51 protein-coding genes and 1 pseudogene are annotated in these 57671 nt (G+C 61.1%); 30 read left to right on the top strand and 22 right to left on the bottom strand.

Translation table 11 applies throughout. The features are described from left to right. Positions 1-233: 233 nt before the first annotated feature. Complete coding sequence (locus BN2476_RS29755; RefSeq protein ID WP_087737804.1) at positions 234-1097, top strand: glycine betaine ABC transporter substrate-binding protein; 864 nt, start codon at positions 234-236, stop codon at positions 1095-1097. 135 nt (positions 1098-1232) lie between these two features. Continuing rightward, on the top strand, positions 1233-2888 hold the full coding sequence (locus tag BN2476_RS29760) for a trimethylamine N-oxide permease (RefSeq protein WP_087737805.1): 1656 nt from the start codon (positions 1233-1235) through the stop codon (positions 2886-2888). Between the two features lie 93 nt (positions 2889-2981). Here BN2476_RS29760 and purU read toward each other — a convergent pair whose 3' ends face one another. Both purU and BN2476_RS29770 read right to left on the bottom strand, forming a co-directional pair. Further along, the gene (gene purU, locus BN2476_RS29765) at positions 2982-3866 is read right to left on the bottom strand and encodes a formyltetrahydrofolate deformylase (RefSeq protein ID WP_087737806.1); all 885 of its coding nucleotides are present in this window, start codon (positions 3864-3866) and stop codon (positions 2982-2984) included. Between the two features lie 150 nt (positions 3867-4016). Then, positions 4017-4943: a choline sulfate utilization transcriptional regulator gene (locus tag BN2476_RS29770; RefSeq protein WP_087737807.1), complete on the bottom strand. Its 927-nt coding sequence runs from the start codon at positions 4941-4943 to the stop codon at positions 4017-4019. A 144-nt stretch (positions 4944-5087) separates the two neighbouring features. Here BN2476_RS29770 and betC point away from each other — a divergent pair, with 144 nt between their 5' ends. From betC to BN2476_RS29785, 3 genes are all read left to right on the top strand, one after another. Beyond that, positions 5088-6629 (top strand): choline-sulfatase, encoded by a 1542-nt coding sequence (gene betC, locus BN2476_RS29775; protein ID WP_087737808.1) that lies wholly within the window; start codon positions 5088-5090, stop codon positions 6627-6629. A gap of 55 nt (positions 6630-6684) precedes the next feature. Continuing rightward, positions 6685-7650 (top strand): choline ABC transporter substrate-binding protein, encoded by a 966-nt coding sequence (locus BN2476_RS29780; protein ID WP_087737809.1) that lies wholly within the window; start codon positions 6685-6687, stop codon positions 7648-7650. Positions 7651-7880: 230 nt separating this feature from the next. Then, positions 7881-9023 carry a porin gene (locus BN2476_RS29785; protein WP_087737810.1) on the top strand — a complete coding sequence of 381 codons (1143 nt, stop codon included), beginning with the start codon at positions 7881-7883 and terminating at the stop codon, positions 9021-9023. A gap of 60 nt (positions 9024-9083) precedes the next feature. Here BN2476_RS29785 and BN2476_RS29790 read toward each other — a convergent pair whose 3' ends face one another. After that, positions 9084-10076: a GlxA family transcriptional regulator gene (locus BN2476_RS29790; RefSeq protein ID WP_087737811.1), complete on the bottom strand. Its 993-nt coding sequence runs from the start codon at positions 10074-10076 to the stop codon at positions 9084-9086. Positions 10077-10400: 324 nt separating this feature from the next. On the opposite strand from BN2476_RS29790, the gene BN2476_RS29795 reads away from it, so the two are divergent. The 5 genes from BN2476_RS29795 (at position 10401) to BN2476_RS29815 (ending at position 15040) form a co-directional block, all read left to right on the top strand. After that, the gene (locus tag BN2476_RS29795) at positions 10401-11363 is read left to right on the top strand and encodes a choline ABC transporter substrate-binding protein (protein ID WP_087737857.1); all 963 of its coding nucleotides are present in this window, start codon (positions 10401-10403) and stop codon (positions 11361-11363) included. A 96-nt stretch (positions 11364-11459) separates the two neighbouring features. Continuing rightward, entirely contained in the window at positions 11460-12389 is a 930-nt protein-coding gene (cdhC, locus tag BN2476_RS29800) for a 3-dehydrocarnitine:acetyl-CoA trimethylamine transferase CdhC (RefSeq protein ID WP_087737812.1), read from the top strand. Between the two features lie 42 nt (positions 12390-12431). Beyond that, positions 12432-13397: an L-carnitine dehydrogenase gene (locus BN2476_RS29805; protein ID WP_087737813.1), complete on the top strand. Its 966-nt coding sequence runs from the start codon at positions 12432-12434 to the stop codon at positions 13395-13397. 88 nt (positions 13398-13485) lie between these two features. Next, a complete protein-coding gene (locus BN2476_RS29810; RefSeq protein WP_087737814.1) occupies positions 13486-13977 on the top strand; it encodes a thioesterase family protein in 492 nt (163 codons plus the stop codon). 52 nt (positions 13978-14029) lie between these two features. Next, the gene (locus BN2476_RS29815; RefSeq protein ID WP_087737858.1) at positions 14030-15040 is read left to right on the top strand and encodes an alpha/beta hydrolase; all 1011 of its coding nucleotides are present in this window, start codon (positions 14030-14032) and stop codon (positions 15038-15040) included. A 99-nt stretch (positions 15041-15139) separates the two neighbouring features. Here the strand turns inward: BN2476_RS29815 and BN2476_RS29820 are convergent, their stop codons facing one another. After that, positions 15140-15454, bottom strand: coding sequence for a DUF3331 domain-containing protein (locus tag BN2476_RS29820; RefSeq protein ID WP_087737815.1), 315 nt, complete (start codon positions 15452-15454; stop codon positions 15140-15142). Between the two features lie 431 nt (positions 15455-15885). Here BN2476_RS29820 and BN2476_RS29825 point away from each other — a divergent pair, with 431 nt between their 5' ends. Continuing rightward, the gene (locus BN2476_RS29825) at positions 15886-16971 is read left to right on the top strand and encodes an AI-2E family transporter (protein WP_087737816.1); all 1086 of its coding nucleotides are present in this window, start codon (positions 15886-15888) and stop codon (positions 16969-16971) included. Positions 16972-17073: 102 nt separating this feature from the next. Here BN2476_RS29825 and BN2476_RS29830 read toward each other — a convergent pair whose 3' ends face one another. Next, positions 17074-18177, bottom strand: a complete 1104-nt coding sequence (locus BN2476_RS29830) for an OpgC domain-containing protein (RefSeq protein WP_087737817.1) — start codon at positions 18175-18177, stop codon at positions 17074-17076. Positions 18178-18773: 596 nt separating this feature from the next. Between BN2476_RS29830 and BN2476_RS29835 the strand changes: the two genes are divergently transcribed. From BN2476_RS29835 to BN2476_RS29880, 10 genes and pseudogenes are all read left to right on the top strand, one after another. After that, positions 18774-19934: a polysaccharide biosynthesis/export family protein gene (locus BN2476_RS29835; protein WP_438942910.1), complete on the top strand. Its 1161-nt coding sequence runs from the start codon at positions 18774-18776 to the stop codon at positions 19932-19934. Continuing rightward, the gene (locus BN2476_RS29840; RefSeq protein WP_087737818.1) at positions 19931-20374 is read left to right on the top strand and encodes a low molecular weight protein-tyrosine-phosphatase; all 444 of its coding nucleotides are present in this window, start codon (positions 19931-19933) and stop codon (positions 20372-20374) included. The genes BN2476_RS29835 and BN2476_RS29840 overlap by 4 nt, the downstream gene beginning before the upstream one ends. An 11-nt stretch (positions 20375-20385) precedes the next feature. After that, positions 20386-22614 (top strand): polysaccharide biosynthesis tyrosine autokinase, encoded by a 2229-nt coding sequence (locus BN2476_RS29845; RefSeq protein ID WP_087737819.1) that lies wholly within the window; start codon positions 20386-20388, stop codon positions 22612-22614. 62 nt (positions 22615-22676) lie between these two features. After that, positions 22677-23180, top strand: a pseudogene (locus BN2476_RS29850) (UDP-glucose 6-dehydrogenase); the annotation flags it as partial. A 242-nt stretch (positions 23181-23422) separates the two neighbouring features. After that, entirely contained in the window at positions 23423-24136 is a 714-nt protein-coding gene (locus BN2476_RS29855) for an acyltransferase (RefSeq protein WP_087737820.1), read from the top strand. Continuing rightward, on the top strand, positions 24123-24953 hold the full coding sequence (locus tag BN2476_RS29860; protein WP_087737821.1) for a glycosyltransferase family 2 protein: 831 nt from the start codon (positions 24123-24125) through the stop codon (positions 24951-24953). The genes BN2476_RS29855 and BN2476_RS29860 overlap by 14 nt, the downstream gene beginning before the upstream one ends. Then, on the top strand, positions 24950-26101 hold the full coding sequence (locus BN2476_RS29865) for a glycosyltransferase family 4 protein (protein WP_087737822.1): 1152 nt from the start codon (positions 24950-24952) through the stop codon (positions 26099-26101). Before BN2476_RS29860 ends, BN2476_RS29865 begins: the two co-directional genes overlap by 4 nt. 16 nt (positions 26102-26117) lie before the next feature. Continuing rightward, a complete protein-coding gene (locus tag BN2476_RS29870) occupies positions 26118-27227 on the top strand; it encodes a glycosyltransferase family 4 protein (protein ID WP_087737823.1) in 1110 nt (369 codons plus the stop codon). Beyond that, on the top strand, positions 27224-28708 hold the full coding sequence (locus tag BN2476_RS29875; protein WP_087737824.1) for a lipopolysaccharide biosynthesis protein: 1485 nt from the start codon (positions 27224-27226) through the stop codon (positions 28706-28708). The genes BN2476_RS29870 and BN2476_RS29875 overlap by 4 nt, the downstream gene beginning before the upstream one ends. A 137-nt stretch (positions 28709-28845) precedes the next feature. Continuing rightward, complete coding sequence (locus tag BN2476_RS29880; RefSeq protein ID WP_143811073.1) at positions 28846-29991, top strand: hypothetical protein; 1146 nt, start codon at positions 28846-28848, stop codon at positions 29989-29991. A gap of 76 nt (positions 29992-30067) precedes the next feature. On the opposite strand, the gene BN2476_RS29885 is transcribed toward BN2476_RS29880, so the two are convergent. The 4 genes from BN2476_RS29885 to BN2476_RS29900 all read right to left on the bottom strand — a co-directional run bounded on the left by BN2476_RS29885 (position 30068) and on the right by BN2476_RS29900 (position 36118). After that, on the bottom strand, positions 30068-32230 hold the full coding sequence (locus BN2476_RS29885; RefSeq protein WP_143811074.1) for a hypothetical protein: 2163 nt from the start codon (positions 32228-32230) through the stop codon (positions 30068-30070). Between the two features lie 51 nt (positions 32231-32281). Further along, positions 32282-33544 carry a DUF1972 domain-containing protein gene (locus BN2476_RS29890; RefSeq protein ID WP_087737861.1) on the bottom strand — a complete coding sequence of 421 codons (1263 nt, stop codon included), beginning with the start codon at positions 33542-33544 and terminating at the stop codon, positions 32282-32284. A gap of 141 nt (positions 33545-33685) precedes the next feature. Beyond that, the gene (locus BN2476_RS29895) at positions 33686-35056 is read right to left on the bottom strand and encodes an undecaprenyl-phosphate glucose phosphotransferase (RefSeq protein WP_087737862.1); all 1371 of its coding nucleotides are present in this window, start codon (positions 35054-35056) and stop codon (positions 33686-33688) included. Between the two features lie 57 nt (positions 35057-35113). Continuing rightward, positions 35114-36118: a helix-turn-helix domain-containing protein gene (locus BN2476_RS29900; RefSeq protein WP_087737827.1), complete on the bottom strand. Its 1005-nt coding sequence runs from the start codon at positions 36116-36118 to the stop codon at positions 35114-35116. A gap of 467 nt (positions 36119-36585) precedes the next feature. On the opposite strand from BN2476_RS29900, the gene BN2476_RS29910 reads away from it, so the two are divergent. After that, on the top strand, positions 36586-37737 hold the full coding sequence (locus BN2476_RS29910; protein ID WP_087737829.1) for a porin: 1152 nt from the start codon (positions 36586-36588) through the stop codon (positions 37735-37737). A 112-nt stretch (positions 37738-37849) separates the two neighbouring features. Here BN2476_RS29910 and BN2476_RS29915 read toward each other — a convergent pair whose 3' ends face one another. Continuing rightward, the gene (locus BN2476_RS29915; RefSeq protein ID WP_087737830.1) at positions 37850-38437 is read right to left on the bottom strand and encodes an NUDIX domain-containing protein; all 588 of its coding nucleotides are present in this window, start codon (positions 38435-38437) and stop codon (positions 37850-37852) included. Between the two features lie 81 nt (positions 38438-38518). Here BN2476_RS29915 and BN2476_RS29920 point away from each other — a divergent pair, with 81 nt between their 5' ends. After that, positions 38519-39370, top strand: coding sequence for a DeoR/GlpR family DNA-binding transcription regulator (locus BN2476_RS29920; RefSeq protein WP_087737831.1), 852 nt, complete (start codon positions 38519-38521; stop codon positions 39368-39370). 18 nt (positions 39371-39388) lie between these two features. Here the strand turns inward: BN2476_RS29920 and BN2476_RS29925 are convergent, their stop codons facing one another. Next, entirely contained in the window at positions 39389-39796 is a 408-nt protein-coding gene (locus BN2476_RS29925) for a polyketide cyclase (protein ID WP_087737832.1), read from the bottom strand. A 436-nt stretch (positions 39797-40232) separates the two neighbouring features. Between BN2476_RS29925 and BN2476_RS29930 the strand changes: the two genes are divergently transcribed. Beyond that, a complete protein-coding gene (locus BN2476_RS29930) occupies positions 40233-41183 on the top strand; it encodes a peptidoglycan DD-metalloendopeptidase family protein (RefSeq protein ID WP_087737833.1) in 951 nt (316 codons plus the stop codon). A gap of 90 nt (positions 41184-41273) precedes the next feature. Here the strand turns inward: BN2476_RS29930 and BN2476_RS29935 are convergent, their stop codons facing one another. From BN2476_RS29935 to BN2476_RS29955, 5 genes are all read right to left on the bottom strand, one after another. Next, entirely contained in the window at positions 41274-42092 is an 819-nt protein-coding gene (locus tag BN2476_RS29935; RefSeq protein ID WP_087737834.1) for an alpha/beta fold hydrolase, read from the bottom strand. Between the two features lie 62 nt (positions 42093-42154). Next, entirely contained in the window at positions 42155-42553 is a 399-nt protein-coding gene (locus tag BN2476_RS29940; RefSeq protein ID WP_087737835.1) for a hypothetical protein, read from the bottom strand. 295 nt (positions 42554-42848) lie between these two features. Further along, positions 42849-43505, bottom strand: coding sequence for an amino acid ABC transporter permease (locus BN2476_RS29945; protein WP_087737863.1), 657 nt, complete (start codon positions 43503-43505; stop codon positions 42849-42851). Continuing rightward, a complete protein-coding gene (locus tag BN2476_RS29950) occupies positions 43502-44257 on the bottom strand; it encodes an amino acid ABC transporter permease (protein WP_087737836.1) in 756 nt (251 codons plus the stop codon). The genes BN2476_RS29945 and BN2476_RS29950 overlap by 4 nt, the downstream gene beginning before the upstream one ends. 68 nt (positions 44258-44325) lie before the next feature. Next, on the bottom strand, positions 44326-45135 hold the full coding sequence (locus BN2476_RS29955; RefSeq protein ID WP_087737837.1) for a transporter substrate-binding domain-containing protein: 810 nt from the start codon (positions 45133-45135) through the stop codon (positions 44326-44328). A 273-nt stretch (positions 45136-45408) separates the two neighbouring features. On the opposite strand from BN2476_RS29955, the gene BN2476_RS29960 reads away from it, so the two are divergent. Further along, positions 45409-46284 (top strand): LysR substrate-binding domain-containing protein, encoded by an 876-nt coding sequence (locus tag BN2476_RS29960; protein WP_087737838.1) that lies wholly within the window; start codon positions 45409-45411, stop codon positions 46282-46284. A gap of 63 nt (positions 46285-46347) precedes the next feature. Here BN2476_RS29960 and BN2476_RS29965 read toward each other — a convergent pair whose 3' ends face one another. Further along, positions 46348-47433 carry a calcium:cation antiporter gene (locus tag BN2476_RS29965; protein ID WP_087737839.1) on the bottom strand — a complete coding sequence of 362 codons (1086 nt, stop codon included), beginning with the start codon at positions 47431-47433 and terminating at the stop codon, positions 46348-46350. A gap of 227 nt (positions 47434-47660) precedes the next feature. Next, a complete protein-coding gene (locus BN2476_RS29970) occupies positions 47661-48017 on the bottom strand; it encodes a BON domain-containing protein (RefSeq protein WP_087737840.1) in 357 nt (118 codons plus the stop codon). Positions 48018-48405: 388 nt separating this feature from the next. Between BN2476_RS29970 and BN2476_RS29975 the strand changes: the two genes are divergently transcribed. Together BN2476_RS29975 and BN2476_RS29980 are read left to right on the top strand one after the other, a co-directional pair. Continuing rightward, positions 48406-49023 carry a DNA-3-methyladenine glycosylase gene (locus BN2476_RS29975; RefSeq protein ID WP_087737841.1) on the top strand — a complete coding sequence of 206 codons (618 nt, stop codon included), beginning with the start codon at positions 48406-48408 and terminating at the stop codon, positions 49021-49023. A gap of 307 nt (positions 49024-49330) precedes the next feature. After that, positions 49331-49660 (top strand): DUF4148 domain-containing protein, encoded by a 330-nt coding sequence (locus BN2476_RS29980; RefSeq protein ID WP_087737842.1) that lies wholly within the window; start codon positions 49331-49333, stop codon positions 49658-49660. A gap of 310 nt (positions 49661-49970) precedes the next feature. Here the strand turns inward: BN2476_RS29980 and BN2476_RS29985 are convergent, their stop codons facing one another. Next, complete coding sequence (locus tag BN2476_RS29985) at positions 49971-50405, bottom strand: CBS domain-containing protein (protein ID WP_087737843.1); 435 nt, start codon at positions 50403-50405, stop codon at positions 49971-49973. Between the two features lie 399 nt (positions 50406-50804). On the opposite strand from BN2476_RS29985, the gene ribA reads away from it, so the two are divergent. Continuing rightward, a complete protein-coding gene (ribA, locus tag BN2476_RS29990) occupies positions 50805-51446 on the top strand; it encodes a GTP cyclohydrolase II (protein ID WP_087737844.1) in 642 nt (213 codons plus the stop codon). 67 nt (positions 51447-51513) lie between these two features. Here ribA and BN2476_RS45785 read toward each other — a convergent pair whose 3' ends face one another. Then, positions 51514-51699: a hypothetical protein gene (locus BN2476_RS45785; RefSeq protein WP_143811075.1), complete on the bottom strand. Its 186-nt coding sequence runs from the start codon at positions 51697-51699 to the stop codon at positions 51514-51516. Positions 51700-51740: 41 nt separating this feature from the next. Next, complete coding sequence (locus tag BN2476_RS29995) at positions 51741-52628, bottom strand: NAD(P)H-binding protein (RefSeq protein WP_087737845.1); 888 nt, start codon at positions 52626-52628, stop codon at positions 51741-51743. Between the two features lie 196 nt (positions 52629-52824). Here BN2476_RS29995 and BN2476_RS30000 point away from each other — a divergent pair, with 196 nt between their 5' ends. Then, positions 52825-53712 (top strand): AraC family transcriptional regulator, encoded by an 888-nt coding sequence (locus tag BN2476_RS30000; protein WP_087737864.1) that lies wholly within the window; start codon positions 52825-52827, stop codon positions 53710-53712. 30 nt (positions 53713-53742) lie between these two features. Here BN2476_RS30000 and BN2476_RS30005 read toward each other — a convergent pair whose 3' ends face one another. Continuing rightward, positions 53743-56226, bottom strand: a complete 2484-nt coding sequence (locus tag BN2476_RS30005; protein ID WP_087737846.1) for a GcvT family protein — start codon at positions 56224-56226, stop codon at positions 53743-53745. Positions 56227-56437: 211 nt separating this feature from the next. Here BN2476_RS30005 and BN2476_RS30010 point away from each other — a divergent pair, with 211 nt between their 5' ends. Continuing rightward, entirely contained in the window at positions 56438-57223 is a 786-nt protein-coding gene (locus BN2476_RS30010) for a DeoR/GlpR family DNA-binding transcription regulator (protein WP_087737847.1), read from the top strand. Positions 57224-57671: the final 448 nt, after the last annotated feature.

Below are 57671 nucleotides of genomic sequence, written 5' to 3' on the forward strand. Positions count from 1 at the left end.
CCCCGCACAGGGGCAACGTCCGCGCCGCGAGGCGCATCGCGGATGCCAGCGCAAAGGGCAAAGAGAACCAACGCATTCGCGGATGCTCGCGATAAGAGCAACAAAGCAGTCGCAGACAAAAAAACAAGAACGTCGCATATAGACAAGTAAACGTCGCAAAGCCGACCACCTCATGCATTCTGGTTGGCGATTCTAAAAGCTATACCGCGCGTGCGGACACAAGGAGATCGACCATGAAGCACCTGAAGAAACTGATGTTGTGCGGGGCGCTGATCGCAACGATGAGCGCCATGGGAACGGCAGCCGCGGACACCAAGCCGACGATCAAGATCGGTTACGTCGAAGGCTGGGACGACAGCGTCGCGACGTCGAACGTTGCCGCGCAGATCATCGAGAAGCGCCTGGGTTATCCCGTACAGCTCGTGCCCGTCGCAGCCGGCATCATGTGGCAGGGCGTCGCGCGCGGCGACCTCGACGCGACGCTGTCCGCGTGGCTGCCCATCACGCACGGCGCGTACTGGGATCAGTTCAAGGGCAAGGTGCAGGACCTCGGCGCCAACTATACGGATGCGAAGATCGGCCTGATCGTGCCCGCCGACGTGCCGGAGAAGAGCATCTCGGATCTCGAAGCGCACAAGGCGGACTTCGGCGGACGTATCGTCGGGATCGACGCGGGCGCGGGCGTGATGAAGAAAACATCGGATGCGATCAAGGCCTACAACCTCGATTACCAGCTGATGCCGAGCTCGGGCAGTGCAATGACAGCGGAACTCGCGCGCGCGATGAATGCCAATAAGCCTGTGATCGTCACGGGGTGGATACCGCACTGGATGTTTGCAAAGTGGAAGCTGAAGTTCCTCGAAGACCCGAAGAAGGTGTATGGCGAAGCCGAGCATGTCGACAGCGTCGTCAATCCGGGTCTCGATACGAAGGCTCCTCAAGTGGTCGCGTTTCTGAAGAAATTTCAATGGAAGCCGGGCGAAATCGACAGCGTGATGCTGGCGACGGAGAACGGCGCCAAGCCTGCCGATGCAGCCGGATCGTGGATCTCCGCACATGGCGACCGCGTGAACAGCTGGCTGGGCGGAGCACAATAACCGTCCTTCTCTAACGCGTTCTGACGAGCGTTTTACGGTGGTGCGGATGCGCTGCGCGCGCATCCGCATTGCTGATGTTGTATCCGGTTGTTTGTGTTCCAGCCAGCGCGCAGGCCCCTATAAAGGAGACTCTGGATGGATCAGACAGGACTGCGCACGCGCAGTATCGAAGGCGCAGCGGACGGCGCCGCACATGAAGGCCATTCGCTTCAACGCGGCCTCACATGGAAAGACGCATTCTGGGTGACGAGCGGCGTGCCGGGCGGCGTGCTGTTCACGATCGGCGGCGTATCGGCGACGATCGGTCAGCCGGCATGGGCCATCTGGGTCGCGGCGATCCTGATGGGCCTCATTCAAAGCGCCACTTACGCCGAAATTTCAGGGCTTTTCCCTCACAAGTCGGGCGGCGCGTCCGTGTATGGCGCGATGGCCTGGGTACGCTACAGCAAGACCATCGCACCCGTTTCGGTGTGGTGCAACTGGCTCGCGTGGTCGCCGATGCTGGCATTGGGCACCGGGCTTGCCGCCAATTACGCGCTCTCGAGTCTCTATGCGCCCGATGCCGCGATCAACACGTGGCGCCTGACGCTGCTCGATCTCGGCTTTATCAAGCAGGGGCTTTCGCTGCGCATCAACGCGACGTTCATCGTCGCGGCGATCTTCCTGCTCATCACGTTCAAGCTTCAGCATAGCGGTGCATCGAAGGCCGCGAAGACGCAGCGCATTCTGGGCATCGCTTCGCTGGCGCCGCTGCTGATCGTCGGCATCGTGCCGTTCGTGACAGGCGATGTGCCCGCCGCGCATCTGTGGCCGCTGATGCCGCTCGGGCACGACGCGCAGGGCAATCTCACGGCCTCGACGTTCGGCTCGTGGAACGGCTCGGGCATCACGATGGCGTTCGGCGCGATGTTCATGGCGGGCTGGGCCGCGTACGGCTTCGAAACGGCTGTGTGCTATACGCGTGAGTTCCGCAATCCACGCACCGATACCGTGAAGGCCATCTTCTGGTCCGGCATGGCCTGCCTGGTCGTGATGACGCTCGTGCCGCTCGCGTTCCAGGGCGTGCTGGGCACGAAGGGCATGCTCGATCCGAAGATCGCGGACGGCACGGGCGTGGCCGCGGCCATGGCGCATATGGTCGGCGGCGGCGCGGTCGTGTTCGACGTGGTCGTGATCATGCTAATGCTGACGATCCTGCTGATCGTGATGACGTCGATGATGGGCTCGTCGCGCACGCTCTATCAGGCGTCCGTCGACGGCTGGCTGCCGAAGTACCTGTCGCACGTCAACGAGCACGGCGCGCCGACGCGCGCAATGTGGACCGACCTCGGATTCAACCTGGTCCTGCTACTGATGTCGGACTACATGACGGTGCTGTCGATCTCGAACGTCTGCTACATGATCTTCGTGTTCCTGAACCTGCAATCGGGCTGGATTCACCGGCTGGATCGCGCTGACGCGGACCGTCCTTTCCGCTGCCCGACGTGGCTGCTCGCGGCGGGCGCGCTGTGCGGCTATCTGGATCTCGCGTTCATCGGCGCAGGCGCGGATCTTCAGGGCGTCGGCACGATGCGCAATGGTCTGATCGCGATGCTGCTGATCGTGCCCGTGTTCATGTTCCGTCATTACTGGCAAGACCGCGGGCGGTTTCCGGTGCGCATGGCGCAGGACATGGAGTGGCGGGGCGGCGTGCGGCCCGCTGGCCTGCGGGGCTTGCTGCCGTATGGCGCGTTGTTGCTCGCGGTGTTCGTCGTGTGGTTCTCGCACTATCTCGCGAAACCGTTCTTCTGATTCTTTAACGTCAATTGACCGCCGCGTTTGCTATTGCAACGCGGCGGCTTTTTGCTTTTTGGCGCGCTCGTTTCGAAAGCGTTGAAAAGACCTTTAAAGCACGACGGTTCTATCGCCATTGATGAACACGCGCCGCTCGACGAACGCCTTCACGGCGCGCGCAAGCGTGATGCACTCGACGTCGCGGCCCACGGCGAGCATGCGCTCCGGTCCGTACGAGTGATCGACGCGCTGCACTTCCTGTTCGATGATGGGGCCTTCGTCGAGATCGTCGGTGACGAAGTGCGCCGTCGCGCCGATCAGCTTGACGCCGCGCGCATGCGCCTGGTGATACGGCCGCGCGCCCTTGAAGCCGGGCAGGAACGAGTGATGGATATTGATCGCGCGGCCTGCGAGCTTGCGACTCGTTTCGTCGGACAAGATCTGCATGTAGCGCGCGAGAATCATCAATTCGGCGCCGCTCGATTCGAACAGATCGAGAATCTGCGCTTCCTGTTGCGCACGCTTTTCGGCCGTCACGGGGAAATGATGAAACGGCAGGCCGTGTTGCACGGCAAGCGGCTCGAAGTCGGGATGATTCGACCCGATGCCGACAATGTCCATCTTCAGTTCGCCCATGCGCCAGCGGAACAGCAGATCGGCGAGACAGTGCTCCAGTTTCGACACCATGATCAGCACCTTGGGCCGCGCGTCGAGGTCGTGCATCGACCACATCATGTCGAAATCGGCGGCGATCGGGTGAAACTCGCGGCGCAACGTGTCGATCTGCAACGCGGACACGGGCGCGCTCTCGCTTGCCACGCCATGAAACACGCAGCGCACGAAAAAGCGCGAGCTGATGTCGTCGTCGAACACGGTCAGCTCGTCGATATAGCAATGGTGCCGATCGAGAAAGCCGACGACGGCGGCGACCTGGCCGGCGGCGCTCGGGCACGAAAGGGTCAGCGCGAACTGTTTGGGGCGATCGGTGGCGGGCATGCGAGTCCTCTGTATTTCGATGTGGGATTCCCGCATGGCCGTGCCAAACGTCGTGCAGCGCATCGCGGCGCGGCAAGCGGGATGATCAAGTAAATCAGCCCAATTTGCGCGCGCATAGAACCGATGCGCCGTGCTCGTAGTATCGGAGCGTCAGGCGTGCGCGTGCTCGATCACGTGGACCAGTTCGTCGAACAGCCAGCGCCGGAAAAGCGGCACGGCGGCGGGCGCGGGACGGCTGGGCGGGCAGACGAGGTAGTAGCCGCGCTCCGTGGTGACGGGCGTTTCCAGCAGGCGCACGAGCTGGCCCGACGCGATGAGCTCGTCGGTGAGGGGCGTCCAGCCCAATGCGACGCCCTGGCCCATCAGCGCGGCCTGCACGACGAGCGAATAGCTGTTGAACATCATGCCCTGGCTTTGCTCCGGCTCGGGCAGCCCGTATGCGGCGAACCACGTGTGCCACGCGAGCCAGCGTTCGGGCTCGGTGGGTTGCACGTGCAGCAGCGGCAGGTGCGCGAGATCTTCCGCGCACATGACGGGCCGGTGCGCGTCGCGAAGCGCGGGCGAGCAGACGGGTGTGACCGCTTCGGGGAAAAGGCGCGTCGACGTGCAGGGCGGCCAATGGCCGTCGCCGAACGCGATCGCGATGTCGGCGTGATCGCGGTGCGGATCGTAGCCGAGTTGCGACGTGACGATCTTCACGTTGACGCCAGGCATCGACGCGTTCAGCCGCGCGAGGCGCGGCATCAGCCAGTAGGTCGCGAAGCCCGCATCGGTGAGGATCGTCAACGAGCCCGTGGCGCGGCGCGCGCGGATATCGGCTGTGGCTTCGCGGATCGTGTCGAGGCCGCTGCGCACGGCCTGATACAGCAACGTGCCTTCCGGCGTGAGCGTCACGCCGCGATGGCCGCGTTCGAAGAGCGGCGTGCCGAGTTCTTCTTCGAGTTGCACGATGCGCTGGCTGACGGCGGGCTGCGTCGAGCCGAGTTCGCGCGCGGCGGCCGTGAAGCTCGCGAGGCGCGCGGCCGATTCGAACGCCGTGAGCGTCTGCATCGGAGGAAGGCGGTCTGGTCCCGGCATAACATTCCCTTATGGGCCGATAAGCGTGCGCCGCCTTCACAACGTTTTAATGAGCGGCAATAGTGACGTGCATGCGGCGAGTCATTAAGTCGATGCGTCGCCGCGCAACGAAGCGCAATCCTCCGATTCTAATCCGCCCCGCCCATGAGCCTTAATACAAAGCAGAATATCCTTATCCTGATGGCCGATCAGATGACGCCGTTTGCACTGCGCGCGTACGGCAATCAGGTTTCGCTGACGCCGCGCATCGATGCACTCGCGAAAGAAGGCGTCGTGTTCGACTCGGCATATTGCGCGAGCCCGCTGTGCGCGCCCGCGCGTTTTTCCATGATGGCGGGGAAGCTGCCCGCCGCAATCGGTGCTTACGATAACGCCGCCGAATTGCCCGCGCAAACGCTGACGTTCGCGCATTATCTGCGCGCTGCCGGCTACCGGACGATTCTTTCCGGCAAGATGCACTTCTGCGGCCCCGACCAGTTGCATGGTTTCGAAGAGCGGCTGACGACGGACATCTATCCCGCCGATTTCGGCTGGGTGCCGGATTGGGAACACCCGGACGTGCGGCCGAGCTGGTATCACAACATGAGCTCGGTGCTCGATGCGGGCCCGTGCGTGCGCACGAACCAGCTCGATTTCGACGACGAGGTCACGTACACCGCGCGTCAAAAGCTGTACGACATCGTGCGCGAGCGCGCGGCGGGCGGCGATACGCGGCCCTTCTGCATGGTCGCGTCGCTCACGCATCCGCACGATCCCTATGCGATCCCGCTGCAGTACTGGGACCTCTATGGCGACGATCAGATCGACATGCCGCGCGTGACGCTGACGCGCGAAGAGAGCGATCCTCATTCGAAACGCCTGCGCGATGTCTACGAGGCCGACCTGACGCCGCCGACGGACCAGCAGATTCGCGACGCGCGGCATGCGTATTACGGCGCGCTGTCGTATGTCGATGCCCAGTTCGGCGCGATTCTCGATACGCTCAGCGCAACCGGGCTCGCCGACGACACGATCGTCATCGTCACGTCGGATCACGGCGAAATGCTCGGCGAGCGCGGGCTCTGGTACAAGATGACGTGCTTCGAAGGCGGCGTGCGCGTGCCGCTGATCGTGCATGCGCCGAAGCAGTACCGCGCGCATCGCGTGGCCGCGTCTGTTTCGCATGTCGATCTGCTGCCGACGCTCGTCGAAATGGCGACGGGCGCGCGCGGGAGCGAATGGCCCGATCCCATCGACGGACGCAGCCTGGTGCCGCATCTGCACGACGACGGCGGGCACGACGAAGCGATCGTCGAGTACTTCGCGGAAGGCGCGATTGCACCGCTGCTGATGATTCGCCGAGGCAGGTACAAGTTCATTCATACGCCCGTCGATCCCGATCAGCTTTACGACCTCGCGGACGATCCGCACGAGCGCGTGAATCTTGCGCAAGAGCCTGCGGCGGCGGCACTGGTCGACGCATTTCGCAAGGAAATCGAACAGCGTTGGGACGTGCCCGCGCTGCATCGATCGGTGCTCGCGAGCCAGCGGCGCAGGCGCTTTCATTTCGAAGCAACTACGCAAGGCGTGATCCGCTCGTGGGACTGGCAGCCATTCACGGACGCGAGCCAGCGCTACGTGCGCAATCACATCGAACTCGACACGCTCGAAGCGATGGCGCGCTATCCGCGCGTTGTCGCGCGCTGATGTCATACGCGATGCAAGTCGACGGAACACGACTAACTCACTACGGGAGCACACGATGAACAGACACTGGAGAAGTTCGCTTGTGAAGGCCGCGCTGACGCTCGCGGCATTCGGCACAGCCTTGACGGGATCGTCGCATGCCGCGGAGCCGCAAAGTTGCACGCAGGTTCGCATGGCCGATCCCGGCTGGACCGACATCGACGCGACGAACGCCGTGGCAGGCGTACTGCTCAAGGCGCTGGGCTATCAGCAGAACGTGTCGAATCTATCCGTGCCGATCACGTATCAGGGCTTGAAGAAAGGGCAGATCGACGTGTTTCTCGGCAACTGGATGCCCGCGCAAGGTCCGCTCGTGAAGCCGTTCGTCGACGATCATTCGATCGACGTGCTGCACGCGAATCTGGTCAACGCGAAGTTCACGCTGGCCGTGCCGGATTATGTCGCAGCAGCGGGCGTTCATTCGTTCGCCGATCTCATCAAGCATGCCGATCAGTTTAACGGAAAGATCTATGGCATCGAGCCGGGCGCGCCCGCCAATCAGAACATCAAGAAGATGATCGCCGACAAGGCGTTCGGACTCGGCGACTGGAAGATCGTCGAATCGAGCGAAACAGGCATGCTCACGCAGGTCGAGCGCGCGGTACGCGACAAGCAGTGGATCGTCTTCCTCGCGTGGGAGCCGCACGTGATGAACACGAAGTTCCATTTGACCTATCTGTCAGGCGGCGATGCATATTTTGGCCCGAACTACGGCGGCGCGACGGTGAATACGGTCACGCGCGCGGGCTTTGCGGGGCAGTGCGCGAATCTGGCGAAGCTCTTTCAGCAGATGACGTTCAACGTCGACATGGAAAACCAGATCATTACGAATGTGCTGCAAAACAAGGTCGATGTGAATACGGCAGCGATGAATGCGCTGAAGGGCAACCCCGCATTGTTAGGCGCATGGCTCAAAGGCGTGACGACCACGAGCGGCAGCGACGGATTGCAGGCCGTGCAGGCGCAACTCGGTATTCACTAAAGCGGCATTTTCGGCACTCGAATAGAGGCGCGTAGTTCTGCAATAGAACGCGCGCTTTTGTTTTATCGCGCATGTCGCTGCCAGACCAAAGTGTGTCGTGTTTGGTCGAGTTGCTCGAAATATGGATTTGTACTGTGCGTTGATCGTCGTGCAATTGGCACACGACGCGGAGCTCGCTTCGCATTCCTATACCCCTATATCCTCATAGTCAGGCAAGAGAGAACGACACAATGAAAAAGCTGAATGCCGCAGCACTGACAGGCGTCGCGTTCGCGCTCGCCGGAGTTTCGAACGCGAGTCACGCACAAAGTAGCGTCACGCTGTATGGGATCATCGACGCGGGCATCACTTACGTGAACAACACCGGCGGCTCGCACGTGGTCAAGTTCGACGATGGCGTCTCGTATGGCAACCGCTTCGGCATCAAAGGAACGGAGGACCTGGGCGGCGGTTTGCAGGCGGTATTCGCACTTGAGAATGGCTTTCACCTCGGCAATGGTCAATTGGGCTTCGGCAGCACGATGTTCGGGCGCCAGGCTTATGTGGGTATCAAGAACCAGTGGGGCACGCTGTCGTTCGGCAATCAGCTGGATATGACGAACGAGATTCTGACCACATACAACGTTTCTGCGTGGGCGAGCGGCTATGCAATTCACCAGGGCGACTTCGACCGGTTCAACGGGGATCGTCTGCCCAACTCGGTGAAGTTCCTGTCGAATGAATTCGCGGGCTTCATATTTGGCGGCATGTACTCGTTCGGCAATGTCGCGGGCAATTTCCATCAGGACAGCGCATGGAGCGTCGGCGCGCACTATGCGAATGGATCCTTTACGGTTGGCACTGCTTATACGCAGTTGAACAATCCGCACGGCATCTATGCGTTCGACCCGTACGCGATGCTCGGCGTGCATACGTTTCTGGGCCAGCCTGTGGTGACCGTCGATCCGGCGACCGGTGCCCGAACAGATCTCTTTTCTAGCAATCCCTTCCCCGTCGATAAGCAGGGCACGTTCGGCGTGGGTTCGAGCTATGCGATCGGCAACGTGACGCTGATGGGCAACTTCAGCTACACGACGATCAAGGGGCTCGGCGTCACGTCACACATGAAGGTCGCGGAAGGCGGCGCGGACTGGCAGGTCACACCGGCGTTCAGCGTGATCGGCGGTTATCAGTACACGAACTTCGAAGGTCATCACTGGAATCAGGGCTCGCTCGGCGCACATTATCTGCTGTCGAAGCGGACGGACCTGTATATCTCGGGTGACTATCTGAAGGCTTCAAACGGCGTCGATGCCGTGATTGGTTATAGCTTCACACCATCGACGACAACGACGCAAGCCGATGTGCGAATCGGCATGAGGCACTCCTTCTAATTTCATTTTCCCGCGACGGCCTTCTGCGGTCTTTTAGACCGTCGCGGACATACGTCCCGTTCAAGGCAAAGCATTCTCCCGCGTCGTACTCACCACTCCGCCAGCACTGGAACGTACCGGCCTGCGATCATCGCGCGGGCTTGCTCCAAACCGCGCCCGATACGTGCGCGAGAAGTGCGATGGCGATTCGAAGCCACACGCGACACAGATCGCCGTAATCGACATATCCGTTTGCCGCAAAAGCTCTCTCGCGCGATCGAGTCGCAATTGCAGATAGAAATGCGTCGGCGTGTCCTTGAGCGACGAGCAGAAGAGCCGTTCCAGCTGTCTTCGCGTGACGCCGATTTCCTGCGCAAGGTCGGCGGGTGTCAGCGGCTCTTCCATATTCTGTTCCATCACGCCGATCACCTGAATCAGCTTGCGGTTGTGCACGCCATAACGCGCGGCAATTTCCATTCGCTGATGATCGGAGCGCTGACGTATGCGGCTCACCACGAACTGCTCGGAGATCGACGAAGCGAGCGCCGCGCCGTGACTGCGCGAAATGAGGTCGAGCATCATGTCGATCGATGCCGTGCCGCCCGCGCACGTAATGCGCCGCTCGCCGATTTCGAATAGCTCTTCGCTCGCCTCGACGGTGGGATAGCGCTCGCGAAACGCGGAGAGCGCTTCCCAATGCAAGGTCACGCTGTCGGTTGGGCGCAGCAGGCCCGCTTCCGCGAGGATGAACGCGCCTGTATCGATGCCACCGAGCGTCGCGTGCGCGCGGTCGAGACGCTTGAGCCAGTCGCCGAGCGCACGGCTATAGCACACAAGCGGCTCGAAACCCGCGACGACGAAGACCGTTTGCGCGTGGTCGACATTGCCGAACGCGCTTTCCGCATTCAGCGAAATGCCGTTGCTCGCGGCGACGGGCGCACCGTCCACGCTCAGTATGTGCCAGCGATACAGGTTCTCGCGAAAGCGGTTCGCGACGCGCAAAGGCTCGATGGCCGACATGAAGCCGATGGCCGAAAAGCCCGGCAGCAGCAGAAACGAAATGTCTTCGGGCATCGCTCGATCTTCTCGATCTCAGGTGAAGCGGATTCGTCGAATCCGGCGAGCGTAGCAAGTGCCATGCTATGCGGCAAGCCGCGCCAAAAATCGCGCGTCGCGATTGCGCGGCGCACAAATGAGCGCAGACCGCGCGCACAGCAAGTTGCATGCTGGTTTTCCCTCATGGTCGCGCGCAAGCAAGAACGGGTCGCTGGCGGTCGATTTTGGGGAAATATGGGCCTGTACCTTTGCTTCACACCAGTTGTTTTCGGGTCGTCTCACTAGCCGCCCATATCGTGGGCGTTACAGGACACGCTGCGAATCGTGTCGAAGGGGATCGTCATGAAGTTGCGCATCAAAGTCGTTACCGCATGTATTGCCGGCCTTGTCACGGGCCTTCTTGCGACGCTGTCGCAGCCCGCGCTCGCGCAGGACCCGCCGAGTTGCCGCGCCGTCCATTTCGCCGACATCGGCTGGACCGATATCACATCGACGACGGCGCTCGCGTCGACGGTATTCGAAGGGCTCGGTTATCAGCCCGTGACGACGGTGGCCTCGGTGCCGATTTCATTTGCCGGACTGAAGAGCAAGCAGCTCGACGTTTCGCTCGGATACTGGTGGCCCGTGCAGGAAAAAGCGATCGCGCCGTTCGTCGAGTCGAAATCGATCAACGTATTGCAGCCGCCGAATCTGACGGGTGCGAAAGCCACGTTTGCCGTGCCGACCTATGAATACGACGCGGGACTCAAGACCTTTGCCGATATCGCAAAGCATCGCGCGGAACTCGACGGCAAGATCTACGGCATCGAGCCGGGCAGCAGCGCGAATGCCGCGATCCAGAAGATGATTGCGACCAATCAGTTCGGTCTCGGCGGTTTCAAGCTGGTCGAATCGAGTGAAGCGGGCATGCTCGTCACTGTCGAGCGTGCGGTGCGCGAGAAGAAATGGGTCGTTTTTCTCGGCTGGCAGCCGCATCCGATGAACATTCAGATCGACATGAAGTACCTGAGCGGCAGCGAAGGCGTATTCGGTCCCAACGACGGTGAAGCGCGCGTCTACACGCTGACGTCGCCCGACTTCCTGACGCGTTGCCCGAATGCCGGAAAGCTTGTCAGCAATCTTCGCTTTACGACGCAAATTGAAAACGTCGTGATGCAGTCGGTGATGAAGAAGGAGAAGCCTTCCGATGTCGCGAAGGCCTATCTGAAACAGAACCCGCAAGTGCTCGATCAATGGCTGGCCGGCGTAAAGACGTATGACGGCAAGGACGGTTTGCCCGCCGTCAAGGCTTATCTGGGTCTTTAAGCGAATGTTTTTAAGGCTCGACTCCTAAAGCTCGGTCTTTAGATGCGACAAGTACTTTCCATTCCGACTCTTTAGTTCTAACAGGAATTTGCACGCATGAACCATGAAGTGATCGTGACCTGCGCCGTCACGGGTGCAGGCGACACCGTCGGCAAGCATCCCGCCATTCCCGTCACGCCGAAACAGATCGCCGATGCGGCGATCGAAGCCGCGAAAGCGGGCGCTACGGTTGCGCACTGCCATGTGCGCGATCCGAAAACGGGACGCGGCAGCCGCGACCCGAATCTGTATCGGGAAGTCGTCGACCGCATTCGCTCGGCGAACACGGACGTCATCATCAATCTGACGGCGGGCATGGGTGGCGATCTGGAGATCGGGCCCGGCGAAGATCCGATGCGCTTCGGCGCGAATACCGATCTCGTGGGCGGGCTGACGCGTCTTGCGCACGTGGAAGAACTGTTGCCGGAGATCTGCACGCTCGATTGCGGCACGCTCAATTTTGGCGACGGCGACTATATCTACGTATCGACGCCCGCTCAATTGCGTGCGGGCGCAAAGCGCATTCAGGAATTGGGCGTAAAGCCCGAACTGGAGATCTTCGATACGGGTCATTTGTGGTTCGCCAGGCAATTGCTCAAGGAAGGGCTGCTCGATGCGCCGCCGCTGTTCCAGTTGTGTCTCGGCATTCCGTGGGGCGCGCCCGCCGATACGACGACGATGAAAGCGATGGTCGACAACTTGCCGGGCGGCGCGCAATGGGCGGGCTTCGGCATCGGGCGCATGCAGATGCCGATGGTCGCGCAAGCGATGCTGCTGGGCGGCCACGTGCGCGTCGGTCTCGAAGACAACATCTGGTTGGACAAGGGTGTTCCCGCGAGCAACGGTTCGCTCGTCACGCGTGCGGTCGAGATCATCGAGCGATTGGGCGGCCGCGCGCTCACGCCCGCCGAAGGTCGCAAGAAGCTCGGCTTGCCGGCGCGCGGCGAACGGCTGCTCGAAAAGCGCGCCGTCGAACAGTTCGCGTGAAGTTCAGATAAGGCTTTGCACAATTACAGAGGATCGTCGGCAATGGCAGTCATCACCAACATCAAGACATTTGCGGCAATCGGCGCTGGCGTGATCGGCAGCGGCTGGGTTGCGCGCGCGCTCGCGCACGGGCTCGACGTAGTTGCGTGGGACCCGGCTCCGGGCGCGGAGAAACAGTTGCGCGACAACGTCGCGAACGCGTGGCCCGCGCTGGAACGCGTCGGGCTTGCAGAAGGTGCTTCGCAGGATCGCCTGCGTTTCGTGACGACGATCGAGGCGTGCGTCGCGGATGCCGACTTCATTCAGGAGAGCGCGCCCGAGCGCGAAGAGCTGAAGCTCGCGCTGCACGAGCAGATCAGCCGCGCGGCGAAGCCGGATGCGATCATCGCGTCGTCGACGTCGGGGCTGTTGCCGACCGACTTCTATGCACGTGCATTGCATCCCGAGCGCTGCATCGTCGGGCATCCGTTCAATCCCGTGTATCTGTTGCCGCTCGTCGAAGTGGTGGGCGGCGGGTGCACGGCGCCTTCGACCATCGATGCGGCATCGGGCATCTACCGTTCGCTCGGCATGCGGCCGCTGCATGTGCGCAAGGAAGTGCCCGGCTTTATCGCCGACCGTTTGCTCGAAGCGCTATGGCGCGAGGCGCTGCATCTCGTCGACGAAGGCGTCGCGACGACGGGCGAAATCGACGATGCGATCCGCTTTGGCGCGGGCATCCGCTGGTCGTTCATGGGGACCTTCCTCACATATACGCTTGCAGGCGGCGACGCGGGCATGCGCCATTTCATGCAGCAATTCGGGCCCGCGCTCGAATTGCCGTGGACCAAGCTCGTCGCGCCGAAGCTGACGGATGGGCTGATCGATCGCGTCGTCGAGGGCACGGCGGAGCAGCTCGGTCCGCGCTCGATCAAGCAGCTGGAACGCTATCGCGACGACTGCATCACGAACGTGCTGTCCGCGATCGCCGACGCGAAAGCGCGGCACGGCTTGCATCCCGACGAATAACGTCGCGTAATATGGCTGCACGCGCGGGGCATCGGTGCGAGATGCCCCGCGCGCACGAACATCGTTCAACGCGACGGAGACAATCGCCATGCCGCGACACGCGGAACTGCCTGCGTATCACGACGTCGTGCGCGCCGAATGGGTCGACTACAACGGCCATCTGCGCGACGCGTTCTATATGCTGATCTTCAGCTTCGCCACCGATGCGCTGATCGATCAGATCGGTCTCGACGACTCCGTGCGCAAGGCGCGCGGCCGCTCGATCTATACGCTCGAAGCGCACATCAACTATCTGCACGAAATCAAGGAAGGCGCGCAAGTGCGAGTCGAGATGCGCGTGCTCGCGCACGACGCAAAGCGCATGCACCTCTACGTCGAAATGTTCGCGGATGACGGCGGCGAACCCGTCGCGGCGGGCGAACAGATGCTGCTGCACGTCGATACGAGCGGGCCGCGTTCCGCTGTGTTCGACAGCGATGTCGAGGCGCGCGTGCGTGCGCTCGTCGATGCGCAAGCCGCGTTGCCCCCTGCGCAATACGCCGGCCGTGTGATCGGTTTGCCTGCGCAGACCCGCAAGTGATGCGTCGGCATTCGCAGGCATAATCGGGCAACGCACAAACGGAGTGCACGTCATGCTCGAACCTGAAATCGTGGCATTCGTCGAACGGACGAAAGCGCTTTATCCGGGCGACCGCTCGGCATCGACGGTCGTCGAGCAGCGGGCGATGTACGAGCGTCTCGCCGCCGCATTCACGCCGCCATTGCCCGATGGCGTGCGCGCGCACGATGCGCCGTTCACGTCGCCCGATGGACACACTTGCATGCTGCGCCTGTATGCGCCTGCCCAACGTGAGCGGTGCGAGCGGTCGCCGGGCACGGTGCTCTATTTTCACGGCGGGGGATTCGTGGTCGGCTCGCTCGCGAGTCACGAATTGATCACTGCGCGCATCGTGGCGGATACGGGCCTGTGCCTAATCGCCGTCGATTACAGGCTTGCGCCTGAACATCCCGCGCCCGCTGCTCACGACGATTGCCTTGCCGTCACGCGCGCCGCGCTCGATGGGCGCTTGCCGTTCGGTCCGCTGCCGACGTCGCTGCAACTCGCGGGCGACAGCGCGGGCGCGACGCTCGCGGCGAGTGTTGCGATGCGGTTGCGCGACGAAGGGGTGAAGGGCGTACGCGGTCTCGCGCTGGTTTATCCGATGCTCGGTGTCGAACCGCAATCGCCCGCGCGCGAGACGGAAGCCGAAGCGCCGATGCTCACGCTCGCCGACGTGCGGCGCTACAGCGCGTTGTATTGGGGCGATGAGGCGGGCAACGAAGCGGATCGAGCGGACGGAGCGAACGGCAGCATCGGCGGCATGCGCGCGAGCGTTTCTGCGCGTATAGCGTGGACGATTCCGCTCGAAGCATCACGTTATGATGGATTGCCGCCGACGCTTGCGATCGGCGTCGAGCACGATCCGTTGCGCGACGATGCGCGCGTGTTCGCCGAACGCATCCGCGCGGCGGGCGGGCAAGCGCATGCGCCCGTCGGCAAGGGCCTTGTGCACGGCTCGTGGCGCGCGCTGGCGACGAGTCCCGGCGTGCGATGGATGCATGGCGAGGTGTGCCGCTTCCTGGCCGACCACGCAGCGGGCTAGCAGATGCAACAACAGCCTGTCGCACGCGATCCTTTCGCGTGCTATGCCGCTCGTTCTGCCCAGGAACCCTTTGCGTTCGATTGTTGCCAGAAACCTCGGTTATGCGGCGAGCGCGTGTTCGAGTTCTTCCGCCGCGAGCGCGTGTTCGAGCACTTCGGCCGCGATCATCGCGGATGCATTGGCGGGAGCCGGGCGCTCGGCCGGCTTGAAGACGGCGTCGCCGCGGCGGATCTTGCGGCGCGATACGGCGCAGGTGCCGGACGAGTGCGCCGAGCGGCGGCGCCAGCGCTGCTCGCCGTAGTGACAGCGGCCCGGCTCGATCCAGCGAATGATTAGCGTTGTGTCAGAGTGCTCGAGTATCTCGATGCGCAACCCGTCGGCGCCCATCAACGGTAAACACTCCAAGGTCGTCATGGTCGGCTCCGTAGTTGTGGTGTGTGCCGAATTTAGTCCCGCGCGCGCGTGAGAGCCATTGTGCCTGCGTAGAAACACTGTTCCCGATTCCGCAATAATCAGATGGCGGGTATGTACGCGGACGGTAATAGGCCGCTTTGCGGGCCGTAATCGCCATTACACGCAAATCTGCAACGAACTGTTGTATCAGTGGCGGAAAAGGGCGGGATCGCTGGGCGGCGTGGATGGGCGTGCGCGGCATCCCTTATGATGTGCGCCTCGACAGGCGAGCGGCGCGCAGGCGGCAGGCTCGAAGCAGGTATCCCGCGTGCTTGCCGCCGATGGTCCGTGCCGGGTCCGTCATCCGGGTCCGTCATCTATTCGCGCTATCTTTGAGCGCGCAGGCGGCTCATGCGGGCAGCCCATGCAGTCCGCTCATTCTACGAGGTCACATGAATCAACGTCCGCCAGATGTCCCATCCGGGACCGACACGCCCGATCGCCGAAAGATGCAGCGCGTGGCCTCGGCCACGCTCTATGCCGTGATGGTGGTGCTGGCGATCTGGGTGATACGCGATTTCGTGCCCGCGATCGCGTGGGCTTGCGTGATCGCGATTGCACTGTGGCCGGCATTTCATCGGGTCGAACAACACGACGTCTTCAAGGGACGCACGACGCTGATCGCGACCGTGCTGACCATCGTCATCGGGTTGCTGTTTCTGTTGCCCGTCGGGATCGGCATCGCGCAGGCCGCCAACGAAGCGCACGATGTGATCGAGTGGTTACGCACTGTGCACGAGAACGGCGTTCCCGTGCCGGATTTCGTGCAGCATCTGCCGTTCGGCGCGGCGCAGATCGGCGCGTGGTGGGAGGCGAATCTCGCGCAGCCGCTGCGCGACTCGCCCGCGATGAAAGGCCTGCACGGCGACGCCGTCGTGACGTTCGGCCGGCATTTCGGCGCGCGAGCCGCGCATGCGCTGATGCTGTTCGGCTTCATGCTCGTCACGCTGTTCGTGATCTTCCAGGCAGGCCCGAGGCTGTCCGGCTCGCTGATGAAGGGCGTCCAGCGCGCGTTCGGCCACGAAGGCCAGCATCTCGTCGAGCGGATGGCGTCGGCCGTGCGCGGGACGGTGTCGGGGCTCGTCGTGGTCGGCATCGGCGAGGGCGCACTGCTTTTCGTCGCATACATGTTGACGGGCGTGCCGCACGCAGCACTGCTCGGATTCATCACAGCGATCGCCGCGATGCTGCCGTTTTGCGCCCCCGTCGTGTTCTGCGGCGCGGCGCTGTGGCTCTTCATCATCCAGGGGACGATCGTCCCGGCGATTGTGCTTGCCGTGTTCGGCTTTATCGTCGTGTTCGTGGCCGAGCACTTCGTGCGCCCTATGCTGATCGGCAATTCGACGCGGTTGCCGTTTCTGCTGGTACTGTTCGGGATTCTCGGTGGCGCGGAAACGTTCGGCCTGCTGGGTCTGTTCGTCGGCCCCGCGCTGATGACGGTGCTGATGGTGCTGTGGACCGAGTGGATCGAGCGCTGATCCACTGATTCGCTTTTGCGTTTATGCGCTGTTACGGCGCGTGGCAGCGCGTTCGTGATAGCGCTTCGAACGGTGGCTTGCGTGAACGGCTGATCGGCCCGATCAGGCTGGGCCCGAGCCGCGTAGACGCAAGGTCAGCACGCGAGCGATCGGCGCGGACACTCTGGCGACCGCGAACAGCGAACCGATCGCGACGGTATCCGCGATGAGTCCGAGCGGAACGTTCAGGTAGCCGTCGGTTGCGGTGTACAGGAGCGAGTCGACGACCAGCGAGATCACCGTGCCCGCGATGAAGCACAGCAGGCCTTTGCGGCCCACGAGCCCGATCCATGGCAGGCGCTGCGCGATCGCCTTTGCCCAGCCAATGCGCACCATATTCGCGGCGAGCCACGCGATCGCGAGGAAGTTCGCGGCGCGCAGCCACGACAGATTCTGCTTGAGGCTGCCATCGAGCGGCACCGTTTCGACGAACAGCTTGTACCAGGCGGCCGTTCCGACCACGGCGCACGCGAGCGCCGTCACGATCCAGCCATAGCGGTGCGCGCTTGCGCGCTGATAGACGGGCTGAGTCTGCGCGATCACTCCTGATACGAACATCAACTGCCATGCGAACGGGTTGAAGTCCCACTGCGCGTCTTCTGCGACGGGCAGATGCGGCAGCATCCACGGCGCAATCGACCACACGGCCAGGCTGCCTGCAAGCAGCAGCCAGGGCTTGCTGCGCGCGAGCGGCAAGACCACGGGTACGGCGAACGCGAAGAACGCGTACATCGGCAGAACGGACGCCAGATAGGGCTGACGGCGGAACAGCAGGATGTCGCGCAGCACGGCCGTGGGCGTATCCATCATGTCGTCGAGATCGGTCGTGGCCATGTTGGGCGCGTCGATGCTGAATGCGCTCATCACCGCGCTCACGACGAGCATGAGGACAGCCGTGATCAGAAATGCCCTATACAGCTCGACGGAGCGCCGGAAGAAACGGTTGCGCGCGTTGGCTTCCGTGTGGCGCTTCGCGAGCGACGCGTAGGCCGTCGCCGTCGCAAACCCGCCGAGGAAGACGAAGACTTCGGCAGCGTCGCACAGCGCGTACGCATGCAGCGTGGCGCGCGACAGGATGCTGCCGCCGATATGGTCGACGACGATAAACAGAAGAACCAGTCCTCGGAAGAAGTCCAGCTCGATCAGACGGTTTGTGGATGTCCGCATGCAGTTTCGATGGCAAAGCGCCTCCGCGAAACGGTGCGCGGGCGGCGCGCAGCGCGGTTTCGATGAGACGGGAAAACGGGTGGGGTGTGCTTGCGTGTGCGTGCCTGGCTCGTTCGCGGCATGGCTTGATGGCGCGTTTGAGCGGCGGTTCGTGACGGCCCTGCTGACCTCTTTCGGCATTGGGCGCACGCCACGGAATCGCATGCACGACCCAAAATGGACCGCCATTATCTCTCAGAGTTCCTCCTGGTTGCGTTTTTGTTGGAAAGGTGAGCATGCGGGGTGGGTATTACGGGTCCGAGGGCAGTGTCCGCCAATAAAAATGAGATGAAGGGTTGGCGAAAACGGTTCGGGTATTGGCCGGAAATTTCCGGGCCGGATTCGTATGCTTGCGGGTCGCTGGATCGCGGGATGACACGCAGTGCAGGACACGGGATTTCGATGATCCGATTACCGACGTCAACTACGTCAGGGACGGCAAGCACAATTCAGGCTCGATCTTCGGCGAAGTCTTCATTGAAGCACTTGGTATGGCATGAGGGAACCGCGATGCGGCCGCTTAGGGATCAGCGCGAGTGGAGATAAAGGACAGGCAGATGGGAGCGGTTTCGAACGTGCCGCGCAAGCGCTATGGAATGAGTTGCTGTCTTGCGATGCTGCTTGCGGCGTGCGAGGGATTGTCGAGTTGTGCAATGGCACCCGGCATGAAGATGAATACGCTCGCTATATCGTCGGCGAGCGAGGCCGAGGCGCAAACCGGGGCGCAGAGCGAGCACCTGTCAATCACAAATATAGATGCCGTGCTGATTGCGCGGATGAAAGATGACTTGAAGCGTGCCGGCTCGAGCGAAGTGCAAAGTCTTTTGACGAACCCTGAACCCTATACGCTGGGCAAGGGAGATGTGCTGCAGATCACTGTTTGGGATCACCCAGAGTTGGCAGCATCGCAAGGCCCTGTCGGGCAAACGACAACGCGCCCCTCGGACCCAGTGCCTGGATTCGTCATCGATCAGGACGGTATTCTGGATTTTCCATATGCAGGACCGATCCACGTCGAGGGTCTTAGGCCTGAGCAGGTTCAGCGGCGTCTGGCTGTCGCGCTAGCAAAGGTCTTCATCAAGCCGCAAGTTACTGTTCGCGTTGCTTCGTTTCGCGCCAAGCAGATATATGTCGATGGCGAGGTGCACCTGCCAGGTGCGCTGCCACTTAACGACGTTCCGATGACCCTCTATGAAGCAGTGAACAGAACGGGCGGATTCGCGTCCACTGCAGATCAGAGCCGGATGGTGCTGGTGCGCGGTGGACGTTCCTACCCGCTGGATCTCACCGGGATGCTGGACAAAGGTCTGAACCCGGCGAACATCATCCTGAGGAACGGCGACCTACTTCGCGTAGTGGCACGTGACGACAACGGTGTATTCGTGATGGGGGAAGTGAACAAGCCTGTCACTGCAGTGCCAATGAAAAGCGGACGGTTGACCCTGAGTGATGCGATCGCCCAGGCTGGAAGTTTGAATAACGCAAGCGCGGACGCATCGGAAGTGTATGTCATTCGTGACTCGATGACTCCGGCTCCGCAAATCTATCACCTCGATGCGAAGTCCCCGGTTTCGATGATCCTTGCGAACCAGTTCGAGCTCAATCCTCGCGACGTCGTTTATGTCGACGGTAATGGACTGGTGCGCTTTAGCCGTGTTCTAAGCCTCTTGCTTCCGGCGATCAATGCAGCGCTTACAGGAGCGATCGTAGCCAAATGATACGGACCGTACTCATGGTGTGCGTTGGCAATATTTGCCGTAGCCCAATGGCTGAATACATTTTGCGTCAGGAATTGAAGGATATCCGCGTCTTGTCGGCAGGGCTTGACGCTTTGGTTGGACATCCGGCCGACGAAAGTGCAATTCGGGTCGCGGCTGAGTTCGGATTAGACATCTCTTCGCATCACGCTCAGCAGATCAATGGCGCGCTTGTGAGCGGTGCGGATCTGATACTCGCCATGGAAGGCAGCCACAAACACGAGATCATTCGACGGCATCCTTTCGCATCAGGCAAGGTATTTCGACTGGGCGAGCATGAGGATTTCGATGTGCCGGATCCATACCGCAAATCCTTGGATCATTTTGTTGACTCGTTCCAGTTGATACGGCGCGGTGTCAAATTGTGGACTCCCCGCATACGGGCGTTGGCAAGGTTTTGAAAAACACTAACATGATCAACGAATTAAAGAGCGGAACGGATGAATCTAACGGAGAGGTCGAGGTTGTTCGTTATTTAGATATTCTGGTCGAGAGCAGGTGGCTGATTGCTGGGGTCTGCGCATTCGCACTTCTCATGGGGGTGGTGTTTGCGTTTCTGGTCCATCCGACGTACGAATCCGACATTCTGATCCAGGTGGAGGAAGACAATCCGACAAGCGCCAGTTCGTTGCTTGCGGGCGTTTCGTCTTTGTTTGACGTCAAAACGCAAGCAGAGGACGAGGTGCAGATCCTTCAGTCGCGGATGGTCGTGGAGCATGCGGTTGACGACTTGCACCTCTATATCAAGGCAAAACCGCGATACTTTCCAATTTTCGGCTGGCGTATTGCTGAGAACGCAAAGAGCCTTTCGCGCCCCGGCCTGCTCGGATTTGGTGGCTATTGCTGGGGGGACGAGAAGATCGAGGTTGCAACCTTTGATGTTCCAAAAGAACTCGAAGAGGAAAGGTTCCGATTGACGGTTCTAGGCGGTAACCGGTACAGGCTCGAACATTCCAGTCTTGACAAGCCGATTGACGGACACGTGGGCCAGTTGACCACTGTCAACCAGGGCGTCGGGCAGATGCGCATCCTTGTTACGAGCATCGATGGAAATCCGGGAGCAGTATTCAACCTCTCGCGAGAGTCCGAACTGAAGACCATTACAGATCTGCAGCAGAAGCTGGTAATCGCACAAAGGAGTAAGCAAAGTAATGTTCTGAGCGCAACTCTGCGCGGAAATGACGCAAACCAGATTGCTAACATACTGAATGCGATCGGTCACGCATATGTTGATCAGAACGTTCAACGTAAGAACGCGGAAGCTGAGAAGTCGTCGAAGTTCCTGGAAAGCCTACTGCCGGGACTGAAAAACAGCCTCGATACGGTTGAGAAGCGGTACAACGAGTTGCGCAGCAAGAAGGGCACATTTAACCTAGGTTTGGAAGCCCAAGCTTACCTCCAGGAAAGCGTCACCACACAAAGCGGTCTCGCCGATTTGCAACAGAAGCGTGCCGAAATGGCCACGCGGTTTGCCGATGGCCATCCCGCTCTGCAAGCGCTAGATCAGCAAATTTCCACGATCAAGTTGAAGCTGGCCGATGTGAGCGGCAGGATAAAACTGCTGCCAAGCATCGAGCAGGATACCGTGTCGCTGCTGCGCGACGTTCAGGTCGATACCGACATCTACGTGGGGACGCTCAACAATATCCAGCAACTCAAACTTGTAGCTGCCGGGAAGGTGGGAAGCGTGCGGCAGGTCGACTACGCTCGCGTGTCCGAAGAGCCTGTTATGCCGAAGAAGACAATTGTCATCGGTAGCGCAGTAGTGATCGGTCTGCTAATTGGCGCGATGGCAGCGTTCATTCGCGAGAGCCTTTATGGCGGAATAACAGAGGCTCATGACATCGAGCGCTTCGTGGGCTTGAACATCTACGGAACGATACCGTTGTCGACAGCGCAGAAACTGCTCAACGATTCAGCTCAGTTCAATGAAAAGGTTCTTTTGGCTAATCGTTATCCCGATGAGCCCGCAATAGAGGGTCTTCGAAGCGTCCGAACCGCGTTGGCGTTCGCTATGCTCGAAGCGCAAAATAATCGTCTTATGCTGACAGGTCCGTCACCAGGAATCGGTAAGTCGTTTCTTGCGGCAAACTTGGCGGCTGTGGCGTGCGGGGGTGGCAAGCGGGTTGTGCTTGTCGACGCGGACATGCGACGAGGCCATATAAATGCCCAATTCGGCAAGCCGCGCGGTCTTGGGCTCTCGAATGTTCTAGCAAATCAGTCCGCGCTGGACGATGTAATCCTGCGTGACGTTTCGCCGGGGCTAGATCTGATTACAACAGGAAGCATTCCTCCGAATCCGTCAGATCTCCTTCTAAGTGAAAACATGACGCGCCTTCTGGAGACACTCAGCAGCCGATATGACATGGTTCTGATCGATACGCCTCCTGTATTGGCCGCGCCCGACGCATCAATTCTGGCTTCAAATACCGGAACAGTATTTCTCGTTGCCTATTCGAAGAAGACAACGATTGGTGAACTTGTCGAGAGTACGCATCAATTGCGACGCGCCAACAGTATCCCTAAGGGCGTGATCTTCAATGGTATCGAGCCGCGAGCTTTCGGATACAGATCGAAGTATGGTTCCTACAGGTACGTCGCGTACAAGTACGGAAATGATCGGGGTGCGATTTTGAAGTGATTAGCGCTCGAGTATTGATTAATGAGACGTTCTCCTACGTCACCTTACTGATATACGAATCAATGAAAGTCAAGATTGTTGGAACTGGGTATGTCGGTCTCGTCACCGGTGCGTGTCCTACTGAACTCGGCAACGATGTATTGTGCTTCGACATCTACACCACCAAGATTGAACTGCTCAATAACGGCTTTGAACCGGACCTCGCAGACGTCATCGCTCGCACTCGCAACGCAGGGCGCCTGAGATTTTCGACCAACGTCGCCGATTCCGTCGCGCACGGCGTCGTTCAGTTCATCGCTGTGGGTACGCTACCTGATGAAGACGGTTCGGCCGATGTGCAGTATGTACTGGAAGCGGCGCGCAATATCGGCCAGCATAGGACTGCGTTCAAGGTGATCGTCGATAAATCGACGCTGCCCGCTGGCACTGCCGACAAAGTGCGTCAGACGGTAGCGGCAGAACTTTCGACGCAATACATCGACGTTATACCGTTTGCCGTCGTATCGAACCCGGAATTCTGCAAGGAGGGTGCCGCCGTCGAAGGCTTCATGTGGCCCGGCGGGATTGATCCTGAGCGAGCGGAAGGAGTTCCGCAGCTAGGATTTCGAACAGGTGAAGGTCGTCCTGAACGACATGCTGGTTTTCGATCGGCCCAATCTGTGCGACCCGCGCGAGATGATGGAGGGCGGATGGACGTACTAGACGATTGGCCGCGACACCGCGCGCACTGTCGCGTGAAGACGATGTTGCACACGGCCAATGCCGCGCGCGGTGTGTTTCTTCGGACGGCTCAAAAGGCAGCGTCAGCGTGCTAAAAGGCATCGTCAATCGCGCGCTTCTGCGCGTTCGCCCGGGCAAACAGATAGGCGACGAAATCAACAGCAGCGACCTGCTTTGGTTTTTGTGGGAGCAGGCTGTGAACGGCGTACGCGGCACGCTGCTTTCGTTGCGCTGCAAACGCGCTACGTTCTGCTTCATGGGGCGCAGCGTAAGGCTTCGGTTCGCACGCAACATCGAATTGGGCCGCTACACTGTGATTGGCGAGGGAGCAATACTGAGTGGCCTTGGCCGTGACGGTCTTCGGTTCGGTGCCCGCGTCAACATCGGTGCTTACGCACGGCTCGTGGTCGGCACGGATATCGGTCGGCCGGGCAACTACATACATATTGGCGACGGCTGCGGCATTGGCGAGTATTCGAGCGTGGGCGGATCGGGAGGCGTGTCGATCGGCCGGAACACGATCATCGGACAGCACTTCACTGCGCATCCGGAGAATCATAACTTTAGCGACCTTTCGCGCCCGATTCGCGAGCAGGGGACCACGCGCAAGCCGATCGTGATTGGAGAAGACTGCTGGTTGGGCGCGCGAGTTACAGTGCTCGCGGGCGTGACCATCGGCGAGGGCTGCGTCATTGCGGCGGGTAGCGTCGTCACGCGTGACGTGCCGCGGTTTTCGATCGTCGCGGGAGTTCCCGGACGCACTATCGGTAGTCGCCGCGAGGACAGCGATGCCGACGCTTGACATCTTCGTCGTGCTCTATAGGCGCAGGCCCGACGCGGCCGAAACGCTCGTCACGCTCAGCAGGGTTAATTTTCGGTCATTGGGTTTCGACGTTGAACTTCACATTTGGGACAACGCGGCATCCGTCCCAACACCTCCCCAACAGGGCTTTCTGCCGTTCAAATGGCGCTATATCGCGTCACAGGATAACGAGCCGCTGTCGAGGGTATATAACGCGCTCTTTCGCAATTCGACTGGTTCCTACGTGATCGTCTTCGATCAGGATTCCAGCGTCGACGAATGGTTCTTCCGGAGCCTCGCTGCGAGTATCGCGAGCGTGCACGCCGAGGTTTTCGTTCCTGTCATCAAACATGACGAACGTGTGATCAGTCCTGGGCGACTGCGGTGGATCAAAGGCGCCCCGCTTACGCACCTGAGGGTCAACGACATATTGCCGCGCCACTTCACGGCCATGATGAGCGGGCTGTGCATCGCGCGTTCGTTCCTGACACGATTAGGACAGAGACCGTTCGACGAGCGGCTTCGCTTCTATGGGGTCGATACGCGTTTCTGCCGCGATCTCGCCCAGCACGGCGGGAGCGCCTATCTTCACGATGCGGTGCTAGGACACGACTCCGCATTGCGCAGCATCACCGATTCAGATGCCGCGCTTGAACGTCAGATATGGCTCTGGCAGTCGTGGCTGCGTGTCTTCGACAGGAACGTTGGGGAAGAGTTGGCGATAAGGTGCTATGTCCTTTGGAAAGCGTGGCGCGCATCCAGGCGGCTGAATACGCCATTCAAGTTTCATGACCTGATAGCGGAGGTGTTCCGTTGAGTGCACGCCTGAACATCCTGATGATTCACCAGGGCGCGGAACTGTATGGATCGGACCGCAGTTTCGTTTCGGCCGTATGCGCGTTGCGCGGACGGTATCCCGACGCGACGATCGACATAGTGCTGCCCGAACCCGGGCCGATCATCGATCTGTTGTTGCCGTATTCGACCCAGATCATGTTCGACGGACGGGGCATCCTGCGAAAGATTGAGTTCAAAGTGCATCCATGGCGCACGCTCAAGAGTATGGTGACTGCGTGGCTTGAATATCGCCGCTTGGTTCGCTCCTACGATATCTGCTACGTGAATACGGTCGTGTGCGTGGCCGCGATTGCGGCGTTGCGCGGACGGCGTGGCGGTGCCTACGTGCATGTGCGGGAGATTCCGTCCGCGCTCGCGTGCCGAGTGTTCAAGGCAATGCTGAGGTTCTCGCGTGCATCGTTGATCTACAACTCTCACGCGACCGCAGCGGCGTTCAACCTGCCGGGTTCGGTGATTCACAACGGCGTCGACGTATTCAGCACAAGCGCGACCGCCACCTCGCGACGCGGACGTGCGCTGCGGCTTGCGATCATCGGCCGGATCAATCCGTGGAAGGGACAGCAGTTCGTGCTCGATGCCCTGCGCACGCGTGGGCGTGAGTTATCTGTCGAGGTGCGCGTAGTCGGGGACGTCTTTGCCGGCTATGAGGATTTGCTAGTGAAGCTTCAGGAGACGGCAAACGCTTGTGCACAGCATGTTGCTATCGAAGGTTTCACGAACGATCCGGCTGCACACTACGCGTGGGCGGATTTCATCCTGGTGCCTTCGATTCTGCCCGAGCCGTTCGGGCGAGTGGCGATCGAGAGCTTCGCGGCGGGGCGGCCCGTGATCGCATCGGCCACGGGTGGTTTGACGGAGATCGTGACGGATGAGGTGACGGGGTTCCTGTTTAAGCCGAACGACGCTGAGGACTTTGTGTGTGCGGTCGAGCGCGCATTGTCAATGACGGGCGTCGCCTATCAACGCATGGCGGCAGCCGCACGGCAGAGGTATATCAGGTCGTTCACGGTAGACACGTATATGTGCGCGATTGCTGAGGTTGTTTGCCCGCAGGTATCCGCCGCGCAACGGTTGCCTGTGACGGCCCTTCGGCGCGAAATTCGCTGACCCGGTTCCACGCCATATGAAAATCACGTTCATCCTGCCTCGGCTGACCGCCGGACCCACCGGCGGCGGCAAAATCGTCTATCAGTATGCGAATGCCCTCGCGAGCGCCGGCCACACCGTCGAAGTTCTGCATCCGCGCACGCTCTTTCTATGGAGTCTCAGGAAGAGTTTCGCGTTGAAGCTTCTCTCGCTTGGTGTCGATTGCGCGCGGTTCGCCGCCGTCTGGCCGACTCGCGGCAAAACCGACGTACCGTGGATGCCGATGCATCCCGCCGTGAAAATTAGCGTGGTTCCTGCGCTCTTTTCGCGCTTTATTCCCGATGCCGATGTGATTGTTGCTTCGTTGTGGCGCACCGCTGAATATGTCGAGCACTATCCGGCATGCAAGGGCCGGAAGTTCTACTTTGTCCAGCATTACGAGACTTGGTCCGGCCCGGCGCACCGGGTCGACGGCACGCTGAAGTCGACGATGAACAAGATCGTGATTTCGACGTGGCTCAAACAGCTGATCAACGAACTTTCGGGCGATGAGGTCCATCAGGTTTCGAATCCTGTGGACCATGGCGAGTTCTTTGTTACCGCTTCGATCGCAAAGCGTCCGCGTGTGGTCAGCATGTTGTATTCCCCGCACGCGTGGAAGGGGGCGGCCGATGGCGTGGCCGCACTGGAGCAGGCGAAAACACAATTTCCGGAACTGCAGGCGATTCTGTTCGGAACGTCCGCACGACCGGACTTTTTGCCCGGCTGGATCACGTACGTGCAAAACCCGGAGCGGCAGGTGTTGCGCGATGCGATCTACAACGGGTCGTCAATCTACGTGTGTCCAAGCTGGAGAGAGGGCTGGGGTCTTCCCGTGCTGGAGGCGATGGCCTGCGGATGCGCGGTTGTTACCACGGACAACGGCGGCACGCGGGATTTCGTGATCGACGGCGACAACGGGATTGTCGTGCCACCGAAGGAGCCACGCGCGCTCAGCAAGGCGCTGTTGTCGCTGCTAGCCGACGATGAACGACGCGCGGCCTTCGCCGCGCGATCCATCGAGCTCGCGCAGCGGTCCACGCTGCAGGCATCGCTCGACAAGCTGCTTACCGTGCTGGCAGAGAACCCTGCGGCGGGCAAGCCATGACGGGTGGAATAGATCGCGTCACCGGCGCGTATCGTCTGGCGAAGCTCTGGTCTACCTACATGCCGTACGCACTAGGCATGGGTGGCAACGCGGGGCTCAATATCGTTCTCATCTCGCTGCTGACCCACCGGTTGGTGCCGGCCGTGTATGGTAATTACTCGGTGTTCGTGACCGCGATCGTGCTGGCGAGCTCCGTTATCGGACAATGGCTGCAGCAGGCGACCGGGCGCTATCTTGCTGGTTCTGGGGCGCTGGCGTCGGACTATACGAAGGCGGCCGTATTGCTGGGCGCGGGTGGAATACTACTCGTGCTGGCAGTGCCTTATGTGCTTGCAGCGCTGTTTAACCTGCTGGACCGCACCATCGGCAGCGAGCTTTGGCTGATTGCGATTGTCGCCGTCGCTGCGCAGACGCTCTTTACGCTGGTCGGCACGACGCTGCAGTCCGAGCAGCGCGCATGGTCCTATGCGTTGCAGCAAACATGTGCCGGAGGACTGAAGATGGGCTTTTCGCTGCTGGCGTGCCGCGCATCGCAACAGAGCATTGGCGGTCTGCTGTATGCGTGCGCTGCTGCACAGTGCATCGGCGTGGTGCTCGGGGCATCGCAAGCGGGCCTGTTCGACAGGAGAGTGCTTGCAAAGCTCAAGTCGCGCCGGGCGTGGCTGGTGTTGGGCAAACTACGCGCCTACGGAAGCGCGATGACGCTCTGGTTCATCTTCATGAATCTCGCGATGTATTGCGATCGTCTGCTAGTGCGAGCTCTCGCGGGATCGGCGACCGCCGGGCTGTACGGTGCAGCGTCTACGTTGGTGGTCGGCTCAGTCAATCTCGTGATGGCGCCTATCCTGGCTGCGACATGGCCGCCGCTGATGGCCGCCTGGAATGTACAAAACGAGCAGGCGGCATCGCGCCTGCTCGGCAATTTGCTGACTGCGTTACTGTGCGCTGGCGTTGCCCTGGTTGCGATCGTCAGTGTTGTAGCCGAGCCGGCAACACGGCTTTTCCTTGGCGAGAAATTCGTCGCGGCGGCGCCGCTGCTGCCGCTGCTTGCCGCATCCGCGTTCAGCTTCTCGTTGGGGCCGTTCTTTCACAAGCCTCTCGAGTTCAAGGAACAGAAGACGACGATGTGTGTTTTTGCCGCGACTGTGCTGCTGCTGAACGGGGCGTTGAGCGTGGCGCTCACACCGTGGTTCGGCGGCATCGGCGCGGGAGTGGCGGCGTTGCTCGCGGGATCGACCTACTGCGTGCTCTGTACGCTGCGCGGAAGGAAATTCGTGAGATGGCGGATACGGCTAGATTTGTTGTTGGCGGTGGCGGGGGCAGGCGGTGTTGCGTCGGTTGCCAGCAATCGTTTTTTGGCGTCGTGGCATTTCGATAGCAACCTGTTGAAGTTCGCCGCCGCGTGCCTTGCGTTTATCGCCGTGTTCGGTGCCGGACTGACGGTCGTCGTTTTGCTGCATGCGAATAGCCGGCGCACGTAGACCCAGACGTTCGAGTGAATTCGATGAGCAGCACGCAAAGAGTGATAAGCGCGACAGGGGAGCGAGTCTATCTGCTAGACAGGATTCTCTTTTATCTTTGGCTACTAGTGCCTGCATACCAGTATTCGGATCTCCACGTGCAAAATTCGCGTGTGGGGTTTTGGGGAATCGCCGCGCTGCTCATCTTCCGGATGACGATGCGCGATTTGCTGCGCGGGCGCATCGTTCTCGCTTCCCGGGGCTTGTTCATCCCTTTCACGCTGGTGTTCGTATGGAAGTTTGTCGAGCTGGTCCGCTCGCCTGGTCAACTAAGCACCGCGCTCCTGTTCTTCGTCGATTTTCTGGTTACCTACGCATGCTGCCTGCTGGTCGCGCCCCGCATTTTTTCGGTGCAAACCTGGCTCGTCGAGTTCCGACGCGTCAACCTGTTCGCGCTTGGACTGGCGATTGTCGCGCATCCGTTTATCCCCGACCGGACGGACATGGCAGGGTGGGACAAGGGTGCAAGCTGGGCGTTCGCCCACCCGAACATCGCGGCCATGTATCCGCTAGCGATCTATTTGATAACGATCATCATGTTCGGCATGCGGGTGAAACGCAGGCCGCAATCGTTCGACGTGCTCTGCGTCGCGTTCAGCGTGGTCACGCTTACGTTGACGGGCTCACGCACGACGCTGGCAGTCCTGGTTGTCGCCACCTTGCTCTCGCTGTTCAACGTGATTGTGTTGACCTATGTGAGGTACACGCCAGGCCGCGGTGCAAAGGCTCTTAGTGTGCTACTGAAGCTATGCGCGGTGGTTGGCATCGCGGGCGGCGTGTATTTCGCATACGTGTCGCTGGGCGCTCAGGTGATCGATGACAAACTCAGTGGCCGCTTGTCGTTCGCCGTGCAAGTCCTTTTGTCCGCGAACGACCTGGTGTTGGGCGTGGGTCTGCTCCCGCCGGGTTCGAATCTGCTCGCCGACAATACAACACGCGGCGCAGGAATCGACGGCCTTTACGCCAACCTCGTCTATGGGGAGGGATACGTCGGCCTCGTCATCTTCGCGATTGCGATGTTCGGATTCCGTTGCATGGCGTCCTTCGATCGGCGTTGCAGTGCATTCTTCGGCGTAGCGCTCGTGAGTGGCCTGCTGTTCGGCGTGACGGAGACCCACTTCTGGCTTCTTGCGAGTCCGTTGACGACGCTCGTCGCCGTGCTCGCGTCCACGCTCGGTACACGGGCCGGCGGCCGCGCCATCGTGAGTCTTGGCGCGCGCCGCTGCCGCACTCGTCCAGCGTAAGGCCCTGTGCGCATGAAGGAGGTTCGCCGTGGCGTGTCTGATCTGCTTCGGTCGCGATCCGTGAGTGGTGCGAACGCTAACGCCGGATTGAAATGACGTAGGTGGCTGAGAAAGACTGTTCTGCGCGGTTGACGTCGAAAATCAGGCTTCCATCGACGGTAGAGATGTCGATGGAGCGAAGTGGCTCTCCGCGCATATCGAGCGCGATGACGGTCGCGTGTCTGGCAGCGGTTTCGACACGGATCGTAGCCGCAATTCGTTCCATCTGCGTAGGTCCAGGCACCTGATAGAGGCTTGCCGATGGTGCGCCGCCGTGCTCAGGGGCGATTGTCTGCCATGCCCCAAGCGAGTCGACCGGCTGCAGGCGTTGCGAGCCTGCCGCGCCGGTGCCCATCGTCGCACCCGGAATTGTCAGCAATAGACGAGTGGAGTCAACGAGCGGTTTTCCGTCAAGACTTGTGAGAAAGACGGTTGCAAAGTCGCGGTTATCTGGCGAAAGTGTGACGCCGAGCACCGACGACTTCACTAGTTGACCGGCTTCAAGATAGCCTGACACTCCCGCGGCATACGCCGATCCGAACGTGAATTGCCGCAAGGTGCCGTCATAAGCGAAATACGACGATGTACGGCCGGCCGCCGCCGTTTGCCGGCCGGCCGTAGTTCCGTTAGCGATGGATACCTGCCGATGCATCGCAAGTGCGGACTCTACACCGAAATGCTTCCACAGATAGGGCGCCAGATTACCTGCTATCCGGTTGGCGGCAGCGATGATACGGTCATCGCGGGGCAAGGTGATCGTCAATTGCGCGAGCGACGTGTCTGGCGGTAGCGAACGGAAATAGGCCGAGCATTGCGCGAACTGAATGAGCTTGGTCAGGTCACCCCGCAGGCTGAAATCGGACGGCGTGGCGGCGGACCAGTCGCGGTCGTGCGCGTAGTCGTAAAGGATCAGGCCGTCCCAGTCTTGTGAGACCGCAAATTGCGTGACCGTCGGCAGCAGATCGGAACCCTGTTCGTTGGGCCAGGCCTGATTGAACTCGCTAATGACGAAGGGCCGCCGTGCGGATCTCGCGAACGCCGAATTTAACAGTGTCTCAATTGGCGAGTCGCCGAGCCAGCCATTCGAGATGCGCCAGTCCGTCCAGTCCCATTGACGGTGCGGGAAGAAATAGTGGTCGACGTAGAAGTGAGCGTCGGTAAAGGTCGCGGCGCGATTGATGTCGAAGTTCGCGAACCCGCCGTGGTTCCAGCGTCCTGAGTGGATGATCTGCGTGCCGGAGATTGGAACATCGTCACCGAGCACGTTTTTGACCACCGCGACCATGCGATCGATGTAGCGTTCGTCAAGTTCGACAAAAAAGCGCGCGGCCGCGCGCGCGTCATTATCAGAAAGTCCTGATCTCGATAGGGGAAGAGGCATCGCGTGGAGATGAAGGTACGCCCGATAGGCGGCCCACTGCTCGCACAATTCAGTGCGGAACCGGCCCGTGACGAGTGTGGGCAACGTATCTTCCTGCCAGGCGTCGATCAGTGTCGACTCATTGTTGATCTCGACGAGCGCTAGATCAGGGGAGCCTTGCAGACGCAGCGCGGAAAGCAGGGTCCTTGCGTAGGTTTCCTGCCACGCCATCATGTCGGCGTCGAAGATCGGCAGCGGTTTGCTTTGTGCTGGGATGTGCTCGCCTCTTCTGGTCGCAGGGAAGGCATGATTGGCGAACAAATTCAGATCAACGTAGATACCGTGACGCCCCAGTTGCGCAATGAAGCGAGACAAGGTCTGAATCGCCTGCGGATCGAGTTGTGGACGAACGGCATCGACCAGTACGCCCACTGGGCCGGCCGGATCATGCTGCGCGGGCTGATCGATCGCGTGGAGGCGGACGATGTTCACGCCCAACGCGGCGAGTCGTTGCGCCAGTGCTTCGCCGTCGTCATCGGACGGAAAGTTTGCTGATAGCGCGAGCGATACGCCGAAGAAGCGAATCCGCTTGCCGCGATTTGCCGTCGCAGGATCGCCGACCGTGTAGAAATGACCGTCGCGTATCACGACTCGGTCCTGTGCACGGAGTGGGGCTGCGGCTCGCGTGGTGTCATAGACCAGTTCCGGCTTGAACGCGGTGGCATCGACGGCTTCGTAGCGGACCGAGTCTGCACCATACGACTTGCAGCAACCAAGCACCAAGGCAATGACAGCAACGCCAATAGGCGCGAAGCAAGTACGATCGAGGCACTGGTTCATGATATGCGGAAAGAGAGGGTGCGAAGTTGCAGATGACAATCGACGCAGTGCTCAATCGACCTTCGTCTCCAGCATCTTCATGCTCTCAGCATTCACCATCCCGGAATCTCCGCTTGCTGCCGGCACACGCAGATCGAACGCCGCCGTGTGTTCTGCGGCAACTGGCACCGACACGGGCTGTATCGGCGAACGGCGTTCGGCGCCATCCAGATGCCGATCCAGCAGCGCCTCATACTGTGCCAGCACGCTATCCCATCTGAACGCACTTTCAAACCGCTGCGTGCTCGCCAGACTCATAGCCCGCGCCGTTGCCGGATCTGCAAGCAAGGCGGAGATGTGCAGATCGCAGTCTGCTTCCGTCGTAAAGAATTTCGCTTCAGGTCCCGCTACCCAACGATTGAAGACGTTATCATGCGCAATCACTGCACTCCCTGCTCCGAGAGCTTCGACAAGCGACGGATTTGTGCCCCCGACGCGATGTCCATGCGCATAAAAATGCGCGTGCCGCCGCAGCGCGCACAGCACAGTCTTATCGTATATTGCACCGGGGAACAGAACTTCCTCGCTTGCCGCATCTAACACCTCGCGGTGGTAAGAGTGGGTATCAGGATCGTATTTTCCGAGCACGACGAGTTTTGCATCGCGTGGTCGCCGGGAAAATGCCGTCACGATGTCCAGCACTGAGTTTTCCGGTTCTGGCCGCGCTATGACCAGGCCGTAAACTGCGCCTTCCAATCCCAACACGTCCAGCGAAGAGCGATCAACGTCGCCGACAGCGTCCGCGCCATACGGAATCGTCGTAATTTTGCGTCGCTTGACGCGCGTAGCCAGATGGGTGGCTATCGCTGGATGGTCAGCGATCAAATGATTTCCTGACCAGCATCCGATTCGCTCGTTGAGCCACAACCAGACCTGCTCATGAAACTTCCATTTATCGCGTCGCCACTCCAGTCCATCCATGTTGATCAGATTGGTGATGCCGTGCCAGCGTAAGTACGTGCAAAAAATTGCCGTGTTATAACCAAGCGTAAGGACGAGTGTAGGGCGTCGGCTTACGACATTCCGTACTGAATTCCAGTCGAATTCGATCGTCCCTAACGCCCCTGCGCGACTCACCGGAATGACAATTCGATTGACGCCATGCCATATATCTTCAATCGTTTCGGATTGTCCAATACCACCCTGACAATAAACGGTGACTTTCCAACCGCGTTTAGTCAGGTAAAGCGCAAGTCGCTCAGCAAAGGTTTCAAATCCACCGTGATTTGCCGGGATTCCACGAGTACCTAATATGGATATCTGTTTGAGTGACATATCGTGTATCACATTATCCTAATAATCTGCATCAGGTCATCTTGATTTGAGAGGCTGATTGGGGATGGCGATAGAGGTAAGTGAAGCACATTTTTGACGACGTCTTCGATTCCCGTATCGTTAAAATTATGAAAGTACGTATCAGTAAGCGCTGCTGCCCATGAAACCTTTCACAACAGTCAACGCGATAATCTTCACATCCATCCAGAACGTCCAATGCTTGATGTAATAGATGTCGAACTTGACTCGCGCTTCCATCTTCTCAATCTCCGCCGTCTCTCCTCGATATCCATTAATCTGCGCCCAGCCCGTTATTCCAGGCTTGATCCGATAGCGGAACATATAGTGCTGAACTAGATTCTTGTAATACTCGTCATGTTCGACCGCATGCGGACGTGGTCCGACAATCGACATTTCACCTTTTAGAACATTAAAAAACTGAGGTAATTCATCGAGACTCGTACTTCGTAAAAAGTGTCCAACTTTAGTGACACGCGCATCTCCCTTGCGTGCCTGAACGACAGAGCCTGGTTGATTTGCCCCATCGAACATCGTGCGAAATTTATAGATTGAAAAAATATCGCCATTCGCACCTTTACGGTGCTGCCGAAATAGAACTGGACCTGGCGACGAAAATTTAACCGCAATTGCTATTGCAAATAAAACTGGGAAGATAGCAAGTAGAGCGAATAAAGCGAACACGCGATCGAATATTTCTTTAGGCAGGACGTCCCAACCCCGCTCAGGCGTAGCCAGGACGTTCAGGACCGGAACACCGCGAAAGTCGCCAACTACAGGCCAAACAGGCATGCTCTCTTCAAAGAGCGGCAGCACACGAATATTGATGAACTCGTCCCGAAATTCTTCGATCAGGTGCTCGACAGAAATCGGCTCAAATGGCGGGTTGACGATCCAGATTTCCCTAAGCTTTTTTACCCGTACAAGCTGCTTGAACACACTCAATTCGCGCACCACTGGGATCTGATCGATTATGGTATCGTGTGGAAGTGAAGGATCGAAAATTACCTCTGGGAGGAAGGCATCACTCGTCTCCTGAGCTATCCGCATGAGCGGATCACCATTCGCTGCGGACGACGCGACGACGGCGATTCGCGCCGGTGCGAATCGCCGCGAGCGCAGAAGTGATGGCAAAGCGTGGATTGTGCAGCGTCCAGCGACAAGCGCGCATGCGGCTATTGCCGTCCACCACAACAACCAATGTCTTCGCAGTTCGCTGCCCGGATAGGCATGTGATAACGCAGCTAGAACTAGTTGGGCGAAAAACCATGCGAGCAGGACGCGCATGACACTGGCGAGCGCAGAATCATAACGAAAGGGCCGGTAAACGCTGATAAACCGAAACGTTATAAATGGAAGCATGAGCCCGAGCAGGCCCATTAGACCGTCAATGTGTGAGAACGTAGTACTGTCGTGAAAGACGATGCTTTGCGAAATATAAGCAGCCCCCGAAATACAGAGAAAGTCGGTGGCTTTTGAAATAGGTGTCAGCATCGGTTGTTCGGCCAATGACATTCAGAATACGCAGCTTCTTCTTCCCAACAAACTGGCTCACGTCTTTGCACAAGCAGAACGCAGCCGACTCCGATACTCTGTCGGCGAAATGTGCCAAACTTGCCGGAACAACCGTGCAAGACATTCCCCGCTCGTTAGCCCACACCGCCTGGCAATCTTGTCGACAGGCAGATCGCTCGATTCCAGCATGGCTGCAGCCAGCTTGACGCGCGAACGCCGGAGATGCTCAGAAGGCTTGACGCCCATTTCCGCGCGGAAGTGCCGCAAGTAAGAGCGGTCACTCATTCCCGCTGTTTGGGCGGCGACCATAATTGAAATCGACTTGTTGCAGTTGCGAGTGATCCACCGCGCACTTTCGTGAATCTTTTGCCTGATCGATTTGCCGTTATCGCTCGTGATGACAGCAAGCTCTGGCTGATTTATATCGGGCAGCAACTCCAGAACACGACGCAAAACGGAAACGCCTAAATCCCGTCGGATTATTTCGAGTGCCTGCCGGATTCCGGAGCGTGGCATGGGATCGTGCGGGGCAGTGACGCTCCCAGTGTCCATAGCGCCCAAGTCACTTGAAGCAGTCTGTTTGCCTTCGGCAGACCAACGACTTGAGCCCCTCACTGCGGACAGCAACGCGTCGCCGTTCCCAATAGCGAAGACCTCGTCTGCTTCAACTGCCGCGTTGCCAAGCCATCCACGGGATTGCGTATGCAGGGTGGCGTCGACGACCGTTTCGCCACTCGCGAGGAAGAGCGCCCGTGCTTTACCCAAAAGTTTGACCGATTGTGTCAACACGTCGATGTGCGCCGAGCTGGATATACAACCGCCTTGGATGGAAATGAACGCGGTGCGGTAGGTGGGCGCATCGACGTGCTCGAGCGCGAGAACGTGATTCGCCTTATCGAAGACATCGACGATTTCTGCCACGGGCAACATCGAGAATCCGTCGAAAACGATGATTCCAATAAGGTGTACGGGGCGACTAGCAGTTGAATTGGGCACGGCGTGGCGTGAACTGTATGAATCAGGACAATGAGTCATCTTCATCAATGCATTCCCTGCTGCGTAACGGCGCCGTGACACATGGTGACCAGGAGTGTGAGGCGAGATTCAATACGCGCTTCAACGGACGCCAGATAAAGGTGCAGAGAATACAAAGACGATTCGACACATCAAATCAGACAATTCCGATTCACCTTGCGACTGTCTCTGAGAAGAGAGTTTTAACGGACGTGATTCACGTCTCGTTAGAACTAATCTGACAGACCCATTCAATCACACGGATTGACGCACCATTCGTGGGCATTTCACAACGAATCTCACACCTGTGAATGCTTCAACTGGACTGCCCCGATTAGCCAGGGCAGCATCTCGTCCGCTGCATGCGCTGTGAGTCATGAGCGCATGCAGGTATGTCGTCAGGAAGCTTTCGTAATAGTTAGCATCGCGAATAAATAATCGTGACAAGCAGAACCCGCCAAATCACACCTCTACCAACAAACGGAGATCGTTCAATGAAAAAACAGGTCATCGCATTGGCCGCCACCGCCGCGTTCACCGCTCCCGCCTTTGCACAAAGCAGTGTCACGCTGTATGGCGTGATCGACGAGGGCATCGACTATACGAACAACGTCGGCGGCAACAGCGTAGTCGAGTTGCAAAGCGGCTACGCGCAAGGCAGCCGCTGGGGCATGAAAGGCGCGGAAGACCTGGGCGACGGCAACAAGGCGATCTTCCAGCTGGAAAACGGTTTCGACCTGAATAGCGGCCGGCTCGGTCAAGGCGGCCGCATGTTTGGCCGCCAGGCGTATGTCGGTCTGTCGAACGACAGGTTCGGTACGGTCACATTCGGCCGTCAATACGACTCCGTCGTTGATTACCTTGCGCAAACGACGTCGAACGGCAACTGGTCCGGCTACCTGTTCTCGCATCCGTTCGACAACGACAACACGGACAACTCGTTCCGCGTCAACAACACGATCAAGTACGCGAGCCCCGACATCGCGGGCTTCCAGTTCGGCGGCACGTACAGCTTCAGCAACGACACGAACTTCGCCAACGACCGTCAGTACAGCTTTGGCGCGCAATACGCGACGGGCGGTCTGCTGCTCGCTGCAGCGTATCTGCAGGCAAACAACGCGGGCGCGACGACGGGCGGCGCGATCGCAACCAACGACGCCAGCTTCTTTGCGCAACGCATGCGCGTGTTTGGTGCGGGCATCAACTACACGTTCGGCTCGGCGACGGTCGGCTTCGCGTACACGAACTCGAACTATAAGAACCCGACGGGCAACGGTTATCTGGCTGACCCGGCCGCGATCGTCGCGCCGGGCGCGACGCTAAATACGCTGAAGTTCCAGAACTTCGAGCTGAATGCGAAGTATCAGGTCACGCCCGCGTTCTTCGTCGGCGGCGAATACGTGTACACGATGGAGAACTACGATGCATCGACGGGTGGCGTGAAGCCGAAGGTCCACTCGGTCGGCTTGATGGCGGACTACAACGTTTCGAAGCGCACGGACTTCTACGTGCAGGGCATGTACCAGAAGGTCGCCGGCGACAAGACGAACTCCATCATGGACAACGCGTTCATCCTCGGCACACAGGCTCCGTCGTCGACGGCGAACCAGTTTGCGTTCCGCGCAGCGATGCGCCACAAGTTCTAAGCGTCATGTAGAAAGCGACATTCGTGTCGCGAGATTCCCACGCATTGCCCGCCGCGCTTCATTCGAAGTGCGGCGGGCTTTTTTATGGCGCCGCGATTGCGAGCGCGCAAGTTCATTCCCGAAACAGATGCAAGGCCGCGTACTGCAGCAGCATGATGGTCTTGCCGTCCATGATCTCGCCTCGCGCAACCATCGTAAGCGCATCGTCGAGGGGCAATTCGAGCACTTCGATGTCTTCACCCTCGTCGACGACTCCGCCGCCTCGGCCCACTCGCGCACCCGCGTCGTATTCGGCGACGAAGAAAAAGACCTTTTCCGTCACCGAGCCCGGACTCATGAACGCCTCGAAGATTTTGCGCACCGATTGCACGCGATAACCCGTTTCCTCTTCGACCTCGGCGCGAATCCTTTCTTCCGGCGACGCCTCTTCGAGCAAGCCGGCGGGCGTCTCGATCAACATCCCGTCATGGCCGTTGACGAAGGCGGGGAAGCGGAACTGGCGCGTCAGCACGACAGTCCGGCGCCTCGGATCGTAGAGAAGAAGCGTCGCGCCGTTGCCGCGGTCATAGGTCTCCCGGCTCTGCCGCTGCCAACAGCCGTCGGCGCGCTGATAGTCGAAGGTGGTTTTCTTCAGCACGTACCAGTCGTCGGATAGCACTTGCACGTCGACGATACGCACGCGTTCGGCGGTCTCGTTCATGCGCACTCCTTGTCGCGAAGGCCAGAATCGGGGGCGGCGATTCCGTAAGGACGCGGCCCGAATAGGCCGCGCGGTCGAATCATGGTATCGTGCAGATTCATGCAAAATCAAGAAAAGTCGTGCATTCTCACGCAGGCTCCAATTAGCGGCTCTGTCCCGGCGATTCAGGCAAACCCGATGCTGACCTCTCAACGCAAGAAGCTGATCCTCGATGCGCTCAAGCGCGACGGCCAGGTTCTGGCAAAGCCGCTGAGCAAATCGTTCGGTGTATCGGAAGACACAGTGCGGCGCGATCTGCGCGAGCTTGCTGCCGAAGGCAAGTTGCAGCGCGTCCATGGCGGCGCTTTGCCGTCGTCACCGGCCGTGGCGGACCTGGCGAAGCGCTGGTCGATCGGCTCGGAGGCGAAGGCGGCGATCGGACGGGCTGCCGCGCAGATGATCGCGCCGGGGCAGATTGCGATCGTCGACGGCGGCACGACCGCGATCCAGTTGGCCCGCCACCTCCCGATCGATCTGCGCGCGACAATCGTCACGCACAGTCCGAGCATCGCAGTCGAACTGGCGGAACACGAAGCACTCGAAGTCGTGCTGATCGGCGGGCGGCTCTTCCGTCATTCGATGGTGACGGTGGGCGCCGCCGCCATCGATGCGCTCAGCCACATTCGCGCCGACCTCTACTTCATGGGCGTGACGGGCGTTCATCCCGACGCGGGGCTCAGCACGGGCGACCTGGAAGAGGCGTACATCAAGCGCGCGCTTGCCGCGCACGCAGCGGAGACGGTTGTGCTGGCATCGTCGGAGAAGCTGAACGCCGCGTCCGCCTACAAGATCGCGGACATCGACGCCGCCAGTACGATCGTCGTCGAGAAGGGCACGCCTCATGAAGCGACCGCGCCCTTCGGTGCGCTCGGCGTGACGATCGTGCGTGCATGAAGCGATGCGCGCCTTGCGCTAGCGCTTATCGAGAAACCGCTTCAGCGCGGCGAGATCGCGCTCGACCCATTGCGCGTCGGCGGCGAATCGCGCGTCGCTCATGTCCGCCGTGCGCAGCAGCGTGAAGAGCACTTCGGTGCCGTCGCCGTTTGCGATGACGCGCATCGGAATGTAGATCTCGTCACCGTGTTCCGTCATCACATAGTGATCGAGCACGCCATACGGATTGTGCGGCGTGAAGCGCACGGTGACGGGGCGGCCGTCGGCGCTTTCGAAGGTCCACAGCGAGCCTTCGCCGCGCAACGGCTTGCCGAGCCCCGATGCCCACTGCGCGAATGACAGCGGGTGCTCCATGAACGCGTACACTTCGCGCCAATCGCGCGCGATCGACACGCTGATCGTTTTCGATTCGACAGAGCCGGTCATGGGTTCGTCTCCACAAGGGGCAACGGCGGGGGCAACGGCGTGCGTCTCAAGTTTCGCGCGCGTCATGCCGATATGAGATTGAGCGGTTGCCCATGACGCTTCGACGCCCGCGCGGCGCTCGCCGCAGGGCGGGGCAAGCAAAAAAACCGCCGTTAAACATTTCATTTGTATCAGAGTGTTCGGGCCGCCGGCTTTTCGGGTGCACGCACTCTACAATGCGGATTCATTTTAGACGGTTAATCTGGCCCTTTTGACGGAAGATCGCATCACGTTTGACGCGGCTCCGTCAGGGCATCGGCTGGTTCCGGCACAGTGCCGGAAGGTTGCAGCCGCAAACAAGGCGGCATGCCGCGCCACCGTCAGCGAGTGTCGGTCGACACCTGCTGGGCAGGCAGAAGCGCGCATCCGGTCTTTAACGAACAATGCGGGAGAGCAGATGTCGATGAGTGGACTCGGCAAGACGTGGGCCAGTTTCGCGAGCTTTACACTCGCCTTGATGCTGGGTGCCTGTGCGCACGTCGGCGAGCAGAACGCAAATAACAATGACGCGGCCGCGAGCAATCAGACGGCCGCCAATCCAACGCCCGTGCAACCCGCGACGCAGATGGTCGCGCAGCCCGTGCCGCCCGTTATGTACAAGGTGCGGCGCGGCGATTCGCTTGCCCGCATTGCGCGCAGCCGCAACGTGACGGTCGCGCAGATCGTCGCGTGGAATCATCTGAAGCCGCACGCGCGCTTGCGGACCGGTCAGTCGCTGAAGGTGTCGTCGCCGGATGCCGTCAAGATGGTCGCGGTGCCCGTCGCATCTTCTTTGGCTTCGAACGGATCGACGTCGGGCGTCAATGCGAACGCCGGCAATGCATCGGGCGCGACGATCAGCAGCGCAACCGGCGGTGATTCGAATGGCGCCAACGGCTCGAACAACGCCCAGAGCACGACGGCTTTGGCCGCTGCGCCCGCGCCGAGCGCCGCCGAAGCGCGCGAAGTGAACGCCGAAGTGTCGCGTCACGCGAAAGCCGTGTCGTTGATCTGGCCGGCGCAAGGCAGCGTCGTCGAGGCTTTCCAGCCGGGCGAAACGCGCGGCATCGAAATCGGCGGCAAGCCTGGCGATCCGATCCGCGCCGCAGCGGACGGCAAGGTGATGTATGCGGGCACGGGGCTCAACGAATACGGCAGCCTCATCATCGTCCAGCACAACAAGGACTTTCTGACGGCCTACGCGCACAACCGCAAACTGCTTGTGAAGACGGGCGACATCGTGCGCAAGGGGCAGCAGATCGCCGAGATGGGCAGCGAGAACAACTCGCGCGTCTCCGTGCTGTTCGAGCTGCGCCACGACGGCAAGCCGATCGATCCAATGCCTTTTCTGCCGCATCAACGCAGCTGATCGAGCCGTTTCAACGCGTGCGAGGAAGATCGGCCTGAAGGCTCCGGCGAAAGAAGCTCGCCGGAGCCTTGCTGCGTTTGCGTCCGTCGCTCAATCGATCCAGCGCATGACTGCGGCGACGATGGCCTCGGGCGCGTCTTCCTGCATCAGATGTCCGGCGTTCGGCACGGCCTGAAAACGCGCGCCGGGCACGAGACCCGCCAGATGCCGCCCGCGTTCGATGGGAATCCATTGATCGTCTTCGCCCCACAGAATCTGCGTGCGGCAGCGTATCTGCGGATAGCGCACTTCGACTTCATCCGTATAGCGCTGATCCATCTGCGCGATCTGACGATAAAAGGCCGGCTGTCCGATGTCCCCGAGCCAGGGCTCGACATAGGGTGCGAGATCGTCAGCGGAAATCGGCCTCGCGACCGCGCCGCGAATATACGCATCGACGATTGCCGCATGAATATACGCGGGCAGGCCAGCGAACACCGCCGCGTGCTCGCGCACGTGCCTGACGAACGGCGAGCCCCAGGGCGCGACGGCAACCGGGTCGATCAGCGTCAGGCTTCGATATTCGCAGCCATCGATCAGATGCGCGCGTAACGCCGTCGCGCCGCCGAAATCATGCGCGACGACATCGGGCGCATCCAGCTTCCAATGCGCGAGCAGCGCGGCCAGCACGCCGTTCTGCACGCCGAGCGACACGTCCTGGCCTTCGCGCATTTCCGATTGTCCATAGCCGGGCAGATCGTAGACATACACTTTGCGTTCATGCGCGAGATGTGGCGCGATCCGATGCCATACCCACGACGAAAACGGCGTGCCGTGAATCAGAACGATCGGCGGACCGTCGCCGAACGTTCGATAGCGAACTGCCTGATCGCGGTATGTGAAGGTCTGATCGAGCGTCCATTGCTTCATCGGTGTTGAGCTCCGTTTCGCAAACCGCGCGAGCGCGATTCGTTTCGATGGATCACGATGGATCACGCCACTTCGATCGACTTCAATATTGGCGCGACCTGTCCATGTGCATGAAGTATCTCGGGGCTGTTCTGCAAGATCTGCCGATAGCGCGGCAGAAACAGATTGCCCGGCGCATCGTCGGAGAAAAGGCCCACTATCGATTCCACAGCCGCGATGCGTTCAACGGAAGTCGCTTCGTCGTTGTCGAGAATCTCGTCGACATTGGCGATCACCGTCGACAGCGAAGTGAGCCAGCGAAAGCCCGAACCGTTGATCAAGACCTGCAGGAACGCGGCGGGCGTGACAGGCCCGAACTCCTTTTCATACGATGCGCGCTCGTGATCGAGTATCGCTTTGTGCAGCACGAGCAGCGGCTTGCGAATGTCCCCAAGAAACTGAATGGCGCGTTGGTCGTTCATCGTTCGACTCCAGGGCGAGAGCTTGCACGGCTATTACACGCGACATCGGACATCGGCGCAATCGGTATCGGGCGATGGCTTCGGCGGGCAGTCCGCACGCACGAAAGCAGCAGAGCGTATCTGACGGGCGGCGTGCTCGAGAACGTTCGTTCGCGCGGGGTGGAACAATGGTGCGCAGACAGTCGGCGCGGCGGAGGTCGCGAAGTTGAGGCAGGCGACGCAGGCTGCACGACAAGCGTTTTGTTTGCGAGGCGCTCGGGCATTTTCAAAGCAGGCGCCTTCGCAACAAAAAACATCAGCGATGCTGCCCGACCTTCTGCTTGCGCTCCAGCACCCGCGCGTACCACGTCAACGGAAAGCACATCGCGAAGTACAGCAGCGCGACCATTCCATAGATCGGAAACGGCCGGAACGCCGCGTTGGTGATCATCGTGCCCGTCTTCGTGAGTTCGATGAAGCCGATGATCGACGTGAGCGCCGTGCTCTTGACGACTTGCACGAGAAAGCCGACCGTCGGCGCGACGGCGATCTTCAGCGCCTGCGGCCACACGATATAGCGCAACTGCTGGCCGAACGTCATGCCGAGGCTTGCGCCCGCAGCCCACTGTCCGCGCGGCACGGCTTCGACGCAGCCGCGCCAGATGTCCGCGAGATACGCGCTCGTGTAGAGCGTCAGCGTGACGGTCGCGGCGACCCAAGGCGATACGTCGACGCCGAGCAAAGGCAAGCCGAAGAACGCGAGAAAGAGCTGCATCAGCAAAGGCGTGCCCTGGAACAGCTCGACGTACAGCACGACCATGCGCCTCAGCCACGGCAACGGCGACACGCGCATCGCAAGCAGCAACAGCCCGACGATACCGCCGCCGACGAACGCAATCAGCGACAGCAGCACCGTCCAGCGCGCGGCGAGCAGCAGGTTGCGCGCGATGTCCCACAGCGTGAATTCGATCATGACGGGCGCTCCGTCGACGGCGCCGGGCGCGCGCCGCGCCATGCGAGGAGGTTGCGAAAGAGGCCACGCGGCGCATCCGTGGAGCGGGCCGCGCGCCCTGCGAAAAGCCCCTTGCCGAGCCGGTTCAGCAGTTGACGCAAGACGATCGACAGCACCAGATACGTCGCGGTGATGATCACGTATGCCTCGAACGAGCGGAAGTTGCGCGACTGGATATAGTTCGCCGCGTAGGTCAGATCGGGCACCGAGATTTGCGACACGACTGCCGAGCCGAGCATCACGATCAGCACCTGGCTCAGCAACGCGGGAAACACGTTGGCGACCGCCTGCGGCAGCACGACATGGCGAAACACCTGGCGCCTCTCGAGGCCGAGCGCCTGCGCGGCCTGAACCTGTCCATGCGGAATCGAATCGATACCCGCGCGCACGATTTCGATTGCGTACGCACCGAGATTGACCGTCATCGCGAGTATCGCGGCCTCGATTTCGTCGATGTGGATGCCGAGGCCAGGCAGCCCGAAGAACACAAAGAAGAGTTGCACGAGAAACGGCGTGTTGCGAATCAGCTCGACATACGTCGCGATCAGCGCGCGCGCCCACTTCGGACCGGACGCGGCCGCCGCCGCGCCCGCAATGCCGACGAGGCCGCCCAGCACGGTCGAGACGGCCGTGAGCGCGAGCGTCACGCCGACGCCACGCACGAGCATGCCCGCATACATGTCGAAGCTGCTGAAATCGAACGCGTAACTCATCGTATGCGGCTCATCGTGAAATCGGCGATCAAGTGGAATTCAACGCGAGAGGACTTCAAAGCGAGGACTCAGAGATTCTCCGGCAGCGGCGCGCGCAGCCACTTCTGCGAAATCGCGTTCATCGTGCCGTCCTTGCGGGCGCGCGCGATGGTCTCGTCGACTTTCTTCAGCAGGCGCGGTTCGTTCTTGTTCAAGCCGACATGATCGGGCGAACTGAACAGCGAGAACTTCTGCTCGGGATCGTTGGCGGGATGGCGCGCGAGTATCGTCGCGCCCACGTCGTTGCCGACGACCATCAACTGTGCCTGACCAGAAAGGAAGGCAGAAATAGCGCCGTTCGGATCGTCGAAGCGCTTGATGTTCGCCGACGGCGGCGCGATCTTCGTCACGCTCAGGTCCTCCAGCGTGCCGCGCGCAACCGAAATGCTCTTGCCCGCGAGATCGTTCGCGTCCTTCACCTTCACCGTCTTCGGGCCGAACACGGCGAGGTAGTAGGGCGCGTAGGGCTGCGAGAAGTCGATCACCTTTTCGCGCTCGGGCGTCTGGCCGACGGACAGCAGCATGTCCGCCTTGTGGTCGGCGAGATAGGCCATGCGGTTGTCGCCCGTCACGGGCACCAGCTCCACCTTCACGCCGAGCGACTTGCCGATCAGGTTCGCGACGTCGATGTCATAGCCTTGCGGCTTCATGTCGGGGCCGATCGAGCCGAACGGCGGATAGTCCTCGAACACGCCGACGCGCACGACGCCCGCCTTCGTGATCGTGTCGAGCGCATCCGCATGCGCGAGCGGCGCGAACGCGGACAGCGCCGCGCCCGTCAAGGCAAAGGCCGCGAACGCGTGGGAGAAGCGGCGGCGGTAGAGGGCGGCGAGGGTCATCGGTGCATCCTTTCGTTGATGGTTGGGACGGCAGGAACTTCGGTGAGGGTCACTCTAGGTTTGCCAAAATCCGCGAACAATCGAAATCTGCGCATGGGCGCCATGACGTGCGCTCATGCCGTACGGGTTGTCCCCAAGGCGATGACGCATGAGCGCCGTGCATGACGAACGGACCTCGGCGATTTTTGGATCGCGTATGCTTGGGGATGGTCGGCCGCGTGTTGTCCGTCAAAGAAGCATGCCCGATGATTTTTACTGATGCGATCCACGCCAATGCGACGACTTCCGCCCCTGAACGCCTTGCAGATCTTCGAGACAGTGGCGCGCCATCGCAGCTTCACGCGCGCGGCCGAGCATCTGTGTCTCACGCAGGGCGCCGTGAGCCGCCAGATTCTCGCGCTCGAGGACTACTACCGGTTCCCGCTCTTCAAGCGCCACGCGAAAGGCCTCACGCTGACGGCGGAAGGCGAGTTGCTGCTGCCCGCCGTCAAGGAGAGCTTTGCGCGGATCGAAGAAATATCGCTGCGCCTCACGCGCCAGCGCACCGATCTCGCGCTGAAGGTGCCGACCTGCGTGATGCGCTGGATGCTGCCCAAGATCATGCAGTTCCAGGCCGAATATCCCGATCTTCACGTGCAGATCACGACGACGTGGCAGCACGATGTCGATTTCCAGGTCGAGCCGTTCGATGCCGCGATCGTCTATGGCACGTCGGCGGGCGCGGATGTGCAGTCGGTGCCGCTCTTCGAAGAGCGCCTGACGCCTGTGTGCGCGCCGCAGCTGTTGCACGACAAGCCGCTCGCGAGTACCGCCGATCTCACGCGCCACACGCTGCTGCATCCGACGCGCGATCATCGCGACTGGAAGATGTGGCTCGAATACGTGGATGTGCGCGACGTCGACGCGAATCTCGGCCCGAGCTTCGATACGCTCGATCTCGCTACCAATGCCGCGCTGCAAGGCTTCGGTGTCGCGATCAGCGATCTCGCTCTGATCGAAGAAGACGTGGCCGCGCAGCGTCTCGTGCGTCCCTTCGATGCCGTGCTCACGACGGGCGCGCGCTACTACTTCGTGTATCCGGACAGCGTCGCGCATCAGCAGAAGGTCAATCTGTTTCGCGACTGGATCGACCGGCACTGGGCGGGCTGAGCGGCGGCCTGGCTGCTTGCGCGTCGCGAACGGAAGACTCCGGGTTCGCGATGCCCGGATGCATCAGGGCACGAAAGACAGAAACAGATAGGCGGCCAGCAGCGACAGGTGCACGGCTCCCTGAAGGATCGTCGTGCGTCCCGTGCCGAGCGTGAGCGTGCTGATCAGCAGTGTCAGCGCGAGCAGCACGGTGTCCCTGCCCGTGATGCCGAGGGTGAGCGGACGGTCCATCCAGATGAACACCAGCGCGACGGTCGGAATTGTCAGCCCGATGCTCGCGAGGGCCGAGCCGAGCGCGAGATTCAGGCTCGTCTGCAAGCGGTTGGCCCGTGCCGCGCGCACGGCAGCAAGCCCTTCGGGCAACAGCACGAGCGCCGCGATCACGATGCCGACCACGGCGATGGGCGCGCCCGCTTCGAGCACCGCGCGCTCGACGACGGGCGACAGCACTTTCGCGAGCAGCACGACGGCGACGAGGCACACCATCAGCAATACGCTGCTCGTCAGCGCAATGCGCGCGCTGGGCGGCGCGGCGTGCGCGTCTTCGTCGCCGGTGGCATCGGCGAGAAAGTAGTCGCGGTGGCGCACCGTCTGCACGAACACGAACACGCCGTACAGCACCAGCGAAGACACGCCCGCGAACGCGAGTTGCGAGGCGCTGAGCGCAGGCCCGAGATTGACGCTGATGTAGTTGGGCATCACGAGCGACAGCCCCGACAACGACGCGAGCACGGCCAGCGCCGCGCTCGCGCCGCGAATCTGGAAGCCCTGTTCGCGATGGCGAAGTCCGCCGAACAGCAGGCAGACGCCGACGATGCCGTTGCACACGAGCATCACGGCGGCGAACACGGTATCGCGCGCGAGTCCCGCTTTCTCCGGGCCGGCCGACAGCATCACCGACACGATCAGCGCGACCTCGATCACCGTCACGGCGACGGCGAGTACGAGCGTGCCGAACGGCTCGCCGATGCGATGCGCGACCACTTCCGCATGATGCACGCCCGCGAATACCGAGCACCCGAGCGCGATGGCCGCGAGCGCCACCAGCACCCCGTTGCCGGGCAGCGCATAAGCGCCGCCGAGCACGACCCACGCGAGCAGAGGAGCCGCGATCGTCCAGCGGGGCAGTACGGGCGATGTCGATGCCATGTGCGTTTCAGTCCGTTATCGTTGTTCGGATGGCCTGGGCGCGGATGCGCAGCTTCATGAGCCGCGCGTACCCGAAATTAAAGCAGTTCGGTTCGCCGCGTGTATGACAGCTCAGGTCACGATGCGCGACGTGCAAAGAAAAACACCGCTCCTCGCGACGAAGAGCGGTGTGTGTCGTGCATGATCCGGGCGCCCGCGTCGCGAGCCCCCGAGGCCTTGCGTTGAACTTATTGCCCGACCGGGCGGATCGTCAGCGCGTTCTTCACCGACGTCACGCCTTCCACGTTTTGCGCGACCTGCGTGGCCTTGTCGACTTGCGGCTGCTCCGGCACCGAGCCCTGCAGCGTCACCGCACCGCTCCTCGCGCGGACCGTGATGTTGGCGACGCTGATGTCCTTGCTCTTCGACAGCGCTGCGCGCACCTTCTTCGCCAGCGCGCGGTCAGCCGACTTCGCTGCCTTCTGGGTCTGTTTCGCGCTGGGCTGGTTGGTCATGTCGACGTCGCTTGCCTGAGCATAGGCGTTGATCGACGCCAGAACCACGAGCGCGCCACCTACCAACTTGATTGCCTGAATCGCCTTCATACACTTTCTCCTGTTGTCATGATTTGCGACGGTGTCGCGCTTGAACGGACCCGGCAAACGGGCCGTCATACGAGATACCACTGCACTACCACTTCGGTACTTCGCGATGAAAACGGAAAGATGCTGCTGGTTGGATAGGCATCGGGTGGCTTGCCGATCAGGCAGGCCGGAACACCGATGCGGCTGGCCGGACAGTAACGATACCTCAATTGGTTCCATAGTGAAGACATGGGGCCATCGAGATGAGGCATCGGTACAACGGATGGGCGCCGGATCGACGCCATTCGTGCCGGATTGCGTGCATCGTGCATGGATATGGCGGCGCGTCATCATGCTGCAAACTGTGTAGTCCACGCGGCCGACCCGTTCGCTACCGACGAATCCTCGCATGGTCACGACAACGCTTCCTATCGTTCCTCTTCGTCGCAACGATCTACCCGTCGATACGGTTGACCTTGCGCGCTTCATGCTGGGTAAATACCTGGTCCACGATCTGCGCGAAGGGCGCGTGGCAGGGCGCATCGTTGAGACGGAGGCGTATCCCGTCGGCGATTCGACCAATCACGCGTGGCCCGGGCGGCGCGCGTACAACGGCTCGATGTTCCTCGCGCGCGGGCACGCGTACGTGCGGCTCACCTATGGCATCTACAACGTAATCAACGTGGTCAGCGAGCGCGAAGGGACGGGGGCCGCCGTGCTGATCCGCGCGCTGGAGCCCGTCGAGGGCATCGAATGGATGCAGGCGCGCCGGCCGGATACGAAGCCGCGCGATCTCGCGCGCGGTCCCGGCAGGCTCGCGCTTGCGCTGGGCATCGACCTGGGCTTTGACGGCGCCGACCTCTGCACGGGGCGCGGCTTGTGGCTCGGCGCAGTCGGCAGGAAGCCGGCGCCATTCGCGGTGACGACGCGCATCGGGATTGCGCGCGAGACGCATCGTCTGTTGCGCTTCTACGAGCCGGGCAGCCCGTTCGTCAGCGGGCCGCGCAAGCTGCTGTCAGCGGGATGACCTGCGCGGCGCGGTGCCGCCGCGCTTCGCGAAGGCCCGTCGATGTCCCGTCCGCCGTGGCATGTGGCAGCCGGCACGCTTGCCACATTGCTGGGCAAACGCCGATGTGCCCCGTCATTATTGCCGCGCTGCGTCCCTTGAATCGACCGGTGACGGCTCGCGAGGCTGCACGACTTTTGCACTCAGCGCAATTAAGTATCTCCGATATAGGGGTTTTCCCTCGGTTCGCCGATGGCTACACTGACTTCACTGGCTTCACACAAGGTGTGTGAAGCTGCTGATAAAACAACCATCGGAGGTAGTTATCATGAAATCGCTGATCAAGGCTGTCGCCATTGCTGCTGTTCTCGCCGCTCCCGTCGTTTCGTTCGCGCAGTCGAACCAGCCCGTCACTCGCGCACAGGTTCGCTCGGAACTGATCCAGCTGGAAAAGGCAGGCTATAACCCCGCAACGGCTTCCGATCCGAGGTATCCGGCCGACATCCAGGCTGCCGAAGCACGCGTCCAGGCGCAGAACGGCGCTGTGGCGCAAGCGCCCGTCGCCGATACAGGTTACGGTGCGGCGACCAACGGTTCGTCGCAATCGGGCGCCGCAAAGCGGCTGAGCCCGGCGCAAAACGTCTACTTCGGCAATTAATCGTGTTGTCCAGGGGCCGCGAAGTTCGCGGCCCTGCATGCGTGCTTTCGAAGCACAATGAAGCGTGCATGACATTCATCGCGACGGCGGCGCGGCGCGGCGCGGGGCTCGGAAGCCCGTGGCCGTGTCGCCGTCGACGAAAACTTGAACCTCCGCCGCCGCAAGGTGGCTTTGCCCAACCTCGCGGATTGGGCTTTTTTTGTTGGCGCGAGCGAACGGACTGACGGGCGGCGCGTTGCGCGCGTCAAATGCCGTTGTCCCGGTCGCGACGGCGAAACGCGAAGTGCGACAGCAGCGGGCGAAAGCGCTTTTACGCGCCGTGGATGTAGTGCTCCAGCTGCTGGATCGTGAACTGCTGCTCGGCGATGATGTTCTTCACGAGGTCGCCGATCGACACCATGCCGATCAGCTTGTCGCCTTCCATTACGGGTAGGTGTCGCATGCGGCGCTCGGTCATCAGCGCCATGCATTGGTCGGTGGTCTGCTCCAGCGTCACGAAGCGCACGGCGCTGCTCATGATGTCGCGTACGGCCGTCGTCTTCGACGAGCGGTCCATCAGCACAATCTTGCGCGCATAGTCGCGTTCGGTGACGATCCCCGCAATCGACCCGTTCTCCTTGACGATCAACGCACCGATCTGCTTTTCCGCCATCAGCTTGATGGCGTTGTAGACGGAATCGGATGCCTCGATCGTGAAGACGTCTTGATTCGGCTTCGATTTGAGTACTTGTGCAACGCTAGTCATGGAGCGGCTCCGTTTGCAGTGCAGCACGCCCGGCCGCGGCGCGCTGGGGTGAAGGAGGGGGCACGTCAAGCGCAGATCAAGCGCAGATCAAGTATAGGCGTCGATGGCGGCTGCGGCGACGCTCGCTTCGCCTGGTTCCGTGGGGTCCGGCACGCATGTCATGCAAACGACAACGCGATGGATAAGTGCCATGTTCGTTCGGCTTCGTTCGTTCCATTTCCTGCAATGGCGGATGCGCCGCACCGCTCGCGCGCACCATCGCGAAGCAGGCGACAGGTAGAATTCACCGTTTAGCGGTAAACTCCGCTCTGTACCTTGTTCCGCCGGTTTCTTTTCTAACCGGTCTTCATCCCCGTTAGTTCACGGGTTCATGTCCGCAATACCGCTAACGCCATGCCCATGTCTCACGAGCCGTCGCAAGCAGACGGCGCACTTACCGGCGAATGCGTCGCGCTCGACGCGACGGCCACGCTTCCAACCCGCTACGGCATTTTCACGTCCTATGTGTTTCGTGTGAACGACACGGGCGCAGAACATGTCGCGCTCGTGATGGGCGATGTCGCGAACAAACAGTCGGTGCTTACGCGTCTGCATTCGGAATGTCTGACGGGCGACGTGCTCGGCTCGTATCGCTGCGACTGCGGCGAACAACTGGATCTCGCACTGCGCTATATCGCAGCCGAAGGTTGCGGCGTGCTGCTCTATCTGCGCGGACATGAAGGACGCGGCATCGGGCTGTCGAACAAGATTCGCGCGTATGCATTGCAGGAGCAGGGCCGCGATACCGTCGAGGCGAATCTCGACCTCGGCTTGCCCGAAGACTCGCGCGAGTACGATTCGGCGGCCGCCATTCTGCGGCTGCTGAAGGTGACGTCCGTGCGCCTGATGAGCAACAACCCGAAGAAATTCGACACGCTGTCGAAGCATGGCATTCCCGTCTGCGAACGGGTTGCACTGGCGATTCCGATGCGCGAAGAGAACGAGCGCTATATCCGCACGAAACAGGTGAAGTTTGGGCACTATTTCGAGGAAAACGAGTGACGCTCATGCGTCTCGCTTCATCCACGTAATGGCCTCGCCGATGGCGAGGCCATTTGTTTTCGTGGCTTCAGAAGATCATGAAGTCATCGTTGTTGTCGGGAATCGCGTTCAACATCTGTTCCAGCCGATACCATCCGAGCCGCGCGGCCAGATGCGTCGCGAACGCGTACAGCGCCCGTGCAGCGTCGTGACCCGCATCACGGCTTCGAGCCGAAGCGTCCTGGCTCATGCGCAACAAAGGACAGCACTGCATGTGAAGCTCCTCGCAAGAGAGGCGCGCGTATTCGACGGCATCTAGCGCGCGTCGATCGCGGACACCAGCGCGGCAAACACCTCGCGCAGTTCGGTCTTGCCGAAGTGCCGCTCGCTTGCGCCCGCTTCGACATCGATGCGACCCGCGTTCTGCGCGTCGTAGAGATCGACGATGAGTTGCGCGTGATTGGCGTTGAGTCCCGCGCGCAGGAGCGTCGCCGTCCACTCGCTGCGCGGCAACGCGCATGCGACGATGGCGCGCCCGGCCACGACGCTCAACGCGCGGGCGACGCCGTTCGCATCGTGGCGCCGGGGGCCTTCGATGCTCACGACACGGACGGCATCGTCCCCATGTCCCTCGATCTGCAACTGTGCGGCAAGCATGCCGACATCGTGCGCCGACACCGACGCGAACGCCCTGTCGACGGGATGATGCAGGCTCGGCAGCAAACCCGTCGAGAGCGCGGCGGGCAGCACGCGCGCCCAATTCTGCATGTGCTCTGCCGAGCGCAGCAGCGTCAGGCGTGGCACAGCTTCGCGGAAGGCCGTTTCGAGGTGATGGAAAAGCATCGTGATGCCCGTGCCCGCATCGAGTTCGGCGCCATAGTCGGACAGCGCAACGACATGCACCTCGGGATGCTCGCGCAGCGCGCCGGCTGCCACATCGACCGTGCGACGCATCGTGCCGGCAGGATCGGGGTCACGATGCGGCACGGGACACAGCATCTGCACGCCTCGAGCGCCGACGAGCGCGCGCGTCACCGATGCCTCATCCGTCAGATCGCCCAGCACGACTTCACAACCGAGGCGCTCCAGCGCCTCGCGCTGGGCAGGGTTTCGCACAACGGCGCGCACGGCGTGGCCTGCGTGCCGCAATGCCGTTGCCGCCGTGCGTCCCACGTTGCCCGATGCGCCAAAAATCACGAACATAGTCCGGCTCCTTGATCGTTAAGATGGCGCCAAGCGTAAGCCGCGACGACGTTCGAAGCGCGCATGCACGGATGCAGAACAGCAGATCCGGATGACGATCTGCACGCGACGGCGGTCCAAATGAATCGACGGCCTGCAGGCTGGCGCGAAACCAAGCACAATGCGTCAATCTGAACGATCACTGAAGGGGCAGGCGATGAATGCAGTCAACCGTCGGCTGGTGCCGCACTCCGGCGCGCGTGAGAGCTTGCGTTCGAGCGCGTCGCTCGGCTGGTCCGGTTTCGGCGCGGAACTGGTCGGAGTGGCGGCCGGCGCGCATCGCATTCCGGCGATGGCGCATCATCGCGTTGGCGTGCATGTCGGTGCGCCTGTGAGAGCCGTGTGCCGATGCAACGGCCACCGTTACGCGCGCATTCAGGCGCATGGCGATGCCGATGTGATTCCGGCCGGGCTCGACGGCGAGTGGTCCGATGACGCGAGCTGTACGATCTTGCGCATCTGGATTGCCGACGATTTCGCGCGCGAGACGTTCGACCAGCTCGGCCTGCGCGCAGCCGATGCGCAGATTCGCCCGCAGTTCCAGATGCGCGACGCGCGGTTTCAGCATCTGGCCTGGGCCATGCGCGCGGAACTCGAAGCCGAATACGCATCCGATCCACTCTACGCGGAGAGCCTGTGCACAGCAATGATCGTGCGGCTCGCGGGCGCGGGCGTCCCACGCGACGACAAAAGACGCACGCTGTCGCCGCGTGCTGCCGCGTGCGTGAGCGACTATATCGAGTCGCATCTCGACCAACGTCTGACGCTCGCCGAACTCGCCGCGCTCGTCGCACTGAGCGTTCCACATTTCAAGGTGCTGTTTCGCGAGACGTTCGGCGTGCCCGTACATCGGCATGTCGTGCAGCGGCGCGTGGAGCGTGCGCAAGCGCTGCTGTCGCAAGGGCGCCTGAGCGCGAGCCAGGTCGCGCTCGAAACCGGCTTTGCACATCAGAGCCACATGGCGCACTGGATGAAGCGGCTGCTCGGCGTGACACCGCGCGATATCGCCCGCAACGGCGAGAGACGGCTGATCGTTGCGCGCTAGTGCAGGCGTTGCGTTCGCGCGGCGTGCGATTCAGCTTTTCACGCGCGCCGCAGCGGGATCGTATGGCGCTTTCAGATGCAGCGTCGCCGGCAGCAGATCGCCGGCGACATCGATCAGATAGCGGCCGCTCGTGAGCCACGCTTCGTCGAGCGCGCCGTCGTCGTCGCGCTTCACGTAACCCATCGCGACCGGGCAGCCGAGCGTATGCCCGAACGCCGCCGACGTGACGAAGCCCGCCACCTTGCCATCGCGCACGATTGCCTCGCCGCCCCATAGCATGCGATCGCTCGCGCCATCTGCGGTGAGCACGACGAGACGCTTGCGCAGCGGCTCGTCGCGCAGCCTGGCGAGCGCATCGCGCCCGATGAACGGAATGTCCTTGTCGAGCTTGCACGCGAACGCGAGTCCCGCTTCGAACGGATTCGTATCCGGCGACAACTCGCGTCCCCATGCGCGATAGCCTTTCTCGATGCGCAGCGACTCCAATGCGTAATAGCCCGCGTTTTTCAGGCCAAAACGCGCGCCCGCGTGATGCAGCGTTTCATAGACGCCCACCGCGAATTCGACGGGCACATACAGCTCCCAGCCGAGTTCGCCGACATACGTGATGCGCGTCGCGCGCACCGTCGCATAGCCGATATCGACTTCGCGGCTCTGCCCGAACGCGAACGCCGAATGGCTCCAGGCGGCCTTCGACACGCTCGCGAGCAGATCGCGCGCACGCGGTCCCATCACCGCGAGCACCGCGTATTGACTGGTCACGTCGACGAGCATGCAGTCGCTGTCGTGCGGAATGCGTTTGTCGATCATGTCGAAGTCGCGCGTGGTTTGCGCGGAGCCCGTGACGAGCAGATATTCGTCGGCGGCGAGACGCGTGAGCGTGAAATCCGATTCGTAGCCGCCGCGCGCGTTGAGCATGCCCGTATAGACTGCCGTGCCCGGCGGCACCGCGACGTCGTTCGCGGCGATGTGTTGCAACACCGCTTCGGCATCGCGTCCCTTGACGAGAAATTTGGAGAACGACGTCATGTCGAAGAGCGCGACGCGTTCGCGGCATGCGCGATGCTCGTCGCCGCTCCAGGGCAGCCAGTTCTGTTGGCCGAACGCATAGTCGATGCGCGCCTGCTCACGCGTCGGCGCAAAGAAATTCGCGCGTTCCCAGCCCATCTTGCTGCCGAAGCATGCGCCTTCATCCCGCAGCAACGCATGAAGGGGCGAGCGCCGGAAGGGACGCGCGCTGTCGAGTTCGCGGTTTGGCCAGGGCATCGCGTAGTGCAGGCCGAGCGTCTCCTTCACGCGGTCGTGCAGCCACGTGTCGTTGCCGTTGAAGCGCGCGAAGCGGCGAATATCGACGGGCCACAGGTCCATCGTCGGCTCGCCCGCGACGATCCACTCGGCGAGCGCCATGCCCGCGCCGCCCGCCGACGCAATCCCCATCGAGTTGAATCCCGCGCCGACATAGAAATTGCGCAGCTCGGGCGCTTCGCCCAGGATGAAGTTGTTGTCGGGCGTGAACGACTCGGGGCCGTTGTAGAACTGGCGCACCTGGGCCGTCTCCAGCGCGGGCACGCGTTGCAGTGCGTTCTCCATCAGGATCTGGAATTGATCCCAGTCGTCGGGCAGCAACTGGAACTCGAAGTTCTCGGGAATGCCGTTCATGCCCCACGGCTTCGCATCCGGTTCGAAGCCGCCCATCACGAGGCCGCCCACTTCTTCCTTGAAGTAGATGTAGCCGTCCGGGTCGCGCATCACGGGCAGATCGGGATGCACGCCCGCAATCCTGTCCGTGACGATGTAGTAGTGCTCGGCCGAATGCAGCGGCACGGTGACGCCGCACAGTCGCCCCACCGCCTTCGCCCACTGGCCCGCGCAATTGACGACAATCTCCCCCGCGATCGTGCCTTCGTTGCCCGCCTTGTCGCGCCACGCGACGCCGCTCGCCTCGCGGCCCTTGCGCGTCTGCCGCGTGTGAATCGCGGTGACGCGCGTGTTCTCGGCGATGCGCGCGCCGCGCCGCCGTGCGCCGCGCGCGAGCGCCTGCGTCAGATCGGTCGGGTTCGCCTTGCCGTCGCCGGGCAGCCAGACCGCGCCAAGCAGATCGTCGGTGCGCATGGGCGGCCACAGTTCGCCCGCTTCCTTCGGGCCGATCACGTCGCACGTCACGCCATATGCGCGCGCGACGGCGGCTGTGCGCTTCAGCTGCGTCATCCGCTCGGCCGTGCGCGCCACCGACAGCGAGCCGCATTGCTTCCAGCCCGTCGCGAGTCCCGTGTCCGCTTCGAGCCCGGCGTAGAGCGCGGTCGAATAGCGGATCAGCTTCGTCATGCTTTCCTGCGCCCGCAACTGGCCGACCAGCCCGGCCGCATGCCACGTCGTGCCGCACGACAGCTGGCCCTGTTCGAGCAGCACGACATCCGTCCAGCCGAGCTTCGCGAGGTGCCAGGCGAGCGAGCATCCGATGATGCCGCCGCCCACGATGACGACGCGCGCCTGCGTCGGAAGATTGGTTGACATGTGTCGGACCTCGCTGGAGTGTGTGGAATTGAGTTGAATCATGTGGAAATGTGTTGTCGCGTACTTTGCCGCAAAAATGCGCACATTGCAACGTTTTTGGGCAGCATGGAGCAAGCGGCTAGAGCTATGCAATGTGGAATTGCTTGGATTTGTGTTGGCCTCGCGCGGGCGTGTCTGCTAGACTCGCGCCAATTTCCAACCGCCGCTGCCGATGTTCGCCACCCACCGACAGAACGAGATCCTGCGGCTCGTCCGCGCGCAACAGACCTGCACGATCACCGATCTGGCGAACACGTTCGCCGTGTCCGACGAAACGATCCGTCGCGACCTGAAGCCGCTCGTCGCCGAAGGGCTGCTCGTCAAGGTGCACGGCGGCATCATGTTGCCCGCGCAACTCGACGAGCCGCCGTTCGGCCGCCGCATGGTCGAGCAGCGCGACGCCAAGCGGGCGATCGCGGCGCGCATCGCGCAGATGATCGACGACGGCGATTCGGTGTTGCTCGACGGCGGCACGACCTGCGTGCATATCGCGCACGCGCTCGAATCACATTCGCGCCTGACGGTCGTGACCAACTCCGCCGAGATCGCGCGCCTGCTCGCGCCGCGCAACGGCAACCGCGTGTTGATGGCGGGCGGCGAACTGCGCGCCGACGACGCGTCCGCTGTTGGCGAGAGCGCGCTCGCTTTCGTCCGGCAATTCCATGTGCGTTATGCGATCGTGTCGGTGACGGCCATCGACGCGAAGGGGCGCTTCATGGACGCGCAACCCGCCGATGCCGCGCTTGCGCTTGCCGCGTTCTCGCAAGCGGAGCGGCGCATCATCGCCGCCGATCACACGAAATTCGGCCACAGCGCGCTCGCTCATGTGTTCGGCCCGGATGGTCTCGACATCCTGGTCACGGATGTCGCGCCCGCTGCGGCGCTGTCGAAGGTTCTGACGGCGGCAGGCGTCGAAGTGATCTGCGCGGCGCCCGTGCCAGGTGGGGCCGGCCTCTGATTGCGTGCGGCGGACGGCATCAGCCACGGACCTAAAGTGCAGCGCCGCAAGAGCCGCTAACGGGATCAGAGGAACTGTCCTGGGCCCGCGCGTGGGCCTGTGAAGCCTGGATAAGCCGCTTATCGCCGCCATCGACCGATTTAACGAAATGGTTCACCGGCTGCACAAAAATGAGAGGTTAATTGACTGATTGAATTCGTTCTAATAATCTTCACCCCGATTTAAATGAAAGCGTCAACGACGACGCTTGAATTGTTAAATCTTTCCGGTAATTGGCACGAACTCTCTATTGCGCGAATGTTAAATCCGCAAAAGGACGTTTGTGATGCGGTGCCGCATGTACGGGCGGCCTTGTTCGCCGGCTGGTTATCAGTCGCCTGCCAGTCATTTCCAGCTGCGAAGAGCTGTGACACTCCCCGCAAAGCGAGCAGTGGCGCTCGTTTCAGGG

This window comes from Paraburkholderia piptadeniae, from assembly GCF_900007165.1.
Lineage (GTDB): Bacteria > Pseudomonadota > Gammaproteobacteria > Burkholderiales > Burkholderiaceae > Paraburkholderia > Paraburkholderia piptadeniae.

Coding starts and splice junctions, on each gene's coding strand:
- BN2476_RS29835 (WP_438942910.1), top strand. CDS start 18,774: ATGGGAGCGGTTTCGAACGTGCCGCGCAAGCGCTATGGAATGAGTTGC.
- BN2476_RS29945 (WP_087737863.1), bottom strand. CDS start 43,505: ATGATCGAATTCACGCTGTGGGACATCGCGCGCAACCTGCTGCTCGCC.
- BN2476_RS29915 (WP_087737830.1), bottom strand. CDS start 38,437: ATGAACGAGACCGCCGAACGCGTGCGTATCGTCGACGTGCAAGTGCTA.
- BN2476_RS30000 (WP_087737864.1), top strand. CDS start 52,825: ATGAATGCAGTCAACCGTCGGCTGGTGCCGCACTCCGGCGCGCGTGAG.
- BN2476_RS29875 (WP_087737824.1), top strand. CDS start 27,224: ATGACGGGTGGAATAGATCGCGTCACCGGCGCGTATCGTCTGGCGAAG.
- BN2476_RS30010 (WP_087737847.1), top strand. CDS start 56,438: ATGTTCGCCACCCACCGACAGAACGAGATCCTGCGGCTCGTCCGCGCG.
- BN2476_RS29960 (WP_087737838.1), top strand. CDS start 45,409: ATGCGACGACTTCCGCCCCTGAACGCCTTGCAGATCTTCGAGACAGTG.
- BN2476_RS29770 (WP_087737807.1), bottom strand. CDS start 4,943: ATGCCGGGACCAGACCGCCTTCCTCCGATGCAGACGCTCACGGCGTTC.
- BN2476_RS29895 (WP_087737862.1), bottom strand. CDS start 35,056: ATGCTGACACCTATTTCAAAAGCCACCGACTTTCTCTGTATTTCGGGG.
- BN2476_RS29940 (WP_087737835.1), bottom strand. CDS start 42,553: ATGAACGACCAACGCGCCATTCAGTTTCTTGGGGACATTCGCAAGCCG.
- BN2476_RS29890 (WP_087737861.1), bottom strand. CDS start 33,544: ATGTCACTCAAACAGATATCCATATTAGGTACTCGTGGAATCCCGGCA.
- BN2476_RS29825 (WP_087737816.1), top strand. CDS start 15,886: ATGAATCAACGTCCGCCAGATGTCCCATCCGGGACCGACACGCCCGAT.
- BN2476_RS29975 (WP_087737841.1), top strand. CDS start 48,406: ATGGTCACGACAACGCTTCCTATCGTTCCTCTTCGTCGCAACGATCTA.
- BN2476_RS29860 (WP_087737821.1), top strand. CDS start 24,123: ATGCCGACGCTTGACATCTTCGTCGTGCTCTATAGGCGCAGGCCCGAC.
- BN2476_RS29760 (WP_087737805.1), top strand. CDS start 1,233: ATGGATCAGACAGGACTGCGCACGCGCAGTATCGAAGGCGCAGCGGAC.
- BN2476_RS29980 (WP_087737842.1), top strand. CDS start 49,331: ATGAAATCGCTGATCAAGGCTGTCGCCATTGCTGCTGTTCTCGCCGCT.
- BN2476_RS29815 (WP_087737858.1), top strand. CDS start 14,030: ATGCTCGAACCTGAAATCGTGGCATTCGTCGAACGGACGAAAGCGCTT.
- BN2476_RS29970 (WP_087737840.1), bottom strand. CDS start 48,017: ATGAAGGCGATTCAGGCAATCAAGTTGGTAGGTGGCGCGCTCGTGGTT.
- BN2476_RS29805 (WP_087737813.1), top strand. CDS start 12,432: ATGGCAGTCATCACCAACATCAAGACATTTGCGGCAATCGGCGCTGGC.
- BN2476_RS29995 (WP_087737845.1), bottom strand. CDS start 52,628: ATGTTCGTGATTTTTGGCGCATCGGGCAACGTGGGACGCACGGCGGCA.
- BN2476_RS29795 (WP_087737857.1), top strand. CDS start 10,401: ATGAAGTTGCGCATCAAAGTCGTTACCGCATGTATTGCCGGCCTTGTC.
- BN2476_RS29965 (WP_087737839.1), bottom strand. CDS start 47,433: ATGGCATCGACATCGCCCGTACTGCCCCGCTGGACGATCGCGGCTCCT.
- BN2476_RS29845 (WP_087737819.1), top strand. CDS start 20,386: ATGATCAACGAATTAAAGAGCGGAACGGATGAATCTAACGGAGAGGTC.
- BN2476_RS29820 (WP_087737815.1), bottom strand. CDS start 15,454: ATGACGACCTTGGAGTGTTTACCGTTGATGGGCGCCGACGGGTTGCGC.
- BN2476_RS45785 (WP_143811075.1), bottom strand. CDS start 51,699: ATGCAGTGCTGTCCTTTGTTGCGCATGAGCCAGGACGCTTCGGCTCGA.
- BN2476_RS29790 (WP_087737811.1), bottom strand. CDS start 10,076: ATGCCCGAAGACATTTCGTTTCTGCTGCTGCCGGGCTTTTCGGCCATC.
- BN2476_RS29930 (WP_087737833.1), top strand. CDS start 40,233: ATGTCGATGAGTGGACTCGGCAAGACGTGGGCCAGTTTCGCGAGCTTT.
- BN2476_RS29780 (WP_087737809.1), top strand. CDS start 6,685: ATGAACAGACACTGGAGAAGTTCGCTTGTGAAGGCCGCGCTGACGCTC.
- BN2476_RS29840 (WP_087737818.1), top strand. CDS start 19,931: ATGATACGGACCGTACTCATGGTGTGCGTTGGCAATATTTGCCGTAGC.
- BN2476_RS29810 (WP_087737814.1), top strand. CDS start 13,486: ATGCCGCGACACGCGGAACTGCCTGCGTATCACGACGTCGTGCGCGCC.
- cdhC (WP_087737812.1), top strand. CDS start 11,460: ATGAACCATGAAGTGATCGTGACCTGCGCCGTCACGGGTGCAGGCGAC.
- BN2476_RS29920 (WP_087737831.1), top strand. CDS start 38,519: ATGGTATCGTGCAGATTCATGCAAAATCAAGAAAAGTCGTGCATTCTC.
- BN2476_RS29830 (WP_087737817.1), bottom strand. CDS start 18,177: ATGCGGACATCCACAAACCGTCTGATCGAGCTGGACTTCTTCCGAGGA.
- BN2476_RS29985 (WP_087737843.1), bottom strand. CDS start 50,405: ATGACTAGCGTTGCACAAGTACTCAAATCGAAGCCGAATCAAGACGTC.
- BN2476_RS29755 (WP_087737804.1), top strand. CDS start 234: ATGAAGCACCTGAAGAAACTGATGTTGTGCGGGGCGCTGATCGCAACG.
- BN2476_RS30005 (WP_087737846.1), bottom strand. CDS start 56,226: ATGTCAACCAATCTTCCGACGCAGGCGCGCGTCGTCATCGTGGGCGGC.
- betC (WP_087737808.1), top strand. CDS start 5,088: ATGAGCCTTAATACAAAGCAGAATATCCTTATCCTGATGGCCGATCAG.
- BN2476_RS29870 (WP_087737823.1), top strand. CDS start 26,118: ATGAAAATCACGTTCATCCTGCCTCGGCTGACCGCCGGACCCACCGGC.
- BN2476_RS29925 (WP_087737832.1), bottom strand. CDS start 39,796: ATGACCGGCTCTGTCGAATCGAAAACGATCAGCGTGTCGATCGCGCGC.
- purU (WP_087737806.1), bottom strand. CDS start 3,866: ATGCCCGCCACCGATCGCCCCAAACAGTTCGCGCTGACCCTTTCGTGC.
- BN2476_RS29900 (WP_087737827.1), bottom strand. CDS start 36,118: ATGAAGATGACTCATTGTCCTGATTCATACAGTTCACGCCACGCCGTG.
- BN2476_RS29910 (WP_087737829.1), top strand. CDS start 36,586: ATGAAAAAACAGGTCATCGCATTGGCCGCCACCGCCGCGTTCACCGCT.
- BN2476_RS29885 (WP_143811074.1), bottom strand. CDS start 32,230: ATGAACCAGTGCCTCGATCGTACTTGCTTCGCGCCTATTGGCGTTGCT.
- BN2476_RS29955 (WP_087737837.1), bottom strand. CDS start 45,135: ATGACCCTCGCCGCCCTCTACCGCCGCCGCTTCTCCCACGCGTTCGCG.
- BN2476_RS29950 (WP_087737836.1), bottom strand. CDS start 44,257: ATGAGTTACGCGTTCGATTTCAGCAGCTTCGACATGTATGCGGGCATG.
- BN2476_RS29785 (WP_087737810.1), top strand. CDS start 7,881: ATGAAAAAGCTGAATGCCGCAGCACTGACAGGCGTCGCGTTCGCGCTC.
- BN2476_RS29935 (WP_087737834.1), bottom strand. CDS start 42,092: ATGAAGCAATGGACGCTCGATCAGACCTTCACATACCGCGATCAGGCA.
- ribA (WP_087737844.1), top strand. CDS start 50,805: ATGTCTCACGAGCCGTCGCAAGCAGACGGCGCACTTACCGGCGAATGC.